General features: G+C 42.4%; 53 protein-coding genes and 3 pseudogenes (1 of these 56 running past the window's edge). 28 read left to right on the top strand and 28 right to left on the bottom strand.

From position 1 onward, the window contains the following. Positions 1-124: 124 nt before the first annotated feature. Complete coding sequence (locus ACM0OW_RS18355; protein WP_414551587.1) at positions 125-901, top strand: ABC transporter permease; 777 nt, start codon at positions 125-127, stop codon at positions 899-901. 236 nt (positions 902-1,137) lie between these two features. Then, positions 1,138-2,979 (top strand): tetratricopeptide repeat protein, encoded by a 1,842-nt coding sequence (locus ACM0OW_RS18350; RefSeq protein ID WP_414551586.1) that lies wholly within the window; start codon positions 1,138-1,140, stop codon positions 2,977-2,979. Between the two features lie 337 nt (positions 2,980-3,316). Here ACM0OW_RS18350 and ACM0OW_RS18345 read toward each other — a convergent pair. From ACM0OW_RS18345 to ACM0OW_RS18335, 3 genes and pseudogenes are all read right to left on the bottom strand, one after another. Further along, positions 3,317-3,778 (bottom strand): annotated as a pseudogene (locus tag ACM0OW_RS18345) (transposase); the annotation flags it as partial. Positions 3,779-4,039: 261 nt separating this feature from the next. Continuing rightward, positions 4,040-4,939 (bottom strand): succinate--CoA ligase subunit alpha, encoded by a 900-nt coding sequence (locus ACM0OW_RS18340; protein ID WP_414551585.1) that lies wholly within the window; start codon positions 4,937-4,939, stop codon positions 4,040-4,042. 101 nt (positions 4,940-5,040) lie between these two features. After that, positions 5,041-6,267, bottom strand: coding sequence for an ATP-grasp domain-containing protein (locus ACM0OW_RS18335; protein ID WP_414551584.1), 1,227 nt, complete (start codon positions 6,265-6,267; stop codon positions 5,041-5,043). 1,075 nt (positions 6,268-7,342) lie between these two features. Here ACM0OW_RS18335 and ACM0OW_RS18330 point away from each other — a divergent pair. The 6 genes and pseudogenes from ACM0OW_RS18330 (at position 7,343) to ACM0OW_RS18305 (ending at position 12,539) form a co-directional block, all read left to right on the top strand. Beyond that, positions 7,343-9,034: a hypothetical protein gene (locus tag ACM0OW_RS18330; protein WP_414551583.1), complete on the top strand. Its 1,692-nt coding sequence runs from the start codon at positions 7,343-7,345 to the stop codon at positions 9,032-9,034. Positions 9,035-9,045: 11 nt separating this feature from the next. Continuing rightward, positions 9,046-9,390, top strand: a pseudogene (locus tag ACM0OW_RS18325) (GAF domain-containing protein); the annotation flags it as partial. 5 nt (positions 9,391-9,395) lie between these two features. Then, entirely contained in the window at positions 9,396-9,725 is a 330-nt protein-coding gene (locus ACM0OW_RS18320; protein WP_414551582.1) for a GGDEF domain-containing protein, read from the top strand. Between the two features lie 66 nt (positions 9,726-9,791). Further along, positions 9,792-10,526, top strand: coding sequence for a DUF1995 family protein (locus tag ACM0OW_RS18315; RefSeq protein WP_414551581.1), 735 nt, complete (start codon positions 9,792-9,794; stop codon positions 10,524-10,526). A gap of 102 nt (positions 10,527-10,628) precedes the next feature. Beyond that, positions 10,629-11,309 (top strand): 5'/3'-nucleotidase SurE, encoded by a 681-nt coding sequence (gene surE / locus ACM0OW_RS18310; RefSeq protein ID WP_414551580.1) that lies wholly within the window; start codon positions 10,629-10,631, stop codon positions 11,307-11,309. A gap of 555 nt (positions 11,310-11,864) precedes the next feature. Then, positions 11,865-12,539 (top strand): sugar transferase, encoded by a 675-nt coding sequence (locus ACM0OW_RS18305; protein WP_414551579.1) that lies wholly within the window; start codon positions 11,865-11,867, stop codon positions 12,537-12,539. A 63-nt stretch (positions 12,540-12,602) separates the two neighbouring features. Here ACM0OW_RS18305 and ACM0OW_RS18300 read toward each other — a convergent pair whose 3' ends face one another. Both ACM0OW_RS18300 and ACM0OW_RS18295 read right to left on the bottom strand, forming a co-directional pair. Next, positions 12,603-14,354 carry an ABC transporter ATP-binding protein gene (locus ACM0OW_RS18300; RefSeq protein WP_414551578.1) on the bottom strand — a complete coding sequence of 584 codons (1,752 nt, stop codon included), beginning with the start codon at positions 14,352-14,354 and terminating at the stop codon, positions 12,603-12,605. A 261-nt stretch (positions 14,355-14,615) separates the two neighbouring features. Beyond that, a complete protein-coding gene (locus tag ACM0OW_RS18295; protein WP_414551577.1) occupies positions 14,616-15,359 on the bottom strand; it encodes a hypothetical protein in 744 nt (247 codons plus the stop codon). Between the two features lie 304 nt (positions 15,360-15,663). Here ACM0OW_RS18295 and galE point away from each other — a divergent pair, with 304 nt between their 5' ends. After that, positions 15,664-16,662: a UDP-glucose 4-epimerase GalE gene (gene galE, locus ACM0OW_RS18290; protein ID WP_414551576.1), complete on the top strand. Its 999-nt coding sequence runs from the start codon at positions 15,664-15,666 to the stop codon at positions 16,660-16,662. 33 nt (positions 16,663-16,695) lie between these two features. Here galE and ACM0OW_RS18285 read toward each other — a convergent pair whose 3' ends face one another. Both ACM0OW_RS18285 and ACM0OW_RS18280 read right to left on the bottom strand, forming a co-directional pair. Next, the gene (locus ACM0OW_RS18285) at positions 16,696-17,346 is read right to left on the bottom strand and encodes a hypothetical protein (RefSeq protein WP_414551575.1); all 651 of its coding nucleotides are present in this window, start codon (positions 17,344-17,346) and stop codon (positions 16,696-16,698) included. Further along, positions 17,324-18,592, bottom strand: coding sequence for a sulfite exporter TauE/SafE family protein (locus tag ACM0OW_RS18280; protein WP_414551574.1), 1,269 nt, complete (start codon positions 18,590-18,592; stop codon positions 17,324-17,326). The genes ACM0OW_RS18285 and ACM0OW_RS18280 overlap by 23 nt, the downstream gene beginning before the upstream one ends. A 434-nt stretch (positions 18,593-19,026) precedes the next feature. Between ACM0OW_RS18280 and ACM0OW_RS18275 the strand changes: the two are divergent. Further along, positions 19,027-19,887, top strand: a pseudogene (locus ACM0OW_RS18275) (glycoside hydrolase family 65 protein); the annotation flags it as partial. Positions 19,888-20,065: 178 nt separating this feature from the next. Here ACM0OW_RS18275 and ACM0OW_RS18270 read toward each other — a convergent pair. Together ACM0OW_RS18270 and ACM0OW_RS18265 are read right to left on the bottom strand one after the other, a co-directional pair. Next, positions 20,066-20,395 carry a hypothetical protein gene (locus ACM0OW_RS18270; protein WP_414551573.1) on the bottom strand — a complete coding sequence of 110 codons (330 nt, stop codon included), beginning with the start codon at positions 20,393-20,395 and terminating at the stop codon, positions 20,066-20,068. Between the two features lie 135 nt (positions 20,396-20,530). After that, a complete protein-coding gene (locus tag ACM0OW_RS18265) occupies positions 20,531-21,148 on the bottom strand; it encodes a TetR/AcrR family transcriptional regulator (RefSeq protein WP_414551572.1) in 618 nt (205 codons plus the stop codon). 485 nt (positions 21,149-21,633) lie between these two features. Between ACM0OW_RS18265 and ACM0OW_RS18260 the strand changes: the two genes are divergently transcribed. The 5 genes from ACM0OW_RS18260 to ACM0OW_RS18240 all read left to right on the top strand — a co-directional run bounded on the left by ACM0OW_RS18260 (position 21,634) and on the right by ACM0OW_RS18240 (position 26,822). Further along, positions 21,634-22,839 carry an ABC exporter membrane fusion protein gene (locus ACM0OW_RS18260; protein WP_414551571.1) on the top strand — a complete coding sequence of 402 codons (1,206 nt, stop codon included), beginning with the start codon at positions 21,634-21,636 and terminating at the stop codon, positions 22,837-22,839. 105 nt (positions 22,840-22,944) lie between these two features. Then, positions 22,945-24,117 carry an ABC transporter permease DevC gene (devC, locus tag ACM0OW_RS18255; RefSeq protein ID WP_414551596.1) on the top strand — a complete coding sequence of 391 codons (1,173 nt, stop codon included), beginning with the start codon at positions 22,945-22,947 and terminating at the stop codon, positions 24,115-24,117. A 72-nt stretch (positions 24,118-24,189) separates the two neighbouring features. After that, positions 24,190-24,888 (top strand): DevA family ABC transporter ATP-binding protein, encoded by a 699-nt coding sequence (locus ACM0OW_RS18250; protein WP_414551570.1) that lies wholly within the window; start codon positions 24,190-24,192, stop codon positions 24,886-24,888. 335 nt (positions 24,889-25,223) lie between these two features. Then, positions 25,224-26,162 (top strand): M23 family metallopeptidase, encoded by a 939-nt coding sequence (locus ACM0OW_RS18245; protein ID WP_414551569.1) that lies wholly within the window; start codon positions 25,224-25,226, stop codon positions 26,160-26,162. A 123-nt stretch (positions 26,163-26,285) separates the two neighbouring features. Then, the gene (locus ACM0OW_RS18240; RefSeq protein WP_414551568.1) at positions 26,286-26,822 is read left to right on the top strand and encodes a late competence development ComFB family protein; all 537 of its coding nucleotides are present in this window, start codon (positions 26,286-26,288) and stop codon (positions 26,820-26,822) included. A 102-nt stretch (positions 26,823-26,924) separates the two neighbouring features. Here the strand turns inward: ACM0OW_RS18240 and ACM0OW_RS18235 are convergent, their stop codons facing one another. Then, entirely contained in the window at positions 26,925-27,698 is a 774-nt protein-coding gene (locus tag ACM0OW_RS18235; protein WP_414551567.1) for a L,D-transpeptidase, read from the bottom strand. A gap of 232 nt (positions 27,699-27,930) precedes the next feature. On the opposite strand from ACM0OW_RS18235, the gene ACM0OW_RS18230 reads away from it, so the two are divergent. The 5 genes from ACM0OW_RS18230 (at position 27,931) to ACM0OW_RS18210 (ending at position 32,543) form a co-directional block, all read left to right on the top strand. Further along, the gene (locus ACM0OW_RS18230) at positions 27,931-28,083 is read left to right on the top strand and encodes a hypothetical protein (protein WP_414551566.1); all 153 of its coding nucleotides are present in this window, start codon (positions 27,931-27,933) and stop codon (positions 28,081-28,083) included. 253 nt (positions 28,084-28,336) lie between these two features. Continuing rightward, positions 28,337-28,993, top strand: coding sequence for a sigma-70 family RNA polymerase sigma factor (locus tag ACM0OW_RS18225; protein WP_323214415.1), 657 nt, complete (start codon positions 28,337-28,339; stop codon positions 28,991-28,993). 158 nt (positions 28,994-29,151) lie between these two features. Beyond that, complete coding sequence (locus ACM0OW_RS18220; RefSeq protein WP_414551565.1) at positions 29,152-29,769, top strand: anti-sigma factor family protein; 618 nt, start codon at positions 29,152-29,154, stop codon at positions 29,767-29,769. Positions 29,770-29,972: 203 nt separating this feature from the next. Further along, a complete protein-coding gene (locus ACM0OW_RS18215) occupies positions 29,973-32,030 on the top strand; it encodes a TonB-dependent receptor plug domain-containing protein (protein WP_414551564.1) in 2,058 nt (685 codons plus the stop codon). 216 nt (positions 32,031-32,246) lie between these two features. Beyond that, complete coding sequence (locus ACM0OW_RS18210; protein WP_414551563.1) at positions 32,247-32,543, top strand: hypothetical protein; 297 nt, start codon at positions 32,247-32,249, stop codon at positions 32,541-32,543. A 205-nt stretch (positions 32,544-32,748) separates the two neighbouring features. Here the strand turns inward: ACM0OW_RS18210 and ACM0OW_RS18205 are convergent, their stop codons facing one another. Together ACM0OW_RS18205 and truB are read right to left on the bottom strand one after the other, a co-directional pair. After that, positions 32,749-33,453, bottom strand: coding sequence for a mobilization protein (locus ACM0OW_RS18205; RefSeq protein ID WP_414551562.1), 705 nt, complete (start codon positions 33,451-33,453; stop codon positions 32,749-32,751). Between the two features lie 100 nt (positions 33,454-33,553). Then, on the bottom strand, positions 33,554-34,426 hold the full coding sequence (gene truB, locus ACM0OW_RS18200; RefSeq protein WP_414551561.1) for a tRNA pseudouridine(55) synthase TruB: 873 nt from the start codon (positions 34,424-34,426) through the stop codon (positions 33,554-33,556). A gap of 272 nt (positions 34,427-34,698) precedes the next feature. Between truB and ACM0OW_RS18195 the strand changes: the two genes are divergently transcribed. Continuing rightward, on the top strand, positions 34,699-35,301 hold the full coding sequence (locus tag ACM0OW_RS18195; protein ID WP_414551560.1) for a PAS domain-containing protein: 603 nt from the start codon (positions 34,699-34,701) through the stop codon (positions 35,299-35,301). A gap of 19 nt (positions 35,302-35,320) precedes the next feature. On the opposite strand, the gene ACM0OW_RS18190 is transcribed toward ACM0OW_RS18195, so the two are convergent. The 5 genes from ACM0OW_RS18190 to ACM0OW_RS18170 form a co-directional block, all read right to left on the bottom strand. Next, the gene (locus ACM0OW_RS18190; RefSeq protein ID WP_414551559.1) at positions 35,321-36,034 is read right to left on the bottom strand and encodes a Crp/Fnr family transcriptional regulator; all 714 of its coding nucleotides are present in this window, start codon (positions 36,032-36,034) and stop codon (positions 35,321-35,323) included. Between the two features lie 299 nt (positions 36,035-36,333). After that, a complete protein-coding gene (locus tag ACM0OW_RS18185; protein ID WP_414551558.1) occupies positions 36,334-37,251 on the bottom strand; it encodes a DMT family transporter in 918 nt (305 codons plus the stop codon). Positions 37,252-37,448: 197 nt separating this feature from the next. Beyond that, positions 37,449-38,630 (bottom strand): enhanced intracellular survival protein Eis, encoded by a 1,182-nt coding sequence (gene eis, locus ACM0OW_RS18180; protein WP_414551557.1) that lies wholly within the window; start codon positions 38,628-38,630, stop codon positions 37,449-37,451. Between the two features lie 314 nt (positions 38,631-38,944). Further along, on the bottom strand, positions 38,945-40,981 hold the full coding sequence (ligA, locus tag ACM0OW_RS18175) for an NAD-dependent DNA ligase LigA (protein WP_414551556.1): 2,037 nt from the start codon (positions 40,979-40,981) through the stop codon (positions 38,945-38,947). A 206-nt stretch (positions 40,982-41,187) separates the two neighbouring features. Continuing rightward, a complete protein-coding gene (locus ACM0OW_RS18170; protein WP_414551555.1) occupies positions 41,188-42,327 on the bottom strand; it encodes a protein kinase domain-containing protein in 1,140 nt (379 codons plus the stop codon). A gap of 282 nt (positions 42,328-42,609) precedes the next feature. Here ACM0OW_RS18170 and ACM0OW_RS18165 point away from each other — a divergent pair, with 282 nt between their 5' ends. Further along, positions 42,610-43,185, top strand: coding sequence for a Uma2 family endonuclease (locus ACM0OW_RS18165; RefSeq protein ID WP_414551554.1), 576 nt, complete (start codon positions 42,610-42,612; stop codon positions 43,183-43,185). A gap of 36 nt (positions 43,186-43,221) precedes the next feature. Here ACM0OW_RS18165 and ACM0OW_RS18160 read toward each other — a convergent pair whose 3' ends face one another. Then, a complete protein-coding gene (locus ACM0OW_RS18160) occupies positions 43,222-44,271 on the bottom strand; it encodes a Rieske 2Fe-2S domain-containing protein (protein WP_414551553.1) in 1,050 nt (349 codons plus the stop codon). A 210-nt stretch (positions 44,272-44,481) separates the two neighbouring features. Here ACM0OW_RS18160 and ACM0OW_RS18155 point away from each other — a divergent pair, with 210 nt between their 5' ends. The 3 genes from ACM0OW_RS18155 (at position 44,482) to ACM0OW_RS18145 (ending at position 46,073) form a co-directional block, all read left to right on the top strand. Beyond that, complete coding sequence (locus tag ACM0OW_RS18155) at positions 44,482-44,949, top strand: YbjN domain-containing protein (RefSeq protein ID WP_414551552.1); 468 nt, start codon at positions 44,482-44,484, stop codon at positions 44,947-44,949. A 68-nt stretch (positions 44,950-45,017) separates the two neighbouring features. Then, positions 45,018-45,770, top strand: a complete 753-nt coding sequence (locus ACM0OW_RS18150; RefSeq protein WP_414551551.1) for a biotin/lipoate A/B protein ligase family protein — start codon at positions 45,018-45,020, stop codon at positions 45,768-45,770. A gap of 84 nt (positions 45,771-45,854) precedes the next feature. Next, positions 45,855-46,073 carry a hypothetical protein gene (locus ACM0OW_RS18145; RefSeq protein ID WP_414551550.1) on the top strand — a complete coding sequence of 73 codons (219 nt, stop codon included), beginning with the start codon at positions 45,855-45,857 and terminating at the stop codon, positions 46,071-46,073. A 140-nt stretch (positions 46,074-46,213) separates the two neighbouring features. Here the strand turns inward: ACM0OW_RS18145 and ACM0OW_RS18140 are convergent, their stop codons facing one another. From ACM0OW_RS18140 to psaK (ACM0OW_RS18130), 3 genes are all read right to left on the bottom strand, one after another. Beyond that, entirely contained in the window at positions 46,214-47,410 is a 1,197-nt protein-coding gene (locus ACM0OW_RS18140) for a site-2 protease family protein (protein ID WP_414551549.1), read from the bottom strand. A 172-nt stretch (positions 47,411-47,582) separates the two neighbouring features. After that, complete coding sequence (gene psaK, locus ACM0OW_RS18135; protein WP_414551548.1) at positions 47,583-47,861, bottom strand: photosystem I reaction center subunit PsaK; 279 nt, start codon at positions 47,859-47,861, stop codon at positions 47,583-47,585. A gap of 290 nt (positions 47,862-48,151) precedes the next feature. Beyond that, a complete protein-coding gene (gene psaK, locus ACM0OW_RS18130; RefSeq protein WP_414551547.1) occupies positions 48,152-48,403 on the bottom strand; it encodes a photosystem I reaction center subunit PsaK in 252 nt (83 codons plus the stop codon). Positions 48,404-48,528: 125 nt separating this feature from the next. Here psaK (ACM0OW_RS18130) and ACM0OW_RS18125 point away from each other — a divergent pair, with 125 nt between their 5' ends. Continuing rightward, positions 48,529-49,167, top strand: a complete 639-nt coding sequence (locus ACM0OW_RS18125; protein ID WP_414551546.1) for a phosphoribosylanthranilate isomerase — start codon at positions 48,529-48,531, stop codon at positions 49,165-49,167. 163 nt (positions 49,168-49,330) lie between these two features. Here ACM0OW_RS18125 and folE read toward each other — a convergent pair whose 3' ends face one another. The 5 genes from folE to ACM0OW_RS18100 all read right to left on the bottom strand — a co-directional run bounded on the left by folE (position 49,331) and on the right by ACM0OW_RS18100 (position 54,521). Next, entirely contained in the window at positions 49,331-50,038 is a 708-nt protein-coding gene (folE, locus tag ACM0OW_RS18120; protein ID WP_414551545.1) for a GTP cyclohydrolase I FolE, read from the bottom strand. A 225-nt stretch (positions 50,039-50,263) separates the two neighbouring features. Then, positions 50,264-51,010 (bottom strand): SDR family oxidoreductase, encoded by a 747-nt coding sequence (locus ACM0OW_RS18115; RefSeq protein WP_414551544.1) that lies wholly within the window; start codon positions 51,008-51,010, stop codon positions 50,264-50,266. A 374-nt stretch (positions 51,011-51,384) separates the two neighbouring features. After that, the gene (locus tag ACM0OW_RS18110) at positions 51,385-52,365 is read right to left on the bottom strand and encodes an acetyl-CoA carboxylase carboxyltransferase subunit alpha (RefSeq protein WP_414551543.1); all 981 of its coding nucleotides are present in this window, start codon (positions 52,363-52,365) and stop codon (positions 51,385-51,387) included. Between the two features lie 86 nt (positions 52,366-52,451). Beyond that, positions 52,452-53,489: a long-chain acyl-[acyl-carrier-protein] reductase gene (locus ACM0OW_RS18105; RefSeq protein ID WP_414551542.1), complete on the bottom strand. Its 1,038-nt coding sequence runs from the start codon at positions 53,487-53,489 to the stop codon at positions 52,452-52,454. Positions 53,490-53,825: 336 nt separating this feature from the next. After that, a complete protein-coding gene (locus ACM0OW_RS18100) occupies positions 53,826-54,521 on the bottom strand; it encodes an aldehyde oxygenase (deformylating) (RefSeq protein WP_414551541.1) in 696 nt (231 codons plus the stop codon). 176 nt (positions 54,522-54,697) lie between these two features. Here ACM0OW_RS18100 and ACM0OW_RS18095 point away from each other — a divergent pair, with 176 nt between their 5' ends. Beyond that, a complete protein-coding gene (locus ACM0OW_RS18095) occupies positions 54,698-55,525 on the top strand; it encodes a carbohydrate ABC transporter permease (RefSeq protein WP_414551540.1) in 828 nt (275 codons plus the stop codon). Between the two features lie 157 nt (positions 55,526-55,682). Then, positions 55,683-56,219 (top strand): pentapeptide repeat-containing protein, encoded by a 537-nt coding sequence (locus ACM0OW_RS18090; RefSeq protein ID WP_414551539.1) that lies wholly within the window; start codon positions 55,683-55,685, stop codon positions 56,217-56,219. A gap of 201 nt (positions 56,220-56,420) precedes the next feature. Here ACM0OW_RS18090 and ACM0OW_RS18085 read toward each other — a convergent pair whose 3' ends face one another. After that, on the bottom strand, positions 56,421-57,452 hold the full coding sequence (locus tag ACM0OW_RS18085) for a hypothetical protein (RefSeq protein WP_414551538.1): 1,032 nt from the start codon (positions 57,450-57,452) through the stop codon (positions 56,421-56,423). Between the two features lie 169 nt (positions 57,453-57,621). Beyond that, positions 57,622-57,671 carry the end of a tetratricopeptide repeat protein gene (locus ACM0OW_RS18080; protein ID WP_414551537.1) on the bottom strand. The gene runs 427 nt beyond the window's last position, so only the last 50 of its 477 coding nucleotides appear in the window; its start codon lies beyond the right edge, outside the window; the stop codon is at positions 57,622-57,624.

Raw genomic sequence — 57,671 nt, 5'->3', positions numbered from 1 at the left:
ATACATATCACCCATGATTCTATACTGGGAATTAAAGTTCCAAGTTGTTTGATCCCCAAAACTGGAATTAGGGAGTGAGAAGAAATATTTTCATATTTTTTTGTGAGCAGGAAATGGAGAATTGATGCAGGATTTAATCAAGCTGGATTTTGTTGATTTAGCTATTGCTGTGGGATTGATGGCGATCGCCATTGGTTTATCTGCCTGGGAAAAATTAGGACTAGAATTAAACTTAGCGATCGCTACAGGCAGAACCATCTTACAACTACTCGTATTAGGATACGTTTTAGACTTCATTTTTGCTTTAAACAATGTTTGGGGAGTGTTGGCGATTTTAGCAGTAATTTTGACGGTTGTAGCGATTCTTGCCAAAAATCGGATCAGTCCCAAAATTCCCCAAGTTTTACCCTTGGTATGGGGAGCAATTTTAATTAGTACTGCTGTGACAGTTATTTATACTAATTTTTTAATTATTCAACCGGAGAGATGGTACGAACCCCGTTACGTAATTCCTCTAACCGGGATAGTATTAGGTAATGCCATGAATGCAGCTGCGATCGCTGGGGAACGTCTTGTCAGTACGATGAATGCCCAATCTGTGGAAATAGAAACACACTTAAGTTTAGGTGCAACTCCTCAGCAAGCAGTCAGTCAGTACCGCAAAGAAGCCATTAGAGCCGCATTTCTCCCGACTCTCAATCAAATGATGCTTGTGGGTATGGTAGCTATTCCCGGAATCACCACAGGTCAGTTAATCGCCGGAATCAGACCAATTGATGCTATTTCCTACGAAATTGTGATTATTTTCATGGTTGCGGCTTCCAACTTGCTCACAACTATATTAATCACGAGAGGATTGTATCGTCAGTTTTTCAATTCCGCCGCTCAGTTGGTGAGGTGAGCCAGAAAGAGGCAGGGGGGCAGGGGGCAATACGGTTCAGTTAAGATTCAAACTCTTCGTTTAGGTCATTTTTTTTAACGAACCGCCAAGTACGCCAAGGACACCAAGTGAAGAATGAGAAGGAAGAAATGCTGAACTGTATTGGGGCAGGGGGCAGGGGCAGGGGGGAGAAGAGGGTAACTTCTAACTAATAACTAATGTCCTAAAATAGAAATTGACGTTCCCCAGCAGTTAAAGTGTCTGAATCTTTGCCAATCCGCGACCGCTATCTTACTTTTATTGATGAAATTATTGAATCCACCCTCAAGGGCAAAATTAGCTCTGTAGAGATGGTGTATCAAATGCTGCAAAAAAATATAATTTCAGGGACGGGGGAAGTCTTTGAATTAGTTTTGAGCGATCGCCTCAGTAGCATTCAAAGCCAAGTGGATGGTGAAACCGATGAACTCAAGCAAGCCAAAGCCAACCGGAAATTAAGAGCGCTTAAGACCATTCAAAGCCAATGGCAGAGATATTCTCAGCAAAATCAAGCTACAGAAGCGATCGCCTCAGCAGTTAGAGAAATTACTACAGCTGCTAAAGATGAACGACTGACTATATTTTTACGAGTTATCGACCCCAATCAAAAGCAACCGCCAAATACACAACAACTACAACAGTTAGCCAAAGGTTTACAACAATTTGCTCAAGTAGATGGTGATTTACAGGAAATATCCCAGGGAATTACCCGTGGTTTAAGCACTTGGCAAGGACTGCAAGACCACTTGGTAAGCTGGATGTATGAAAAAAATCAACAATTGGGTTTTGGTGGTGTTCCCGGCGAAAGTGGTCCCTGGGCAACTTGGGCAAAACAAGTTAAAAGTCATGTCCCCCAATCCCTACTTCGCGCCTTAGCAATGGGAGAATCAGCCATTGAATTTGCCGAAAAACAAAGCAGTATTAGTCTCAGTGATTGGGTAGAAGTAGCATTAATTTTACAATACCTGCAACGGGGTTTAGTCAACTGGTTCGACCAACAAGCCTACAACGTCCAAGCCGGGTCAAAAATGTCAATTTCCACATTCTTGACCTTTGCAGTAATTTGGAGTCAGTTAGCCAGTGGTTTTCAAAGTAGAGCCGCATACAGTAATGGCTGTTCTCAAATTATGCTCCAGATTTTACGCACCTTTGCCCAACGACCATATTTTCCCCTTTATGGTGGTATTTTCGCATCTTTTGCCGGCAACTCTTTACGGGATGCTTTAGATTATCTTGATGAACCATTGCGAAGAGTTGAGGGAACCCAAGAAAAAGCCAGAATCCTGACACTGTTAGGCTATTCACAGCGTGCATTAGGACAATATCAGCGTTCAATTCATTTTCATCAGCAAGCTTTGGAGATAGCGAGAAACGCAGGCGATCGCCCCTGTGAACTTGCCAATCTCAACCACCTCAGCCGTACCTATGTACAAGAAAAAAATTATACTGAGGCAATAAATAATAGTCAACGGGCATTAATGCTGAGTCGCCAAGCTGGAGAACGCACAGCCGAAGCCAATGCCCTGGTAAACTTAGGTTACAGCGAAGTCATGCAGGCGCAAAAGCTGGAACAAGTAGAAACAGAAGTATATGAATCAGCTATTAACTATTTAGAACAAGGATTAAAGTTATCAGAACAATTAGGAGATATTCAAAGTAAAGCTTTATGTTTTAGTAGCTTAGGTATTGCTTATTTAGTGATAGGTCAATCAGAAGCGGCAATTCCCTATTTAGAAAATGCTTTTAAAACAGCCCAAGTTGCTGGAGACTTATATCTTCAAGGGCGCAACTTAGCTTATTTATCGGAAGCTTATTATAATTTACAAAATTCCGAAAAAGCGATTTATACAGGTGGCTTAGGAATGTATTTGTTAGAGCAAATTGCTTCTAATGAATGGCGACAATCAGCAGGTTTACTCACAATTTTACAAGGACAAATGGGAGCAGAAGCTTTCCAAACTTTATTACAACAACATCGCCCGAAAATGATTGCGATTATTGGTGTAGATGGATATGATTACATTCCTAAATTGTTAGAAATCTACAAAGAAAGTATGTAAATATGAAAAGTTTGTAGTCAGGACTTTAGTCCTTTCTATATTTTGCACCCGTCGCAATAACCCGCCGGAGGTTCTTTTTCACATCACGCGAAAAGTAAGAACATCCTACCACCGTTGGGTTTCACAAAGCTTCAACCCAATCTACTGGCTGATGTAAAAAACCGTTCGGCTGACGCTCACGGCGAAGCCTATTACAGCTATTTTCAGGTAAATAGACCACACGGTAGGGGCGCAAGGCCTTGCGCCCCTACGACAGATGTGGTTCAAATAGATGAAAACTGCTGTAAACCCTCTTACCTTGGCGTTCTTTGCGTCTTGGCGGTTCGTTTCAGCAAAATTACAGCAGTCGTCGCAATTCTGCAACTGTATTTGCTGTGATAATTGCCCGTAAAATCATTTTTAAACGTTCTAAATCCGATATTTCGACAATTTGCGGCATCAATTCCAAACCATCGCTACCAAATTTGGCTTCTAAGCTAGTTTCAATGCTAAAAGTTATTCCTTGTCGTTGTCCGCGTGTTTCACCACGTGCTTCACCGCGTGCTTCACCACGTGCTTCACCGCGTGCTTCACCCTCACGTAATATTTCCTGATACCAAGGCGACTCATGTAACACAGCCATATCCCACCTCATTATATCTTGAACTAACGCCGTCTCTAGTACAAAGGTAGCAAAAAATGCTAACACCGTTTCCAGTTGGTTTAACTGTTCATCGGCACGTAAAATTTGTAAGGCTTCTCTAATTGTAGACTCGTCTTCTCCACCTTTGAGAATTGGGACAAAAGGAAGCAACGAAGGGGGAGCATCTCACTTTTTTGCACGTCATTGCGAACGAAACGTTCGCGTAGCGTGGCGTTAGCCATAGTGGAGTGAAGCAATCGCAAAATCTCCAACTAACAAAAAACCTATGCGATTGCTGAGTCGCAAGGCGACACGCTACGCGGTAAGCGTTCGCGTTAGCGTGCCGGAGGCTCTAGCTATGCCGAAGGCTTTACGTCGTTCCTCCTCGCAATGACATTGGGACAAGTTAATATTGCAGTATCGAGTTTAACAAACAAATTAGTGACTTTTTTCAACTAATTTAATTCCCTTTTTCACTAATTCTGGAATTAGAGAAGGACGTTCAGCCACTGGAATTTTAGCTTCTTTAAAAGCAGCTAATTTACTTTGGGCTGTGCCAAAATTAGGGTCACGTCCGATAACTGTGGCTAAAGTTCCACTTTGTCGCCAATTTTTAGCTAATGGTGCGTGTCTACCGGCAATATAGGCAATTACTGGTTTATCAATTGCTTCAGTAATATATCGCGCTGCGGCTTCTTCACTATCACCGCCGGGTTGACCGACTAAAACGATCGCTTCGGTAGTTTCATCTTCATCGAGAATTTGCAACCATTGCAAAAACGATGAACCAACGATCGCATCACTACCAATACTGACACTAATTGATTGCCCTAAACCAGCTTTGGTTAATTCCCAAGCAACTTCATAAGTTAGAGTACTACTACGGCTAACAATCCCTACAGATCCAGGTGTATATAATTCGCTGGGTTGACTACCTAAGAGAATTTTTCCTGGTACGATAATTCCCGGACTATTGGGACCGACGATCAAGGTTTCACCGGCTTCAGCTTTCCGCAATAATTTCACCATATCCAAGGGTGGTACGCCACCAGTCATGATGATAATCTGGCTAATATTACAGGCGATCGCTTCTAATGCTGCATCTAAAACTTGGTATGGGTGTACGCAGATAATTGTTGTGTCAATTGTGCCAAATTTCGCCACCACTTCTTCCACCAAATCGAACACTGGCAGATTGTAGCGTTGCTGTCCACCACATCCAGGATTGACACCAGCAACTAAATTTGTACCATAAGCTTTCATTTGAGCAATATGAGTTGCTGTAATAAATTCCGAAAAGCCTTGGATTAATACTTTGCTGTCTGGTGTTAGGTTCATATAAATATTTGGTAGTTTGGACAATTACCTATGTTCATTGGTGGTTAATTAATTCCTCGGTGTACTTCACTGAAGTATTATATTTTCCAGAAAAAATTGCGTTATACCTTTTTGTAAGCCGTTGGTTTGGCGAGACGAACAGCTTGTGTAACCGCTTCATCTAAATTTTCTACTACTATCAAAGCATCGCTTTGAGTGTTTAAGGTGGCTAAAAAATCCTTAGCCACATCGAACTCAGAACCTGCAATCCGCACAACCAAGCGGGGAAAATGAGACTCTCTGCGGGTGCGGCTGCTAACTCTTACAGTCTGTGGTTTGATTTCGTGGTGTTCTTGCTGGATAAAATTACTAATGATGTCGGCGACTTCCTCTGTCTGAGGTACACTACCGAGAAGATTAAGCAGTATAACTTGAATACTTTTGTCAGCTGCGAGGATGTTCAAACCTTTGGCTAGACGGGAGCAAAAAGTCGTCGGTGACACATCTGTGAGGAAAGCATGGCGCAGATTCAGACAACTACCAGGCTTACCACCCGCACTGGTGACTAAATCTAAGGTAGCCATCATCGAACCAGTACCATTACCCAGAATGCCAATTTTACCATGTAATTCTAAACCATCCCAATCGCCTAAGTGACCGTTCACTGAACTTCTGGTATGACGGTTAGCTATTTTTACGGCGATCTCCGCTAAGTCTGGATGACGGCCAATGGCACGTTCGTTGATACTGACTTTACCATTGAGCGCCATCACTTCACCTGACGCACTCACGGCTAGGGGATTAATTTCCACCAAGTCTAAATCTTTCTGCACAAATAGCTGGTACATTTTCTCAACAACCGAGCTGACAGACTGCATTAATTTACCTTGCAATCCCATTTTTAACGCCAGTCGCCTGGCATAAAAAGGAGAAAATTCTTGTTCCACAACAACGTGATGCATTTTCTCCCCTGCGGATTCCCAATCAACATCCGCTTCGGTGCAACCTAACAGCACTGGGCGACAGACAGCTGTATCTAAAACTACGGCTAAATAAAATTCTTGTTGACTACTATACTTGGATTCTGCCAGTAAAACCTCTGGTAATTCGCCCCAAATCGGCAAATTAAAAATGGTTTGTGCGGCGGCGATCGCATCAATTGTGGTTTCAACAAACCTGACTCCACCAGCCTTTGCTCTTTCGCCTGCATACACTTGCGACTTCAGTACAATCGGATAGCGAATTTTTAAACGTTTCAAATCTGTGGGATGGTCAATTCGTTGGGAAGGCAATACGGGAATGCCTATTTTGCCAAACCATTCTTTAACTTGGTACTCCAATAAATCCATTTACTTGCACCCTATTATTTACACTTTCAAAGGCATTTGTTTGGTGCTGTTTTTGACTTTTTATAGCACTATAGTTACGTGTTTTTACTTTTTTCGTCTATGATAAATAATTTATTTATTATGTATTAATTCTATCGGATTCCGTAAATGATGCAAATCAGTTTCTGAGATTAAAACGTGACTACTGTACTTACTAAAAGTGATTAATATTCACGGTGAATTTGCCAGCATATAACAAAACCAGCATTAATGTCAAAAAACTCTGGCAATATATCTTTTTTCTTACCTCAGAACTACTGGAGATGCTTTTGTCCTTAGTCGCAGCTTGCAGCTAGGGCTGAGAGAATTAGCCCCAACCGAGATCACTACCTTCAGATTCAGATGTCAAAATGTTAACAATTGTCACATTTCCTACTGACTACCCTGCTCTTACCCTGGATGCTAGCGCGGCTTTACTTCTTTTGACTTCTGCTAAATGGTACTGTCCATCTGAATCATCAGCAAGATTTAACATTTTGCTAAAAACTCTGAATCTGTGTTAAAAAGTTGGTCTATCAAATACCGTAGGCATACCGCATTTCCATCTGATGGTGAATCTTTCGGAGGGTGTAGGGGATAGGGTGTAGGGTGTGGGGAAGCCACGTTTAAAAACATGGGATTGAAGCAACGAGCGCCACTTGCTTTATGCCGGGGAACCCCTCCACCGCAGTGGCTTCGCTTTGTATCTCGCGCCCCATTCTCGATACAATTCCTTTTTTTGAACTGAGCTTTGAACTCAGAACTAAAGTTTTTGATTGTTGCTCTTCTACACCCTACACCCCACACCCTTTTTTCTGTAAGACTAGTGGCTTTGGCTACTCTCAGCCCAAGTTGGATTTGTATTAAAAAGCCGGATTCTGTCAAACAAGAATCGGATGCTACAGCCTCAGCTTAGGGGTGAGAATATCAATTGATTCTCTTGATTCTCTTGATTGTAATTAATTACACCGTGCGTCTGCATTTCATAAATGCAAATGCTATATTTCATCTTTTTCCAGATAAACAAAACAATATAGAAAACCAGCAGTAACGCTTTATGAAAGTAGCAGTTCAGCAAGAAGACTTACAACTTTTAGCCAGAACCTTGCAGGAACAAGTTCTTGCAGAAGTCCCCTCTGGTGAAGTTTTTCAAATTAAGTGTGCTGTCAAAAAAGACGAGTTAATGATTTTAACTGAACATCCACCGGGTGTTACCGTTGACACTGACTATATCTTTGTTGTGCTGTCAGAAGCACTCCAGTTGTCACCAGCTTACAAGGAACAGAAGGTGCAATGCTTTATCAGAATATTTGGGGAAAAGCTTCCTTATGCTAAATTTTCCTTAGTTATGAAGCAAAAGGAGGACATGAGACGAGCCATCCCGCTCTCATCTTCTCTAACCTATACTCCATCTATTATAGAGGATGATTCAGAAGAACTGTTTGATTCTTTCGTAGATACACCGGATTTGTGGAATACCGAGTCACAACGCCCCGTTAAATCTCTCCTGCTAGGGATAAGTTTGGTAGCAATTTCTGTGTTTAGTAGTGCTTTTTACTTACTGAGTCGTCCTTGTGTAATGTCTGAGTGCCAAGAAATTCAAACTGCTCAGGAATTAAACTTAAAATCTAGACAATTGATGCGTCGTGCTAATTCGGAAAATCAATTAGTCACCATACAACAGCAATTAGAAACAGCAAGCACCAACCTGTCAGTTATTCCCCGGTGGTCATCACGCTACCAACAGGCTGAGGAGTTAAAAGCTAGTTTGTCTATGCAGTCAGAGAAAATTAACCAAGTGGTGACAGCTTTACAGACGGCCAATATGGCAGAGAAAAAATCTCAAGCACCTGCAAATAGTCTAGCAGAATTACAAGATATCCAATCTTTATGGCGACAAGCGATCGCACCATTGGAAGCTATATCTCCTAATAGTGAACTATATAGTCTAGTACAGCCAAGATTATCAAAATTTCGGGTGAATTTGCAAGCTGTAAATCAACAGTTACTCAGCCAAGAAAAATGGGTGGAAAAACTCAATGATGCTAAGGCTGTAGCAAATGTAGCCGCTAAACGTCAGGACAGTGCTAGAACTTTGAATGAATGGCAACAGGCACAGTCTACTTGGCAAGTAGTGATTAATGCTTTAAATATTATTCCCAGTGATAGCCCAGCCTACACCCCAGCCCAAGAACTGTTATTAGAGTATAAACCCCAATTGGCTAGGACACGCGATCGCGCCACCACCGCACAAATGGCAGGGAGAAGTTATCAACAAGCCATTAGCACAGCCAATCAAGCCAAAACCTATGCACAAAGAAATCAATGGCAACTAGCAGTTACATACTGGGCGCAAGCTTTACAGAATGCTCAACAAATACCTCAAGATAGTCTTTACTACAATCAAGCTCAAAGCCTAATTGAACCTTACTCAGCCGCCCTCCAGGAAGCTCAAGAACAACTCCAAACCGTTAATAATTTACAACAAGTTAGTAACGACTTAAATAAAACCTGCGCTAGAGAAATTCGGATTTGCACTTTCAGCATTAATAAGACTGGAATTGCTGTATCCCTCACTCCCCAGTATGAACAAGTCCTAGAAACCTTATCTGAAGCCGATCTGCAAACGACAAATCACTGGTATATCTTACAAGAAGCTTTAGGGGTAATTGGTGATAATGTCAATTTACCAGTATTTATTTACGATACCCAAGGTCAAGGAATATATACGCATATACCGCAAGGGTAGTGATTTTGACCATGAAAGCACCAATACCTAATAACGAAAAAGAAAGAATTGCAGCACTTTTGCAGTACCAAATCCTCGATACTCCACCTGAAGACACCTTTGAAGACTTGGTTCGTATAGCTTCCTATATTTGTGGAACCCCTGTTTCTCTAATCAGCTTAGTTGATCAAAACCGTCAATGGCTCAAGGCAAAAGTGGGGTGGGATGCCGTAGAAACACCTCGTGATATGGCATTTTGCGCTCATGCGATTCTACAACCCGATGTTTTTATAGTTCCTGACACTGAAAAAGACGAGAGATTTGCAAATAACCCCTTAGTAACTTCTGCTCCCAACATCCGATTTTACGCTGGTGTACACATTTGACCGGCGATCGCGCTTTAATTACCTTTACTTCCATTGTCAGCAACGCCCTGAGAAATGTAGACTTAATAGGAAGATTTGGTGGTGAAGAGTTTGTGGTCTTAATGCCCGAAACAGATGCGCCTCAGGCTCTAGCTGCTGCTGATCGGATTCGTTGTTTGGTGGCTGAAACATCCGTTCCTACAGAAACAACCCCCCTCAAAATGACAGTCAGTATTGGTATAGCTGTCTACCAACCAGATGATACAACCATTGATCATCTCGTCCAGCGATCTGACCGTGCGCTTTATCAAGCCAAGGCGAAAGGGCGTAATACTTGCTGTATTTAATTCTGTGTGTTGCCGTTGCCGAAAGTACTGAAACAATGGAAGTAGAAGCTAGATTAAATATAAACTATGCCCGAACTTCCTAAGAGTCTTGAAGAAGCGATCGCTCAATCTCGCATCGCTACCCAAGCAGCCCTTGACGATGGCTACACTCGCTTACAAGTTGATTTTTTGTTCCCAGAACTCAAACTGATGCCGGTGGCGGAACAATTCTTATCTTTGTTTACAGAATATGACTCCCGCCTGAAAATTTTCTTTCCTGATGCTGGTGGTGCAGCCCTAGCTAAACGTGATTGGGCAGGTACACCATTTAATATATTGGATGTCGGTACAGGTAGGGCGGCCTCTTTACAGTCAAAGATTCAGCCAGAGGATGAGATTTTCTTATTTATCGCCCCCACTGCTGTAGAAGTTCCCCAAGTGGAAAAACTATGTGAAAATATAGGCGATCGCCCTTTTGTGATGTTAAATCCTCGCCTGGAAGATTCGGGGGTTGTGGGTATTGGTTATACAGCCAGACAAACCCGCCAACGTTTCATTAGCACTCTAGAATCTTGTTACTATTTGCGTCCTGTAGATGATACCACGGCTGTTTTTCGCTGCTATCCCGGACTATGGGAAGTATGGGTAGAAACCAACGGCGAGTATCAAAAGGTTGCAGAACTACCGAAAAGACCAACGGGTGATGAGTTGGATGTAATTGTCATGCAAGGACAACCACAAACAGGGACAGATGCTGCACCTGCGAAAAAGCCCAGTGTGTTCAAGAGTTTGCAAAGGTTCTTGAAGGCGTTGAGTAGCTAACCCAAATAAAAACATTAACCACAGATGAATAGAGATATTTTATCTTTTTCCTCTGTGGTTTCAATTCCTTTTTGCCAAATTAATAACTGATAACTGATAACTATGACTATAATGCTCACCAATGACGACGGAATTGATGCTCCTGGCATTAAAGCTTTGTTTCAGGCGATAAATGGTCAAAAAACAATTATTGCCGCCCCTAAAGACCATCAATCTGGATGTGGGCATCAAGTCACGACTAATAGTGCAATTAATCTGCAAAAGCGTTCTGAAAATGAGTATGCGATCGCAGGTACTCCCGCCGATTGTGTGAGAATCGCCACTAGCCAAATTTGCTCAGATATTAAATTTGTGCTTTCAGGTATCAATGCCGGGGGAAACTTGGGAGTAGATGCTTATATTTCCGGTACTGTTGCGGCTGTGCGGGAAGCTGCGACGCAAAATATACCCGGAATTGCTATTTCCCAATATCACAAGGGTAAGCAAAGTTTTGATTGGGATATTACCACTAAATTGACTGCGGAAGTTTTAGCTGATTTACTCCCCCGTCCCTTAGCACCGGGAAGCTTTTGGAATGTAAATTTGCCACATCTGCAACTAGGGGATGCCGATCCGCAGATCGTGTTTTGTCAACCCTGTACTAAACCGTTACCGATTCACTATCGCATGGATGGCGATGATTTTTATTATGTAGGGGAATATAGTCAACGCGATCGCACTCCTGGCAGTGATGTGGATGTTTGTTTTTCCGGTAACATCGCCGTAACTCTGTTAAAAGTCTAACTCTAAATTACAGGTGTTTTTTGCACCTTTGTTTTGGATACTTGCATTGATTTTTAAATTCAAAAAAAGCACAACAGCTTATAATCTACAAACGACTGTAAAAATATTTCTTCGTGGAATTGCGGGGCGATAAATCTCTTATCAAGTTATTAAAGAAACCAGTGATTTCACACCTGAGTTTTCACGTTATGTGGAAAAGCTAACGCGAAACCTAACCCCCTAACCCCCTTCCCTACCAGGGAATGGGGAAAATTTAAAGCCTTTCTTCACTCAGCACTCAGCACTCAGCACTTTCCCATAACTGCCAAGAAAATAAAATTGGCTGATATTTTTTAATACCTTATTCTAAATACATATACTTTTTGACTAGCCATCTATCTTACGGTAGATATAGTTATTCTTCATCTTAACTTTATACAATTTTATGATCCCCAGAGTTTTGATGAAGATCAGGTAAATATAACTCAAACAAGCCGAGAACATAGTAAGAAAAAGTTTATATTCAAAGAGTTAATCAGTATTTCTACTTTATTATTTTAATAGTCTGCTAAAAAAATGTACAATACACCCATAAAAAACGTGTTTCAAGGTACTTATCAGGTTTGGGAGTTAGAATTTTCTCCCCACTCATCTGTACATTCTAAATTCAAACGTATTTTGGATATCGTAGGCAGCTTAGTGGGATTATTAATTCTAGCTATAGTGTTTGTACCAATAGCGATCGCGATTAAGATTGATAATCCAGGGCCAATTTTCTTCACGCAAGAAAGATATGGACTTCAGGGAACCCCTTTTCGACTTCGGAAATTCCGGTCAATGGTGAGTAATGCCGAAAAACTCAAATCTCTGGTGAGTAACGAAGCTAACGGACTAATCTTTAAAAACACAAATGACTTCCGAGTTACCAGGGTAGGACGTTGGTTGCGAAGCACCAGTTTAGATGAATTACCCCAGTTTTGGAATGTTTTAATTGGCGACATGAGTTTAGTGGGAACTCGTCCACCCACTCATGATGAAGTTATAAAATATACTAGTCGCCATTGGCAACGTTTAAATGTGAAGCCAGGGCTAACTGGTGAATGGCAAGTTAACGGTCGTTCTCAAGTGAAAGATTTTGAACAAATAGTTGATTTAGACCTGCGATACCAAAAAAATTGGCATCCACTCTATGATTTAATGTTGATTGCAAAAACTTTCTCTGTCATCTTTGGAAGAATCGGAGCTTGTTGAAAAAAGAATGTAGAGACTTTTCAAGTTGAGTCTCTACAAGAGTTATGTATAAAGCATATTTTTTCAACGAAGTAACTCTTCGACTTGATGCTGACTCCACAAAGTTCTATAAAGACCTTCAGTTTGTAATAGTTCTGAGTGTTTGCCTATTTGGACAATTTGGCCTTTATCCATCACAAAAATGCGGTCAGCAGTAGCCGCAGCAGATAGTTGATGAGTGATAAAAATAATGGTTTTACGCCCTGAACCACTAGCAATATTATCAAGAATTTTTGTAGCTGTTTGATTATCCACGCTAGAAAGAGCATCATCCAAAATTAATATTGGGGCTTCTACCAGCATCGCCCTAGCCAAGGCTGTACGTTGTCTTTGTCCACCAGATAGAGTGATACCACGTTCACCAACAATGGTTTCATATTGATTGGGAAAATTGCTAATTTCGGCATCAATTTGAGCTAGTTTAGCTACATACTCTACATCTTCAGCTTCACTAACCGGATCACCGTAGCGGATATTATTCTTAATCGTAGTGCTAAACAAAAAGCTATCTTGAGGAACGTAGGCGATCGCTTGACGTAAATCTGCCAATGATATCTTGGTAATATCCACACCGTCTAGAAATAATTGCCCTGGTGCAATATCCAACAAACGCGGTAACGCATTGGCTAAAGTTGATTTACCAGAACCAATAGCCCCCACAATAGATACTGTTTCCCCAGGGAAAATAGTAAAGCTAATATTTTCTAAAGCCGAAGTACTCGCCCCTGGGTAAGTGTAGCTGAGATTTTCGGCGATAAGTTTGCCTTGAACTTTATCTAAAGGCAAATGTACAGTATCCGCTTCGTCTTGAATTTTCGGTGTCACAGAAAGAATCGACTCCAGACGGTCAATACTCACTTCACCACGTTGATAAGCTGTAATTGTGAAGCCTAATAAAGCCGTGGGGAAAACTAGACGTTCTACATAAATCAGTAACGCCAAAAAATCGCCTACAGCTAAGGTTCCAGTGGATATTTGTGTAGCCCCCAGCCAGATAATTACCAGAGAACTGAGATTAGCTAAACCACCGATTAACGGAAATAGGATATTTCGGCTTTTAGCCAATTGTAAGTTAGCCGCCAATAGCTGTTGATTCTTTTGAGCAAAAGCTCGACGTTCATTTTCTTCTTGGGCGTAGATTTTAATCAGCGCAATCCCACTCACATCCTCTTGAATGAGTTCACTAATATCTGATAGTTCCTCTTGGACTACGGCTTGTTCTTTGCGGAGGCGACTGCTAAACAGATGCACTAACCAAAACATGAAGGGATACACAGCCAAAGAAGCTAATGTAAGATTCACGCTAATGGTCAGCATTACGGGTAGAGTCAAAGCATAGGCAAACAGAGTATTTGCTAAACTGAGTACCGCAAAACCCACCAACCGCTTGACATTTTCCACATCACTGGTAGCGCGATTAATTAAATCTCCAGCAGTGTTAGTGGCAAAATAAGACGGCTCCAGTTTGAGTAAATGTTCAAAAATCCGTTGCTTGAGGTCAAATTCTACCTGTCTTCCCACCCCAAACAGCCAGATGCGCGAAGCCATCCGGATCAGCCACATCGCGGAACTGAGCAAGACAATCGGGACTACATAATATAAGATGTTGTTGAAATTAAAGGTTGCTGAAAGTTGGTCAACGGCTGAACGAATTAACCAGGGGATATAAACACCCAGCCCATTGACAGATAATAAAGCGAGAATGCCTAATGTCGTTTCCCGCCAATGGGGACGTAAATAAGCACCGAGTTTAGCAAGTCGTCGAGATTCTGCCATTAAAGCGATATTGCAACTGAATCGTCTGAGGATGAACTGCTGATCACTCTGTATTTTCTGGGAATTTCGGCAGTCCACCTATCTTACTTTAGCGAATAGAGAACCCGTGATGGCAGCAATTTGTCATGAAAACTCTAGCAAAAGTCAATGTTGCTGAGATTAAACCACAGATGCAGATAGATAAACATCGAGCAAACATCTGTGGTTAATTTTTGCTGATTCGGATGTTGGTAAACAGTCTCAGCTGTTAAAGTGACTTTTTTAGCGAGATGTCTGGTTCCCACGCAAGAAAAAGTAAATCTGGTTAAGATAACTTTCCCATACTTGGGTTGTGACTTGCAGAGTTTGGGCGCTGGGTACAAAGTCTTCTATTCGCAATCCGCGATCGCCAACTGCTTGAGGAGTTTGCAACAGGTAAGGTGGAACCTTCGCACCCAAAGAATTGAATGCTATAGTTGCACGATCTGGTTGTTGATTCAGCAAGAGATTATTCTCTAAGACATCAGAAACCATCGTTGGCGTATTTGCTGGACTAAATGCCACAAGCACCTCTGGAGAGGAAGCGTCAGTTCTCAGAGACGACACTAGCCGATAATTTTCAATCATCTCCTGAGTTGCTACATTTGTATCACCCATCATTGCTATAGGCGCTCTCACCAGAAAGTAAGCGATCGCTGGCGTACTGGCTAAAAGTAAAATTGTCAGCGACCAACCCACCAAATAACCACCTGGCTGTTCTATACCACCGCCTTTAATCTTCTGCGCCGCAAACATCATCAGCAAAACAGAAGCACCCAAAGGCTTGAGGGGAAATGATACAACCCTCCATAAAGATGCCACGGCTGGTTCATTAGGATTAATAAACGACAAAGCTATGACAATGAACACAATAACTAAAACTAATCTCCCGGCAAAGGTTCCAGAAGGATAAAATCTCTGGAAGAGAGAGTATACAACAGTGCCAATCAACAGCCACAGCAGTACTCGACTTAGCAATAGAAACATAGATTAACTCTCAAATTTTATTATGCTGTTAGCCAGTTAAAAACAGGAGTTTACCCATGAGTAACTGACACACCCGTAAAGAATAGCCTAGAGATTTTCGGTACAAGATGTATTTTCTCGTCAAATTGTAATCGCACTATTACTTGAGAGCAAATACCTCCAACCCAATACCAAAAGACTACCGTCGTAGTGATTTTAGTGCAATTTTTTCACACTTCGTCTATTATTTGTCATTTTTCGGATGAGTAATGTGGCACCAGTAAACTAAATTAATTGAATCGTTGTCAACTCTCAAGGAAAAACTATGTCGAATGGAAAGCCCAGTATCTTAGTCACGGGGGGAGCTGGATATATTGGTTCCCATACTGTACTTGCTCTCAAACAAGCGGGTTATGAAGTAGTCATACTGGATAATCTGGTTTATGGGCATCAAGACTTGGTAGAGAAGATTTTGCAGGTAGAACTGATAGTAGGAGATACAGGCGATCGCCCTTTATTAGATAACTTATTTAAAACCCGTAATATTACCGCAGTCATGCACTTTTCTGCTTATGCCTACGTAGGAGAATCGGTGACAGACCCCGCTAAATATTACCGTAACAACGTTGTAGGCACACTGACGCTGTTAGAAGCGATGGTAGCTGCATCTATTCGGAAATTCGTCTTCTCTTCCACCTGTGCCACCTATGGAGTCCCAGAAGTCGTACCTATTCCCGAAAACCACCCTCAGAACCCCATTAATCCCTATGGGGCTACCAAGCTGATGGTAGAGCGCATTCTGTCTGATTTTGATGTAGCTTATGGTTTGAAATCAGTCCGTTTTCGCTACTTTAATGCAGCTGGCGCTCATCCGGGTGGCTTACTAGGCGAGGATCATCAACCAGAAACACACTTAATCCCCCTAGTACTGCTCACAGCTTTAGGCAAAAGAAAATCTATTTCCATTTTTGGCACAGATTATCCCACCCCTGATGGTACTTGTATTCGCGATTATATTCACGTTAATGACTTAGCAGATGCCCATGTTTTGGGATTGCAATATCTATTAGAAGATGGCGACAGCGAAGTTTTCAACTTAGGTAACGGTAACGGTTTCTCAGTCAGAGAAGTGATTGCAGCTGCAAAAGAAGTCACTGGACTAACCATACCAGTTGAAGAGTGCGATCGCCGCCCCGGAGATCCACCATCTCTAATTGGTAGTGGCGAGAAAGCCAGAAAAATCCTCAACTGGCAACCACAATACCCAGACATCAAAGAAATTGTCACCCATGCTTGGCAGTGGCATCAAAAGCGACACTCTTAGGATTGCTGAGTGCTACCTTTGTAGAGACGCGATTCATCGCGTCTCACGCCCGTTTTTACCCCGCAGGATAAAAAACCCAATACCCAAAGCCACAAGAATCGCCAGCGCTAGCACCGTAATACTAAACCCTGATGAGCGAATATTTATCTCTTGAGTCGGTGCATTATTATTGATATTTTGCACACCTTCTGTATTTCTGGCTGTTCCAGAAGCTACCGTAACTTCAAACTCAAATTGGAATGGTTTAAAACCAGCCTCAGTCGCTGGTTTACCACTGAGCTGTAACTGATATCGTCCTGGCCTGGGAAAAGTAAGTTCTGTACCGGGAATACCTTGATAACGTTCAGCTGCTACAGGTTCTAAAGATGGCTCTATTAAAGCTGGTTCTCCTGGTGTGTGCGGTTCAGCATAAATCAACAATTCACAATCGCACTCAGCCAAGGCAACCACCTTACCACCTTTACGGGTCAGAGCAAACCAGACTTGAGTAGGTTCTCCCGCACGAGGATTATCATTCGGCTCAATGTGGAGGGTAGCACCGACATCTTCAGCTATTTGCACCTGATGAGCAAAAGTGGGATGAGCAGTAATTATTGATATAACTAGGCAACTCAAAAATAATAAATAATAGATGATTCTTGGGCTTTGAAGATACCTGCTACTACGATTTGGTTGGGGGTACATAAAACTTCTCTATATTTAACTTTGACCAAAACAAACGTGAACGCACCAATAACACACCAAAGGTAACAATTCCTATCAACACTACCGCTAATTGATTTTCCCATGTCGATTGCAGCGAACCCAAATAATTGGAACCAATTAAGACAGCATGAATAACAGTTAAGAGTAAAGCTGGTACACTCAACAGATGAATCTGTCGCCAACGCTTACCTAAATATTTTTGCAATGATTCAAAACTTGTGAAAGCTGCGGGGGTAATTAAGACTAATGCTACAGCACCCGCAGCCATGCCCCACTGAAAATCTGGCGGTAAAAACAAGAAAGCCTTAAATTGCCATTGTAAGGAATGTTCAATGACATGGGTAGTATGAACCACCGCCAAAACAAAAGCACCCACTCCCAACCCTCGACGGTAACGCAAGGGTGAAGCCCACAAGCGGCTAATGGGACGGGCAATTAGTGCCAAAATTAAGCAGACTAACGCAGCGTGTCCACTGTAATCTACCATTGTGTCCCCAGTCCGCAGCAAAGTAAGTATGCCGATGATGAGTGTCACCCAGCCACCTAAGCGAAATAATTGACTGCGCTGATCTTTATTGATCAAAGAAGTGGAGACACCCACACCTAGCATAGTAGGTAAGGTTCCTAGCCCAAAAGCCAGCATTGTTGCACCACCCATCCATAAATTGCCTGTTTCCGCAGCTTTAATTTGGGCAGCATATAAGAAGCCACAGGGCATTAAACCCCAAGTCATGCCTAGAAGCATGGGTGTCCACCATCGGCTTTGGTAGGAAAGCTTCACCATCCCTGTACTGAGGCGCTCATGTAAACGTCCTTGTAGTAAGGGATGTAATACAGGTATTCTCGGCAGCAAGTCGGGTGCTACTTGCCCTAAACCAAACCAAATCAGCATGAAGCCTGTAATAATTGCCATCCAGCGCCGGAAATCACTGCCTACACCCGCAAACTGGCCACCGTGCAGTAAGACAGAACCCAGCGCCCCTATGCCAGCACCAACCAGAGCATAGCTCAACATTCGCCCCAGATTTAGTAATATATGAAATTTTAATTGTTGTTGCCACGAATTAGGTGTTTTCCGGGGTGATGGCTGTTCAGGGGAAGTTGTTACTGGAATTGTTTGCTGCTGAGAAAGGGAAAAAGCCACAGTTAGAGGGCCACACATCCCAAAGCAATGTCCAAAACTGCCCAGGAACCCCAGGATGGTGATGAGTGACAAATCTAGCATTCTGATCAATTCCTGCGGCACGTTTCTAGTGCGGAAATATACGCTAAGTTCAGGGATTTGTCAAAAGACAAGTTGTCAAACTTAGAAATTTGGATTCTTTTCCGAGTTTTCCCCTAAAAAGATGATGCTAGTGTTAATTAGGGTCGAGAATATTACGGATAACGGTAATTCTTCTTCACTAAACTTTCTTGGTTGTTATTCACCAAAATCTCATATCATACATAAGCAAACACATAAATTTGTATCAGTTTTAGCATTTATGGGTTCCAACATGAGTTATAAATAAAACCAAAGTTTAGAGGGTAAATGAAACTAAAAGGTTTCTTGTTACGGGGCAAGTCAACGTTTTTTATCACGTTGTTGTGGATCAGGGGTTTTCAGCATTTTTTTATAAATTGAATTTTATCCTATTGGAAAATATAGATTTTTTGACCATGCTTAATGTGTCTGTGGGAAATTCTTGGCAAAATCAACCACTAATTAACGCTAACGCCTGGAAGATTATTGAAACCGAGTTTAACGCTACGCAGCTACATCAACAGGAAACTGCCTTCACCCTTGGTAACGGTTATTTAGGAACCCGTGGGACTTTTGAGGAAGGGTATCCTGATGATTGTCCAGCTACAATGATTTACGGTGTTTATGATGATGTAGCAATAGCTCATTGTGAACTTGTGAATTGCCCCAACTGGTTGCCATTAGTGGTGACAGTGGCAGGCGATCGCTTTAGTCTAGATAGTGGTGAAATTATTAAATATGAACGCCGACTTGATCTGCGTTTGGGTTTAGCCAGTCGTGATGTGCGCTGGCGTAGTCCAGCCGGCCATACCCTAGATTTCCACTTTGAACGTTTTAGCAGCTTGGCAGATCAACATATTTCAGCAATTCGCTGTCACATCACATCGATAGACTTTGAAGGTGATATCACCGTGGAAGTGGGATTTAATACTAAACCGGATACCCCAGGAGTGCGACATTGGCGAACCTTAAACCAAGGTGGTATCGAGCAGATTATCTGGTTGCAAAGTCGAACTATCCACTCAGGTATTCAATTAGGGATGGCGGCAAAGTTAGTGGTAGATTGTGATGAAACTGCACCCGTATGTGTAAATAATACTTCTGAATCTTCCACATTAGTAACTACCTTTGAGTCCTTTCCCGGAAAAACAGTGGCGGTAGAAAAAATTGTTACCCTGTTTACCTCACAAGAAACACAAATTCCCATAGCAGCCGCCCTAGAGAAGTTAGCCGATGAACCTAGATACAGTATTCTACTAGCGGCTCACATTGTGGCAGCGATGAATTCCCAACAGATAAAATTTCCCGTCATCTAACTACGGTAGGGTATACCGAAAGCTCGATACCCCTAGCAGTCTAAGTGGGGGCGGGTTTACCAATATCCCCATTAATGAAGAATGATCTCTGTGATGGCTGGCGTGGCGTAGCCATACCCCCCCTACTCGTTGAACTCTATCACCACCAAAGGCGATTTCCATCTTCGTCTACTCTGGCTTCACGAATGACATCAGAAATTTCTTCTGCATCTGTAACATGGTGGAGTGCCTTTTTTTCTCCGTCAGGGTATTCGACAATAAAGTAAGTCGGGACTGTAATGTGATCACCTGTGATGTCCGGTGCATCCACAGCTACTTGTTTTGCCTTCTCTTCCAGGGATTTCGACTCGTCATCAATAGCATCGCCTGGATTTAGGGTTAAGTTTCGTTCCTTGGCTGTTGGCTCTTCTCTGGAATGCCAGTCTTGACTTACTGGCTGATTTATTTGATTTTCTAGTTTCTTAGCCATGATATTTTTCCTAATTAGAATTTATACATTTACTAAGAACAATCTAAAAAATCAAATACATAATGAGTTCCTTCTTCCGAAAGAGTTTGGAATGAAATTAATATCTATCAGTATGTCTGGCTAAATGTATTCAAATTAGTCAGCACAATTAACGATCAAGTGTGTCAAGGCATCTATTAAGCGATCGCTTTCCATTGGGATAATCTCTTTACCATGCATAATCTCTTGAGTAATCACAAAATGCACTAAGGAACCAATGAGAATTCTGGCTGTGGCTTCTGGGTCAGGGATCTTTAACTCCGGGTGAGCAACTAAATATTTAGTGATAGTCTCAATGGCTGGTTTAGCAATGCTGTAAATAAACACCTGTGCTAATTCCGGAAAACGTGCCGATTCTCCCATTAACAAGCGCTCAAATGACTGATATTCCTGGTCGTTGAGCATCTGATCCAATGCTGTTGCTGCTAATCGGCGCAGTACAACATAAGGTTCTCCCTTGAGCGGTTGTGACCCCAATATGGAATAAAACCGCTTGCTGGCAAGTTTCTCAATTAATGCTTTAAATAATCCTTTTTTATCTTGAAAGTGGCTGTATACTGTGGCCTTAGAAACCCCAGCCGCTTCTGCTACCCGATCCATACTAGTGGAAGCATAGCCATGAGCTAAAAATTCCTGCATCGCTCCTTGCAGAATTTTTTCGATTTTTTCTGCCGAATTTGACCGGTCAGTTTCTCCCTCTTTGAGGCGTGCCATCTTCAAATAGTCCTTATATTATCAAAATTTACCAACGTATCAGTCCTTGGGCATTGATTATTCTCCACCCCCTGATCACCTTTTTTTGGCGATAGCTTGACTAAACTAGTCGGTTTAGTATAATTCTATTATAGAACTAAACCGTTTAGTTTTGTCTATCACAGATCATTCTTGTGGGCTAGGGGGGGAAGAGGCAGGGGGGCAGGGTGCAGGGGGGAAGAAACTTACTCAGCACTCGTTGTCCGGGCGGGTTTACTAAGGATTTCGAGGAACTACAGACTGACTGCTTAAACCCGCCCCTACCCACTCACCACTTTCCCTTATATGTCTCGAAAACATCCATGATTATGTCCAAAATTCAGGGATAGCATGATATTTTTTCCTCTGGTGAGTGATAAAAGAGAGTTAGGCGGGACATTTACCAAAATTTGATTTTTTTCTCATTTGAATCAGCGTATTTGGAATTGCTTCAAAGGTATGCTATCGTGCAAAACTCAAAGCTAGATCGATCAATATCTCCCCAATCAATTTTACGTCCGCCCTTTTTTATTGCGATTATTGTATCTTTAACTGTGATTGGTAGTAGTGTTTATACGGTGTTAAAATTTCAGGATACAGTAAGTGAGAAAGCGTCAGCACCAGCCGTACTACTACCTGAGCTAAAAACGGTAACAGCCCTAGGACGTATTGAACCAAAAGGAAAAGTGATTAAACTCTCTGCTACGACTTCGGCTGAAGGAAGTCGGGTAGAGGAACTTTTAGTGCGGGAAGGGGATAGGATCAAAGCCGGGCAGGTGATAGCGATTTTAGACAGCCGCGATCGCTTGTTAGCGGCCTTGAGAGAGGCTGAGGAACAAGTGAAAGTGGAACAGGCAAACTTAAACCGCATCAAAGCGGGTGCTAAACGTGGAGAAGTGTTAGCACAAGAAGCCACAATTGCGCGTTTGCAGGCAGAAGCCCAAGGTGATATTGCTGCCCAAAAAACCACTGTGGCTAGATGGGAAGCCGAAGTGCGTAACGCCGCAGCCGAAAACCAACGCTATCAAGTCCTGTACCAAGAGGGAGCCATATCTGCCTCTCAAAGAGATAGTAAGCGCTTAACACTGGAAACAGCCCAAAAAAATCTGCAAGAAGCACAAACACACTTAATTCGCATTGAGTTAACCAGCCAGCAACAAATTAAAGAAGCCGCAGCAACACTGGATCGGATTGCTGAAGTGCCACAAGTCAATATAGAAGCGGCGGCGGCGGAAGTAAATCGTGCCATAGCAGCCATGAAGCGGACACAAGCAAATCTACAACAAGCTTATGTGCGATCGCCTCAAGATGGTCAAATATTCGAGATCCACTCCCGCCCAGGGGAATTAATCTCAAATGATGGCATTGCTGATATCGGGCAAACCAGCGAAATGTATGTAGTTGCCGAGGTTTATGAAAGCGATATCGGTAAAGTTCATACAGGGCAGAAGGTGCAAGTATTTGGTGATTTCCTCCCTATTGAATTGCAGGGAACAGTAGACCGTAAAGGCTTACAAGTGCGCCGGCAGAATGTGATCAACACTGACCCAATTAGCAATATTGATAACAGAGTAGTGGAGGTTTATATCCGACTAGATGAAACCTCTAGTCAGAAAGCTGCCAACTTAACCAATATGCAAGTTAGGGCAGTAATTCAATTGTCTAATTCGTAATTCGTAATGCCTCTTTCAGAGGAGCTTCGCTAACGTAATTCGTAATTAAGAATCAGACTCTGTATTGTTTTTTCACATCTTTACTCGGCACTCAGCACTTATATGATGGGAATAATTAAACAACTGCGGCGACGCACACCTTTAGGATGGCTGCAACTGAGTCACGAAAAAAGCAGGTTACTGGTAGCATTGTCAGGAATTGCCTTTGCGGATGTTTTAATGTTTATGCAGATGGGCTTTCAGACGGCGCTCTACGACAGTAACACTAGATTACATCGCAGTTTGCAAGCAGATATTGTTTTAACTAGTCCCCAAGCCCGTAGTCTGCAAAATATGCCCCCATTTTCGCGTCGGCGACTGTACCAGGCAATGGATATTCCTGGGGTCTATTCAGCAGAAGCAATGTATGTCAACAACATCATTTGGAAGAATCCCCAAACACGCCGCCAGACATCGGTGCAAGTCATCGGGTTTAATCCAGATAAACCAGTTTTTGATTTACCGGATGTGAATCGACAATTACAGTCAATTAAGCTACCTGATACTGTTTTGTTTGACCGCAGTGCTAGAGGAGATTACCAAAAGGCGATCGCTCAAATTGATCAAGGTAAAAAACTGACCACCGAAATCGAAGGGCAGACAATTACCATTAGTGGTTTATTCACCGTGGGGGCTTCTTTTGGTTCTGATGGTAGCTTGATGACCAGCGATCAAAACTTTTTACGGTTGTTTTCCCGACGACCAGCCAGCAGTATCAGTTTAGGTTTAATCAAGGTAAAACCAGGTTATGACCCCAAAAAGGTGGCGATCGCCTTGCAAGCCTACCTGAGAGATGATGTCAGCGTCATGACCCACGCAGAATTTATTGAATTTGAGAACAACTTCTGGAGAACAAACTCGCCCATTGGATTCATTTTTAGCCTGGGTGTATCAATGGGATTTGCCGTGGGAGTCATTCTGGTTTATCAAGTTCTTTCCACTGATGTGAATGCCCATGCGAAGGAATACGCTACTTTTAAAGCCTTGGGATATCGAAATCACTACTTGCTCAGTGTAGTGTTTGAACAGACTTTAATTTTAGCCGCTTTGGGCTTTATTCCGGGTGTAGCAGTATCTTTGGGACTTTACCAAATGACGCGCACAGCCACAAATTTGCCGATGTATATGACGGCAATTCGGGGTTTACACGTGCTAATTTTAACCATCATCATGTGTTCAATTTCTGGAGCGATCGCCACCCGTAAACTGCGGTCTGCTGACCCGGCTGATATGTTTTAGAAAATGCAGAATCAAAAATAGGGCATTACCAATTATCACATCAAAGTATAAATTATAAAATTTAAACCTGTTATGCTTCCAGTCATTTCCATCCAGAATCTCGATCATTACTTTGGAATAGGTTCACTGCGTAGGCAAGTTTTATTTAACATCAACTTACAGATTAAATCTGGCGAAATTATTATTTTGACTGGGCCTTCTGGTTCTGGTAAAACTACTCTCCTGACCTTAGTTGGGGCGTTGCGTTCTACCCAGTTTGGTAGTTTGCAGGTTTTGAACCGAGAACTTTGTGGTGCTAAAGCAGAACAATTAGTGCAGGCGCGACAGCGTAATGGTTATATTTTCCAAGCACATAATTTGCATGGTAGTTTGACAGCACTCCAGAATGTGAGAATGGGTTTGGAACTGCATCAGCATATTAGCCCACGAGAGATGCAAACTCGTTCAGCCCTGATGTTAGAACAGGTCGGCTTAGGAAATCATCTTCATTATTATCCTGATAAATTATCAGGAGGACAAAAACAACGAGTAGCGATCGCCCGTGCTTTGGTTAGCCATCCGCCACTAGTTTTAGCCGATGAACCAACGGCGGCGCTTGACAGTCAGTCAGGCCGAGATGTGGTCAATCTGATGCAAAAACTGGCTAAAGAGCAAGGTTGTACAATCCTCATGGTGACTCATGACAATCGCATTCTAGACATTGCTGATCGGATTGTTCGGATGGAAGATGGCAAACTAGTCAATGCTTCTGCTATCTTCTTTCAGTGCTGAGTGGGGAAAGTGCTGAGTGAAGAAAGTTTTGAGTAAGTTTCTTTTCCCCTGCGCCCTGTTCAGAATTAGCAACGCCAAAAATTTTTATGGCAGTCTGAAACTTGAAGTGCTAGGATGTATCCGCTAATTCAAAAAGTAGTTAATATTACTGAAAATAATTTTTCTCTTTGTCCATAGTATGTATGAGACTTTAGTATAGTTTGGTTCCCAGCACATTTATTGAAATCACTGAGTATCATCTGCTATACTCAAAAGAATTTGCCTGGGTTAGGAAACACCGGCTTCCATAAGCTAGTCAGTTTCTCAACAGAAGTAAGAGATTGTGTTGTAGCTCTATGACTATTGATCATGACATTAGAGAATCTGATAAAAAGTTGCCCTATTTTAGTTTCAAAGGCTGGAAACCCAACCGCCACATCAAAAACGTGTTCATCTGCATATTTGCATCTGTCTTTGTTGTCATCTTGGCTTTGCCTGTAGATGCTTTGCAAGCACAGGTAACTCCCAGTAACCCTCAGCTGGGTGATACCCTATCTGTGATGATTAATGTAAATAGTCCTGCCAATGGTAGCAATCCTACCGTAGCTGTAGGTGAAAATTCTTATCCAGCATTTGCGATCGCTCCCAATAAATATCGGGCTTTAATTCCGACAACTCCACTGGATAAACCTGGAACCATAACACTGAGAGTCTCCGGAGATGGTGAAGTGCGAAACTTGGCAGTGAATTTGCGTAATCGTAATTTTTCCACGCAACGGATTAATTTACCACCTGGAAGAGCTGGGGTGAGAGCCACAGAACATGAACTCCAACGCGTAGCAGCTTTTAAAGCAATCCAAACACCGCAAAAGCATTGGAATGGCCCAATGCTGCAACCAAATCAAGGGCGGATTACGACTATATATGGTGTCCGTCGCTACTATAATGGTAAATTTGCGGAGAGTTACTACCATCGTGGCGTTGACTACGCTGGTGCTATGGGTTCACGCGTAGTTGCCCCTGCGGCTGGAACTGTTGCCTTGGTGGGTACGGTATCCGAAGGTTTCCGGGTTCACGGCAACACAATTGGCATTGACCACGGGCAAGGAGTAACAAGTATTTTACTGCACCTGAATGGGATTAATGTCAAAGAAGGCGATTTCGTGAAAGCGGGTCAATTAGTTGGCACAGTAGGTTCAACAGGCGCTTCTACAGGGCCGCATTTGCACTGGGGTTTATATGTCAACGGCCAATCTGTTGATCCAGTACCTTGGAGATTTGATGGAGTCGATTAATTACAACGGAATGGATGCCGTTTGTGGATAATCTATTGTATACTTTTTGCCAATAATTAGGCAAAATGAATTGGATTGATACCGTCCCTACCTTGCTTGGCTAGCGTAATAATAATGAGCGTTATGAGTATTGAAAAAATTGTAGAACAAGCTCTCCAGGATGGTTATTTAACACCAGTAATGGAAGCCGAAGTTGGAAGAATCTGTGATAACGCATCGGAACTCTCAATTGAAGAGTACATGGCGCTGGATCGATTGATGGGGGCATTATTGACGGGTGAGGTAGTGGCGGTACCTCGGAAACAATTCATTAACGTTATGGAAGAATTGGTACTCACAGAGGCGATCGCCAGAGCCGCAGAAATTGAAGCCACTAGCGAAAGTTCTTTGGATGTAGGGGATATAGCCGCTTACGCCCTCAACCGACTACCACCTTTGTATGCGACTACAGAAGAAGGTGCTAGTTACCAACGCCTACGAGCGAAGGCGGAACTGCAAGAATTAATTTCCCAGCAAATTACTGAGTCCATCGGGCGTAACCTTGACCAACCCAACGACAACAGAACGCCAGTCTTTGGCAAAAGCACTGGTAACGAAGTTCTGCGCCAAGTCAGTAATTTACTCCAAGTTTACGCACCAAACTTTGAGCAAAAATCTTAGTTTTACTCTGTGAATATTTGGAAATTGATTAAAGCCCTGGTTTATTTAATAAACCAGGGTTATCTGTTCTGAATAAATAATGGAATTTGGGAACAGCCCTAATTAATCGCGCACAGAAACAAGTGTGCCAACATCTACCTGCTCATATAATAAACGGACATCATCATTACGCATTCTTAAACAGCCATGAGAGATAGCAGCTCCTAATAAATGTGTATCTGGCGTACCGTGAAAGCCAATTTCATTGCGTCCATCTGACCAGAAACCAATCCATCGATCCCCCAAAGGACTATCAGTACCTGATGGAAAAACTTTACCAGTGATTGGGTGTTGCCAAATAGGATAGTGTTGCATATCCGTGACGCGGAAAGAACCTGTAGGAGTTTCCCAACCCTCCTTACCGATAGCAATTGGATAACTGGCGATGACTTCACCTCCTTTGTAAACATAGGTACGGCGATCGCTTAAATTGACTACCACTTCCGTCTGAGATGATGTTTGTGAAGATACACCCTGGGAATTTTGTCGGCTGGGAAACAGCGATCGCCCAAGGAGCGGCTTTGCCGGTCGCATCTGTGGCGATAAATCAGTAGTACCTGCTGAATTATGGCTGATTGCACCCGATCTATTTGGTACAGAACTCTTTTGGACAGATTGCTGGTGAGTGGGTTGATGAGGAAGTATAGACGCACCACGAGCAGTTTCACCCAAAACTCCATCAGTAACCTCAGATGGGCTTCCGGCGGCGGAAGCTGGCTGCTCAAACTGCCCTTGAGTTGTCGTAATCCGCCAATGGACAGCTAGCGATAAGACGGCTGTGCCAAAACAGAGAAACATTACTATACGCGCTACAGATTCATTTCTTACCATTGCCATCGCCTGTTGTTTATCCCTGACATATCCAGTTGACTAATTGGTTCATGAGTACATCCAAAATTATCAATAATTTATAGTTACTTATCTGTTCTCTTATAACTCTGCTGATTCTTTTGGGCAAACTAACACTATCCACAGATCCCGGTACAAAATTCTGAGTTAAAAATTTTATTCCCAGGAAAGCTTACGGGGCATAAATTTCATCATTAGTGGTGTGGGTGAGAGAAAAATCATGTTTGAAAAACTATTCCTAGCAGTCATAATTACATTTTCCTTAAATTTCTTTGTTCAAGTCCGCTTACTCAATTCAACTCATGCTGGTATTAATGATCCACAAGAGATAGAAACATCCGCCACAATTATGGTAAAAAAACCCAAAAAATAACCTTTTTTATCGATACATCTGCCTATATTAACAGAAGTCAAAAGAAGCAGGGGAGCAGGGATCTGGGGAGCAGGGAGCAGAGGGCAGGGAGCAGGGAGCAGGGAGCAGGGGGCAGGGGGCAAAGCACTTTCTTCACTCAGCACTTTGCTATACATACAACCATGTACCAGTCATAAATCCGTCACTGCTGAAGGAACATTGCGCCCATTAGCTTGTCTAATAGATAGGGATGATTCAAAATTCAGTACGATCTATGAGCCAATCGATTACTGTATCCTGGTCAACTGTTGATGCAAGATACTCAGAAGCATCGGTGCAAGTTGACAAACTCTCTAACCACGATCTAATTTTACGCTGTCAAGTCGGACTGCGCCCTGATCGTGCTGCGTTTGCAGAGCTATTGCGCCGTTATCAAAGTCAAGTTGATCGAGTTCTATACCACCTGGCTCCTGATTGGCCTGACAGGGCTGATTTAGCTCAAGAAGTGTGGATTCGAGTGTATCGGAATGTTAACCGATTACAAGAGCCAGTCAAGTTCCGGGGCTGGTTAAGCCGGATTGCGACCAACTTGTTTTATGACGAGTTGCGTAAACGGAAGCGGGTAGCTAGTCCTTTATCACTAGATGCTCCCCGCACGTTAGAAGACGGCGAGATGGATTGGGAAATTGCTGGGGATACTCCAGGCCCTGAAGAAGAACTGACAACTAGAGAATTTTACGAGCAATTGCGAGAAGCGATCGCCGATTTACCAGAAGTGTTTCGGACTACCATTGTTCTGAGAGAAATTGAAGGTATGGCCTACGAAGAAATTGCCGAAATTACCGGTGTTTCTTTGGGAACAGTCAAATCTAGAATCGCCAGAGCTAGATCCAGATTGCAAACTCAGTTGCAAAATTATTTAGATGCCTAATTTACAAAATCTGGTCATGGTCTAAGGGCAAAATGTCAAGAGAGTTTGAGCATTTTGATGCCAGTTTAGAATTCTGCTCCCATGAGGAGGAAATTAAATAAATTTATCAGGATTTTTCGTGATGTTTACCCGCATAATGAATTGGTCATAATGCTACAATGAATACTAATTCTCCATTTGATGACCGTTCCTCTTGGCTAAATTCTCAAGATTGGTCAAATAGGAAAGGTCAGCATACCAATGAAATAACGGGTGCTATGGATATGGTGAAGCGCGATCGCTTCGAGTTATTAAGTGCTTACCTCGATGGAGAGGTGACAGCCGCAGAAAGCAGGCAAGTGGAAGAATGGCTAAAAAACGATGCCTCTGTTCAATGCCTGTATAGCAGACTACTAAATCTCCGGCGAGGTTTACGGACTTTCCCAGTCCCGACAGCCCAAGAACCGCCAGCAGTCACAGCCGAGCAAGTCTTAAAGCGTGTGCGCCGCCGTTCCCTTCCCATTTGGGCATTTGGAGGAGCCACTGTAGCTGCTTGTGTAATCGGTGCTGTATCTGGGTGGCTACCAGGTGGTGAATTCAATACACCACGTCTGGCGCAACAACAACCAGGAGAGCCAATACAACGGGCGACAGCGCCTGTAGTTTCCACTTCTCCCCTAATGGTGGCGTTAAATAACCCAGTGATAGATATTCCCAAAGCGGCAATATCCTCTCCAGAACAATCAGTGAATCTGGAACAGCCTCTATCCGGGGAATTTGAACCAAAAATCAATTAATTGCCATACTGATGAGCGGGTTAACTAGATTTGCGGCTCCATCCATCTGGTTGAGCAAAACCACCTAGTAGTCAAACTCGCTCTAAATTTATTCCTGATATTTCTGAAAATAACAGGAACTATGACAGGATGTCTTTTGACACCATTTTACTCTAGGAGCAAGAATACTACTTAGTAATTTTTACTGAACGTAAGAACACCAAGTGAGCAAGCATTCTTTTTTCCTAGCATTTACTTTACCGACCTTATTAATAGCTTTCCCAGCCCTTGCTACCGATACCGAACAGGTAAATTCAACTATTTCTAACTTGAGTCAAATTGAGCTACCTCTTACCAAGGCTGAATTGTTAACTCAAGAATCTATACCCATTGAAGCAACACCGGAAAATCAGCTAGAAGAAGATGCAGATATTTCTCTAGAAGTAATCGGTGAACAAGATCCTTTGCCTGAGTCTACCCCTGTTTACATCATCGATCAAGAAGAAATTCAACAACAGGGTGCTACAAGTGTAGCAGATGTATTAAAAAGAATGCCGGGTTTCACTATCAATAACGTCGGACCTGGTGCAGATATTCACACAGGTACATACTACAGGGGATCTTCAATTGAACAGTCTGTATTTTTAATTAATGGCAGACCAATTAATAATAATGTCAACACCTATCATGGTGGAACTGATTTAAATAGTATTCCTGTAGAGGCTATTGAACGAGTAGAACTATATAGTGGTGTAACCTCTGCTTTGTATGGTTCATCAGCCTTTGGCGGTGTAGTAAATATCATTACTAAAGAAGGTTATAGTCAACCGAGATTTACCGGTAGTACAGAATTTGGCTCATTAAACTTAAATAATCAACAGGTAAGCTATAGTGGCTCAGTAGCTGACGCTCGGTATAATTTCAGCTTTGAAAGGTACTTTATAGATAATCGTTATCGCGTTCCCGTTGGTGCAGCCAATCGTGATGCTCAAGGATTTTTAGCGAATGCAGACACAGCTACTAGTACTTATTTTGGTAGTATTGGTCTGGATTTAGATAGTAAAAATTCGTTGAATTTAGATGTTACAACACTCAGCAGTCGTCGTGGCTTAGTTTATTTCGGTTTTCCACTGCAAAGAGATAGATTAGACCATGATGGCTTAAATGTGGGCTTATCTTGGAAAACTCGTTTGGGTGAAGGAGAAAGTTCTAATCTCACAACCACAGTCGGTTACAATCAAAATTACTTCAGCACTTATGGTCCAACTGCATTTGCAGGACAAGAATTTAACCGTACAGGTGTTTTAGATACACAACAACTGACAGCTAGAGTAGATCATGTTTGGAAATTAACACCTAGTAATCAATTACGCTGGGGATTAGATTTAAAAAATACTAACTTAAACAGTGATACTTTTAGTACCAGACCTGATAGAATTGCCAATAACGGCACGGAAAATAGAACTTTAATAAATACAGCTTTATTTGCTGTTAATACTTTAAATATTAGCAATAATTTTCAGATAGATTTAGGGCTAAGACAAAGCTTTGATGGTGAGTTTGGTAATTATCTCAACCCTAGTGCTGGCTTACGTTATGCGCTCTCACCAACAGTAGCAATGCGAGGGAGTTGGGCTGGGGGACAGCGTAATCCTGGGTTAGACCAATTATATGTTTATGATACTGTTCACGGTTGGGAACAAAACCCAAATTTAATCCCAGAAACAGGTTCATCTTGGACTGCGGGAGTAGATGTCAAACTGACAAATAATTTAATTGGACAGTTTACTTATTTCGGCAGTAGTTTAGATAATCGCCTGGGAATCATTGCTGGTAGATGGGAAAATATTGGTTTAGTAAATACTAATGGTTTAGAAGCTGCATTACGATTACAGATTGCTCAGGGCTGGTCAACGTTTCTTAATTATACTTATACAGATGCTCAAATTAAAACAGGCTCAGAAGCAGGGTTACAGTTAGGTTTTATCCCTTATTCTGTCGCTCAAGCTGGTGTAGGTTATCAAAATTCTGGCTGGAACGCTAATTTGTATGTTACCTATAACAGTGGCACTCGTCGAGCCTTTTTTAATGCTCCTGGTGAAACGAGCCGAGATTTTGCGCCTGCTTTCTTAAATTTAGATTTAAGTGGTCGGATTCCTGTCACCCGCAATTTGGGACTGACGGTTTATGTAGAAAATTTACTTGGTGAACAATATGAACGAGTTAATCGCATCTACAGTCCTGGGTTGACTTTTCGTGTAGGTTTAACGTCAAATTTGTAATTCGTAATGCCTCTTTTCCTGCGGAACGCTACGCGAACAGAGGAGCTTCGCTAACGTAATTCGTTAGTGTGTAGGGTGTGTTGTCGCGTAGCGCAACGCACCATCTTCAATTCCCAGTGCGTTAGGACTAGCGTCCATAACGCACCCTACGAGGTTCAAGCCAATGTGGGTAAGATGTGATGCCGTTAATTAACGCCAATGAATTATAATGGCTGAATGAGAGCCAGAATTGAAGATACAATCCTTTTTCTCAACCATGAGGACGTACCAGCCTTTAAAAAGGGTGGTTCGGTGGTGAGGAATTCATATTTTTGGGCGCTACGTTCAATTGCTGGTAGAGCTTCCCGTTATCGTGATTGGGAATATGAACCAGAGGTTTGGCTGGCGCTGGGGCGAATGCTGTTGTCTTTCGCTGAGTCTGGATATTTGGGTTACAGAGAAACTTTGTTAGAGTTTCCCCTATCACAAGGGGAAATTCCGGCTGTACTGCGAGATGCGGCGACTTGGGAATAAGTCTTTTAGACCAATACGGTTCAGTTAAGAAAATTGTAGGTTGGGTAGAACGAAGTGAAACCCAACAAAGTCATGCAAGCGTTGGGTTTCGTTCCTCAACCCAACCTACGTAGTCGTAGACTTTGAGGCTTAACTGAACTGTATTGTCTTTTAGACGCGATAAATTTTTTAGACGCGATAAATCGCGTCTCTACATGAGTGATATTTATTTTACTTCTTCATGCCAAATACCTACTTTTTCAAAGGACGAATAAGCAAGTTTGAGAAATTGGACAACTCGCTGTTTACCAAGCACCCCAAATTCTTTATACTCTCGCGCTTCTGCAAAAGTTAGGCGATGTTGGTCTATGAGATTTCGTTCTTTGTATGCCAGTTTGGGAAAATCTACAACCTTAATGTTATGTTGTCTCACTAAATTTTGAATGTTCGGGTCTGACTCAACGTGTTCCCAATCATCGCACAGTCCTAAATTTCTGACTAAAATATGAGGAATATGATCACCGTAGGCATTTACTGACTGAACAAACAAATTTAGACTATCATATCCTCCGGTAGATACAAACCATTTGCAAAAAGTTACTCCCTCACAACGCCCCAATTCAATTAATAGATTTCTCTCTATCCAGCTTTTGACAGCTCTATGGGATTGAGCAGCCAAATTGACAACGACTGGTTTAGACATCGCCATCTCGAAGATTTTATCAGCTTTATCAGCGTGGCGTTCATCTTCAGTAAATACTGCATACTGACATATTCCTTTATACACACCAGCTACATCAGGATTAGACCTATCCGTTTCTACAGGTACAAATGGTATTCTCTTGTCTAAACAATACTGAATCATTGTCCTGGTGAGCAGGGATTTTCCTACTCCACCTTTTTCACCATCGACTAAATGAATTGTGGGCATAGCAGCTACTCCTAATCCTGATTGCAGTCATGTCAAATATATGCAATTAGCTTAGAAGCTTTTGGAGTTTTACGCCTAGTTAGTTTGTTAACTTTGTTAATTAAGTTTTTAATACTGTGGTTGGGATTAGCACGCCGTCCTGTAGTTTACCTATACCCAGTAAGCAAGCCTCTGGGTCGTAGACTCTGACTATACCGGAAAAATCGAGGGTAAGAGGCATTTTTTGCCCCTGACACCATTTTTGAGCAGATATGTCTGGTAATGTTACAGATGGTATATGTTGCAAGGCGACATCAGGAATACTAGGTTGAAATGTCTCTGTTTGTAATTGGATTTCTAAGTCAGTTAAGGTGAGACTATCTGTGAGGTTAAAACCACTACTGGCAGTACGGACTAAAGCGGCCAGAGTTCCGCCAGTTTCTAAGATTGCGCCTAAATCACGAGCGATCGCTCTTATATATGTACCACTTCCACAGGCGATCGCCACATCTAATTCGGGAAAATCTCCGTCTCGCCAATCTAAAATTTCTGTGTGAAAAATTTCTACTGTGCGTTTAGGTACTTCTACTATTTCGCCTTTACGCGCTAAGTCGTACAAGCGTTTCCCATCTACTTGAATGGCGCTGTATATGGGAGGAATTTGCTCAATTTTACCTTGAAATTGCGACATTGCAGTTTTCACGTCGGCAAAATTCATTCCCGGACAAGGTTGAGAAGTAATAATTTCACCTTGCAAATCATCGGTTGTGGTCTGCACACCTAAGCGGATGGTGGCTTTGTAGGCTTTGTTTTCTGGCAGATATTGTAATAATCTGGTAGCTCTCCCCAAGGCGATGGGTAAGACTCCGGTGGCGGCTGGGTCTAAGGTTCCGGCGTGTCCTACACGTTTGAGGCGCAAGAGTTTTCGCACCCGCGCCACGCAGTCGTGAGATGTCCAGTCAAAGGGTTTGTTTAAGTTAAGAAAACCTAGCACAGTAAAATGTTTTATTCTAACAGATAATTTGACTTTAACAATTAACGATGTCCAAAAATTCAGTCCATCCCCACACAATAGATTTGTCCGGAATCGTACTGACGTGTTTGGCTGAGTTTTTTAGGATTTAAATAATACTCAAATTTAGTCAACCTCCGATGTCTGGGAAAGTTTTAGCAAATTAATGGCAGGTAATATTCCATCCATTAGGAATTGACAAACACTTTACTTCTATTCGGGGGCTTAAGTTTAGACTTTACTATTGATTGATCATGAATCTAGAGACATTTGCCCAGCAGGTACAATCATTACATGGGCATTTAGCTAACTTATGTCAAGATACCACGGTACAACCAGAAGCTGATGTACTGACAACAGCCTTCCAGGAATTAGCTATTGGTGCGGAAATGCTAGAGATAGCTACAGATAAACTATACCAGCAAACTCAAAAGTTGGCGATCGCTCAAGCACGAGTCAGAGCCGAATATCACCGCTACCAAGAATTGTTTGAGTTTATCCCCAATGCTTACCTAGTAACTGATACACAAGGAAAAATTCAAGAAGCCAATGGTGCTGCTAGCAAACTCTTCAATCTTCAACGAGCATTTTTGGTTAACAAATTTTTAGTCTGTTTTATACCAATACAAGAGCGCCAGGAGTTTCGTTTAAAACTCAGCCAGATGGTAAATAGTGAATTTAAGTACCTACAGGAATGGAGATTAAGCATACAACCCCGTCATAGTCAGCCTTTTGATGTGGCTCTAACTGTAGCACCTCTTTACGACGTTAAAGGCAAGTTCACAGCTTGGCGGTGGCTCATCGATGAGATTACTGGCAATAAAAGTTATGAATCTAACGTTTTCACCCCCACCTAAAACTTTTCTAATTAAAAAATCAGCGATTTTCTCTGAGATTAAACTTTAGCAAGCGGTTGTATTCATCTTTGAGTGTCTCATAACACTCGCAGGAGATATGTTCTAAGCCGTGACGGTCAACGATTTTGATTTTCTTGCGGCTGTATTGAATGGGGCCTTTCTCTTGAACGTGGCGAGCAGTTTCTGTGACACCAGAACGGCGCACGCCCAGCATGTGGGAGATAAACTCTTGGGACAAGTCGAGTTCATCCGATTGAATCCGGTCACTGGACTCCAGCAGCCAGCGAGCAAAGCGATTTTCTATAGAATGGCGGCGGTTACAAGCGACATTCTGCGAAATCTGGGCGATAAAAGCTTGGGTGTATTTTAACATCACATCCCGCATCTGCTTGTTTTGGTCGAATTCTTTTCGCAGAGGCTCCGCCTTCATTCTCACCGCATCACCGGCAACCTGTACAATATACTCGGTCTGCGTTGTCTCAGTCCCGCCCATGAAAGCATTGATTCCCACCATTTCGCGGTTCCCAATTACTCCGGCTTCGACTGTGCTGCCGTCTTTCATGGTAATTGTAACCGAAATCAGGCAGTTGAGCGGGAAGTAAACGTCTTCAATTGTCTCGCCTGGGTGGTGAAGTATCTTGTTGGATGAAAGCGAGACCTGTTCCAGATTTTTTTCGAGATGCTCGTACACCTCACGGGGTAAGGCTGCTAGTAGGAGGTTTTCAGTATGCATATACTTGAGTTTTTCCAGGAAGTGGATATCAACTCCTGACTGGTAAAAGTTGGCGCTCTCACAAAAGAGTCTAGGTGTACAAAGCTAAAAACCACCCTCACTATCTTCTGCTCTAGAATCTAAATGCTTCTGTGGGGGGTTAGCACCAGGGAGAACATCACCCAATTTGTAGGAGTTTTAAATGAGTTGATGAAAAAAGTATCTTTTAAAACTCTATTTTAACAAATGAATATCAATATGTTGGCTTTGATGTTATTTCCACACCTCTGGGATATAATTATAATTTGAAAGTGTCGTAATCAATCGGTTTTTCCTAATGCGATCGCTATTGAACCAGTTACTACTAAAAATGCGCCAAATATACCAATTAAAGTGAGGCTTTCTGTGGGAATTAAATCCGGCAAAAAGCTTGATACAAGAGCAACTGAACTGAGGGTAACAATCGGAACTGAAGTTAAAACGGCACTTACTCTGGATGCTTCCCAATGTTCTAATGATTCGGCAAAAGCTCCATAAGCAACTAAAGTATTTAAAGCACAAAATAGCAAAATTAATAAATAGAAACTATTCAAAGACAAAATGGTTTCTGGTTTAGCAAATGGAGTGAATAACAAAGCACATCCGCCGTAAATAATTAGCATGATGTTAGCGGAAGATAAAGATTGCAATAACTGCTTTTGAGACAAAGCATAAATCGCCCAAGCTACTGCGCCCAAGAAAATCAAACCACTACCTAAAATATAAGTCCCCTGTGATGTGATTAAATTTGTGAGTTGTTCACGAAAAAAGACAATATAACCGGAGGCGAGAATACTGACACCAATCCACTGATGCAGTGTATAACGTTCTTGAAAAATTACTAAACCACCAAAACTTAATAACAGGGGGGCTAATTGAATCAGAACTTGAGCGTTAGCGGGTGATGTTAACGCTAGACCTTGCATGAATAGGAAGTAATTTAATGCTAAAAATAGAGTAGCGATCGCTAATAATTTACCAGAACTAGAGCGCAATTGTTGAGAGTTGGGTAATTTACCCCGCATTCCTAAAAACACAGCCAGTAGCACAAATGACACTAAAAAGCGAAACCAAATAATCGTATAAACATCCAGAACTTGTAAAGTTACCGCCAGCGCAATGGGTAAAATCCCCCACAAAAACACCGTCAACAGCGATAATCCTAGACCCAAACGCCAGCGACCGGAACTTTGATGCATAATTTGTAATTCGTAGTTCGTAGTTCGTAATTCGTAATTCGTAGTTCGTAGTTCGTAGTTCGTAATTTGTATACAGACACAAATCATAAAACTCTTGTGGTGCGGGCATACTTCTCTACGAGACGCTACGCGAACGACAAGCTCAGTACAAGTCTTGCCCGCTATTGGTATACTTCAATTAGATGAAATTTGCTGTATTAGAAGAAATCAACCATTCCCGGAGAGGAAGCGGCAAATATTTGTGTAGCGGCTAATAAGGCTGTTTGGGTAGCATCGATTTTTCCAGTTAGCTGTAATTGGTGGGGAGTAAAGAGGCTACTATACAAAGGTGCTAATCCTCCTATGTCTAATTGCAACTCACCTTTGCCACCTTGAGTAACTTCACCACGTCCATTAGCAACAGATAAAATAAATTTACCATTATTGGCAGGTAGCAAGTCATCTTTAACTGCTAAATGTAGTTCAGTGGAAATTCCTGGCGGATAACCCCGCATTTCTAATGCTTTAACTACATCTATTATCCGCAGCATCCATCGCTGATTTTGGGTAATTTTAGCGGTTTGCTCTGGTAGAAGTAATGTGAGAGAATCAACAATAGAACCCTTCCATTGCACCTTGTCAATTTGGGAGCGATGATTGGCAATAAAAGACCAAAACGTTTTGACAGCAGCATTTGTAAGCATTGTCCAATCTCTCACTTTTAGATTTACACCATCCTGAGTACGTTCTTGAGTCAAGATAATATAGCCTTGGGGTTGGTCTTTGTCACCCATCAAATAACCGTAGACTGCTTCTCGTCCATCTGGTTGAGTTAATCCTTGCCAAATTGCTGAATGTCTGTTTAAATAACCATGTGTGAGTTTTGCTTGTTGCTGATATAAGTCGTGAAAAATTTGATAATTTTTCGGGTCTACAGGTTGTAAAAGTAAAGATGTGTCTCTTACCTGAATATTCTCAGTAGAAATTTCCCAAGTACAATAACTTCCGGCTTGTTCGTATCCGGCTTTACGGTAAAGACGTTGAGTAGCGGGATAGAGAACTGAAATCGGAACTTCTTGGTGATAAAGTTCCTGAACAGTATTTTCGATGAGTGCGATCGCAGCGCCACTACCGCGATATTCTGGAGCAATACCCACCGCAGCAATTCCGGTCATCGGGACACACTCACCACCCCACCATTGACTCATCGGGACAATTGCTAAACCACCGACAATTCGCTGGTCTTGATAAATAGCGCGTAAATTCTCTACACCAATACGTGGGATGTAAATTTCGCTATCACCAGACGACATGATAAAACACTGTTCCAGGATAGACCCCAGTTGCTGAATATCTTTTTTAGCTGTAAGTTTGCTGTATTGGAATTTATCGGTGTTCATCTGTGGTTAATTAAATCCGTTTTAATATGGGGGCGCGATAAATCAATTAGATAAATCAATTATAGAACTTACGCACTTTACAAATTAATCAGGGTATGCTTTCAATAAAATACGTCGTTTCAGACTTTTATTCCCGATTATTTTGATTGTAAATAGACCAGGATTGTAGGGGTTTAGCATTGCTAAACCCCTACGAAAGATATGGTTTTTGACTCATATTTAATTTTAATTGTCAATGCGTAACTTCTAAATTAGATAAATCAATTAGACGCGATTTATCTTATATCTACAAGAGGCTGCGCGAATGCGGTTTGTTAATCTGACAACATCTCCAACAACAACGCCTCACTCAACTGAGTAATTCCCAAACCTTGCGCCTTCTCCAATTTAGAACCAGCATCTTCACCTAATAGCAAATAATCAGTTTTTTTACTCACCGAATTAGTTACCTTACCCCCAGCCTTTTGAATTAACGCTTTAGCTTCATCCCGTGATAAACTGGGCAGAGTACCAGTAATTACAAAGGTTTTACCAGCTAAAACTTGATTACCGTCAGTAGCTGTTGTAGTTTCCTCAGTAGCAGCTAATTGTAATCCTTCTGCTTTTAAACGTTCAATCAAAACATGATTCGCGTCAATGCGAAACCACTGATATACAGATTGGGCAATTTCTGCACCGATACCGTAAATACCGGCAATATCTGATTGTTTGGCTGTGGCTAAATCTTCAACTGTAGGATACTTCTGAGTTAATAATTGAGCATTGACACTGCCAACGTGACGGATGCCTAAACCGTATAATACCCTAGACCAAGGTTGGTTTTTTGATTGCGCGATCGCATCAATCAGTTTTTGGGCTGATTTTTGTCCCATTCGTTCCAATGCACATAATCTTTCTGTTGTCAAGTCGTATAAATCAGCAACAGAATGCACCAACTCTCTATCTACCAGTTGATGTACCAGCTTTTCGCCCATACCTTTAATATCCAAAGCATCCCGACTCACCCAGTGTTCAATTTCTCCTCTGAGAATAGCCGCACAGGAAGCATTCACGCAGCGAGTTACCGCCTCACCTGATTCTCGCACAACTGCTTGACCGCAGACTGGGCAATGAGTAGGCATTTCAAAAGGTACGGTATCATCGGGACGCAGTTCTTTTAATACCCGCACCACTTCCGGGATAATTTCCCCAGCTTTCCGCACAATCACAGTATCACCAATGCGGATATCTAATTGCTGGATGCGATCGCTATTATGTAAAGTAGCACGAGAAACAGTGGTTCCAGCTAATTGTACCGGACGCATTTCAGCCAAAGGCGTTAACGCCCCAGTGCGTCCCACATTCACCGAAATATTTTCTACCCGTGTCGGTGCTTCTTCAGCTGCGTACTTCAAAGCGATCGCCCAGCGAGGGAACTTTTGGGTAAAACCAAGTTGTTCTTGTAACTTGAAAGGATTTAACTTCACCACCACCCCATCAGTCATATAGGGTAAATTCAGCCTTTCTGTATCCCAGTATTGATAATATTCTGCGACTTCGGCGATGGAACCACAGAGTTTGTGATTAGGATTAACGGGAAAACCCATTTGTTCTAATAATTCCAAAGCTTCCCATTGAGTATTAGCAATACTTGCGTCATCCAGACCAGAAATGTGCAATGTATAAGCAAAGAAATCCAACCGTCGTTGGGCGACAATGCGGGGGTCTAATTGCCTAAGTGTACCAGCTGCGGCATTACGGGGATTAGCAAATAAATTCTCACCGGCTTTTTGTCGTGCCGCGTTAATTTGTTTAAACACTTCCAAAGGTAGAAACACCTCACCGCGAACTTCCACCTTTCCTAAACTTTGTGAACCAGCGAAATTCAAACGCAAGGGAATTGAACGAATTGTCCGTACATTTTGGGTAATATCTTCACCGACTTCGCCATCACCCCTAGTTACACCCCTGACCAGCAAACCATTTTCGTAAGTCAAAGCCAAAGCCGAACCATCAATTTTCAATTCAGAAACATATTCCACCGCTTCTATTTTCGGTGCTTGTCGCCGCCAACGCTGATCCCATATTTGCAATTCATCAATATTAAAGGCATTTTCCAGACTGTAGAGAGGAATATTATGCCGTACCGAAGTAAAATGTGTAGCTGGTTTCTCACCCACGCGCTGAGTCGGACTATCTGGTGTAATTAATTCTGAATACTGAGTTTCTAACTCTTGTAATTCTCGATAAAGCTGGTCATAGACAGCATCCTCCATTATGGGAGCATCTAAGACATAATAAGCATAGCTAGCTTGTTGCAACAACTGGCGCAGTTCTTCTACACGCTTAACTTCCGACTGACTTTGTATCATTATCCTGATTGCAAATTACCTAGCAGATAGACAGACTTAATTTTCCCAGAATACTCGCTGTAATACGAGTCAGGCTTCTATCAGCAGAACGAAAATTTACAATTGCAATAGACGCTGAGGAAACCTACTTTAATTTTACTAGCTTATTCCTCATATTTCTTCTTTTGCGCCTCTGCGCCTCTGCGTGATCAAAAAAATTCGTGTAACTATTGATTTGGTAAATTATTATTCCCCAGATATTGAGCTTTTAACTCCTCTAACTCCTTATCAATTGCGCTTTGATTAGCAGGAGGTGGAGAAATCGGTTTTGGTGGTTGTGGTTGATTTGGTTTAGGTTTACCAGCAGCCAAAAATTGACTTTTCAATTCTTCCAGTTCCGAATCAATTTCCAAATTCTGGAAACTAGAAGATTTACTCACAGAAGTAGGTGTTGATTTCGGTGGTGTTGTTGGCGCTGAAGTCGCGACTGCTGGCGATTGATTTAAATCTTTCAGGACTTCATCAGCTGTTTGATAACGCCGCATGGGGATACTTACCAGCATCTTTTCTAGGATGCGATTTAATTGAGGACTCAGGGGAGTTTTGAGGAATTTTTGCCAAATCCAAGTATCATGATTAATATCATAAGAATCGAAAGGCGATCGCGCAGTTAAAAGATGAACACAAGTAGCCCCTAAACTGTAGATATCGCTGGCAAAAATCGCCCTACCCCTCATTTGTTCCGGGGCGACATATTCAGGAGTACCAATACTCGTACCTGTTTGATTTAAAGCCGTACCACTGGCAGATTTAGAAGCCCCAAAATCCACTAAGACTAATTTAGCATGGCTGTCTCGCAAAATATTTTCCGGCTTAATATCGCGGTGAATCACACCTCTAGAATGGCAAAATTGTAAAACTGGCAATAAATCTTGAAGTAATTGCCATATCTGCGATTCACTAAAAGCGCCATTGTGCTGCAATTCCTGGGCTAAATTCGGCCCATCAATAAATTCCTGTACCAGATACTGTCTATCATCTTGGGTAAAATACGCCAGAAGTGCGGGAATTTGGGGATGTTGACCCAAATCATCTAACTGTACAGCTTCTAGAGTAAATAACTCCACAGCCTTCTGTACAGTGTTAGTACCTTGGGCTTGGGGGTAAAATTGCTTAATTACGCAAGGCGGTTTAGAAGGTTTATCCTCATCCACAGCCAAGAAGGTTTTACCAAAACCACCTTGTCCGATAGGTTTAATAGCGCGGTAGCGGTCTTTCAGCAGTAACTTGGAACCACAACTCAAACAAAATTTGACATCACCAGAATTTTCGGGTTGACGACATTGGGAATTTAGGCAATAACTCATGGAGGTTTGGCACTCTTACTTATCTTTATTCTGCCTTGTCTGAGGCAGAATAAAGATAAATTAGGTTCACGCAAAGGCGCACCAGCGAAGCGTTCGCGTAGCGTGCTGTAAGCTCTAGCACGAAGTGCGTTAGGCGCAAAGGTAGGAAGGAAAATATCCGCGTTTATCTGCGTCCATCTGCGTTTAATTATTACTGCTTGTACCTCAATTGAATGAGAATGGGTCTAAACCGAACTTTAGTTATCATAGAAGTCGGGAATATTGAACCCACCAAAACTAACCATGACTCAACTAAAAACCAAACTCACTCTCGAAGAATTTCTCGCACTTCCCGAAAGTGAACTTGCTTATGAGTTTGTTGACGGTGAAGCTGTACCGAAATATAAAAATGAGCAAATGTCTCCTAAATTTTTTCATGGCGCAACCACAGGAGCATTATTTATCCTATTATCCACATGGGCGCAAGCAAAAGGTCGCGTTGTCGTGGAATGGGGGATAAAATTAACAAGAAATCAAGAAAATTGGATACCCGTACCTGATTTAACATACATTTCCTATAACCGTCTTCCTGCTGACTGGCTTGAAGATGAAGCTTGTCCTGTTATCCCAGAATTAGTTATCGAAATTATTTCTCCTGGTCAAACTTTTGGAGACATGATTGAAAAAGCTACTTATTATCTTCAAGCTGGGATTTATCTGGTTTGGATAGTAGATACAATATCTCAAACTATCACTCTCTTTACAACTTCTTCTCTTCCTCTCACCTTTCGAGATAATCAAGTCATTAGCCATGAAGCATTACCAGAATTAGAAATTACTCCCCATACTATCTTTCAACGCGCTGGTTTAATACGTTAGTTTTCGGCTGTTTCGCTTTCATAATTTCATGATTAATTACCCCTGTTCTACTTGACTCCGCATCAAACGTTGCACACTTACCAACGCCCGATTTAACTCATAATTGCGCCGTTGGGGATTCTGCAAATACGCCTGTTGTTCTTCCTCAATCATTTCTACATCTTGAATGACTAAACCATCAAGTAATTTTTGCGCTGCACCAAATAAACTATCTTTAATAAATCGCCGAAACCATACAGGCAATTTATGTAATCTCCAAAAGGAATTTAATGATGTAAAATGAATTAAATACGCTTTGGTTTCGGTTTCACTTATTGGACACAATAAACAATAAATTTTAAAATCTTGACCCAAGGTAGAGACCCAATGAGGATAAACATAACTTACATCTAATGGTTCAGGATGTAATTTTCTAAATGCAGGAAAAAATAACTGCGATATTGACCAAATTTTATCGATTTTGTAATAACTTTGGGCGATATAATGAGCATCTACACGATGATCATCTTCATCAAGATCTTGTAATGATGCTTCTGCCCATGCTTGCAAATCTTGGTGTAAATGCCCATGATACATATCCATTAAATTCTCAATTAAATATGAATAATGGGCTTGAGTATTAATCACGGAAACTGTGGCAATATAATTGAGATGTTCCCATTCTGGTAAACCCAGAGGTTCTACAGATGGTTCAGTATCTCCCGGAAATAACCAAATAAACCCATCTTGTTCTTTAACTGGGTAATGGCGAATCTGACAATTTGGTAATTTCTGATTTTCTGCTAAGTAGGGAACAGCCGCACATTCACCGGCGGAATTGAAACGCCAACCGTGATATGCACATTCTAATTCGTTCCCAACTACCTGCCCGTGACTAAGTTTAACTTGACGATGGGGGCAACGGTCTTCCAGGGCGTGAATTTTACCTGCACTGTCTCGATAAAGCGCCATCGCTTGCTGCCAAATCACCACATTTATCGGCTTATTGGTTACTTCGCTACTACGTGCAACCACATACCAGTGATTGGGGTTAATACCCAACTGACGGACATCACGATTCTGCACAGTCTGAGATAAAGAGGTCATAGACTCACGCATCCTTGTCAGTGTTAGACTTTTTTTGAATGTATGCTGATATGAGTTATCTTACAGGCAATTTTTGTCTAAACAAAACGTAATATTTATGACTGCGATCGCCTGGTTTAAAATATTCTGCGAACCAGCTATAACTAACCTTGCTCACAGGCGATAAAGTATGTGTAGAGAAACAGTAACCAAATCGGGAAAAAAATCTGTATGACAAACTACCAAGAAACCCTACCCAGCAATGAACTCAACTTAGAGACAGTGAGTGTGAACCATGTGGAAGTAATTGAAAATGTCATCGGTACTCTAGAACAAGATGATAGCGCAATGGTGAGCCACAACCCAAAGGATGGTTATCTCTGGAAATTTAAGTACGGGAGTGTGGAAGTTTTTATCCAACTGACTGGAGAAAGTGATGAGGATACCATCACAGTTTGGTCTACGGTGCTGAACTTACCAGCTAAAGATGAACTCAAGTTGATGCGACATCTTTTAGAAATGAACTGCTCCAACACCTTAGAAGCCCGTTTTGGTATTATTGAAAATCGGGTGGTGGTCATATCAACCCGCACTCTCGAAGATTTATCTCCGGCTGAAGTCTCACGGCTAGTTACCATTGTCGCCACCATTGCGGATGATCACGATGAAGTTTTACAATCTCACTATGGTGCTGCTTAAATGGCTTTCCCCAGGTTTTAGCCTTTGAACAGTTCCAAATTGTATTGCTTGCACCCCTCTAAATATCAGTGTTGAACCCAATTGAAAACTTGGATGGTCAGCAGGTTTGGCGACTGATTCCTTTGCTAGAAGCTTCTGGTGATGTGCAGATGGCGATTGACAGATGGTTGTTAGAACAGCACAAATCTGGAAAGCATCCCCCAACTCTGCGATTTTATACTTGGTCGCCACCTGCAATTTCTCTCGGCTATCACCAACGCCAATACCCAGAATTTTGGACAAATTTGACTTGGCGAGGCGAAAAACTAGATTTGGTGAGTCGTCCTACTGGCGGTAGGGCGGTACTACATCAAGGTGATTTAACTTATGCGGTGATTACTTCGGGAATCCCTGGTAGCCGGTTCCAAATATATGAAAAGATTTGTGAGTTTTTAATTCAAGGATGGCGATCGCTTGGCGTGGAATTGCGCTACGGTACAGCTGGGCGGGGCTATATCCACAACCCTAACTGTTTTGGCACAGCGACAAGTGCAGATTTAGTCTTACCAAATGGAGGTAAACTCATTGGTAGCGCCCAACTGCGACGGGGTGAGGTGATTTTGCAACATGGTTCCATGCGTCTACAGCCTGATGCTGAATTATTTACTCAAGTCTTTGGTGCAGAATCTTTTATGAGTATACAACTACCCCCAAATTTGAGTTTAGATCAAATAATTGCTGCTTTGATTACCGCCGCTTGTGATTGTTTTGCGATGCAGATAGAAATACAACCCCTCTCCCAGTCTGAATGGGATGAAATTCTCGCCAAATCCTCATCCTAAATTTTCACCATTCTCAACCAAAACTCTGCGTTTAAAAACACTAAGAATATCAAATTCTAAAGATTCATTGAGACCAATTGACTTATGCCAACTAATATAATAATTCTAATTGCGGCATTAATTGTCGCTGTGATCATCTTCCGAACTTTTCTGAAAGTATTCAAGACATTTTTGAGTAGTGCGATCGCGATTTTTGTAATCCTTGTAATTCTGAATATGTTTGGCTTTAGTCCCGATGATCTCATTCAAGAAATCACCAACCTCCCAGAAACCTTAAAACAACTTTTTAGCGGGAAAACTTGAGAAAATAATTTGTAATTCGTAATGCTCCCTTCGGGAGAGCTACGCTAACGTAATTCGTAATTTACCTCACCTTTGACTTACATAAAAATCTCCCCTCTCCTTAGTAAGGAGAGGGGTTGGGGGTGAGGTTCTTTATTCTATTAATTTGTAGCTGATTTGGCAATCGCCCCCAATTGTAACCCTGGCGGATAACTACCTTCTTCTTTAATCCGCTTAATTTCCTCATCGGTAATGCGTAAACTTAACTTTTGAGCTAATTCCCGCACAATATCCCCCCTGTCAATGACACCTGCTACCGTACCAGCAGGCGAAAGTACAGTAATTCGCGGTAATTGCTCATTTTCTAACTTATTTATCACCTCAGCTAAAGAAATCGATTCAGTTACAGAGGGAATTTCTGTTAAGGGATGGACAATACTTTGCAGAGTTCGGTTTTCCCATTCGCTTCTTTCGACTAAGCGTAAATCGTCAATGGAAACCATACCCCGATAACGTCCATCAGATACAGCAAAATAAATACTTGGGGCGTTGCTGTCCAATAGGTAAGAGTCAGCAAAAGCACGCAAAGTTTGATCAGCATCGACTACCCGAAAATCACGAGTCATCGCATCGCTGGCTACTACTTTTAGTAAGGTTTCTTGTAATGTGGTGACGCGATCATAGCTGTTAGCATTACGCACAGCAAACCAACCGATTAAAGCAATCCATACACCAGTAATTAACTCTCTGGTGAAAAAGTCTACAGCTAATCCTAAAGCGATCGCACTATAACCTAAAATTTGCCCAGACCTTGCAGCCCAATGTACAGCTTGAAAGCGGTTCCCTGAGATTTTCCACAGGGCGGCTTTTAAAACTTGTCCCCCATCTAGAGGTAAACCGGGAATCAGGTTAAATAGGGCGACAACTAAATTAATTCTCGCCAAATCCGTCACCATTGCCGAAAGGGGGGTAGATGCCGGTGTAATGTTAGTAGCTAGACTAAACAGCAAAAATAGGGCAATACTGACTAAAGGCCCAGCAATGGCGACTTGAAAGGCTTTTTCCGGCGTTTTTGATTCTTCTTCAATAGCCGCAACACCGCCAAACATAAACAGAGTAATTGAGTTAACTCTAATGCCTTGCGATCGCGCTGCCAAACTGTGACCCAACTCGTGTAATAATACTGAACCAAATAATAGCAGTGCCATCACCATCCCAGCACTCCAACCGATGGCAGTACCCCATTCCTGGTAAGCTATACCGAAATTAAGTGTAGCCAGCCCTAAAATTACAAACCACAGTGGGTCTAAAAATAACGGGATGCCAAGTAATGACCCGATGCGCCAATTTGTTTGCACTGTATTCTCCTAAAACTAAATATTTTCCGTAATTAATCTTAAAAATGTGCAATTTTTGTATACATAAAATTTAATCCTAAATCTCAAAGCCAAAATTCTGAGATGCCCTAAGTTCTAGGTTGGCATATTACCGACCCCCAGGACAAATAGCTGAGGGTGGGGATTTCCGCCGTCAAATAATGCCGAGATTGGTCAATCCCAAAACAGCACCGATACCAATCAGATGGCCAGCACTCATGGCCGCCAGGAAGGAACCGACGCTGGGATTATTGAACAGTCCTGGAAAGGGTAAAGGCATTTTATTACCAACATGGGGATAGCTAATGGTTCGGGGAATAATCAGAAGACATAATAGACAACTGCCAATAATAATCGGAGTGCCAATCCAATTCCATGTAGTGCCGGTGTTGGGAACAGTTACTTGGACTGCGAATAACATTGATGAGAGCATAGTTTTTTCTCCTGCATGAACAAATTGATTTAGCTGTCATTTCTCAGCCATGTAAATACTCCGCTTGATGAAGTTACCGAATCCTCCCTCAAAGGGAAGGTTAGTTTCTCCCTCTTTTGTCCGAGTGATTACAAAAAAAATCTGATCATGCAGGGGATTGGGTTGTAGGGGCGGGTTTAGTAATATCGTCGTTGATCTTGAATGATATCTGTGAACCCGCCCCTACGGGGAATGGAGAATGGAAAGCGCCCTGCACCAGTTCCTCTTCCCCAGTCCCTAAGTTCTCAAACCTACAGACGACCGATATTAGTCAGTCCTAAGACAATACCAATGCCGACCACATGACCAAAAGCCATCGCACCGATGAATGCGGGAATGCTGATGGGCAGGATAGGCAACTTGGGGCCGACTAAAGGATACTGGATTTTCAGAGTTAGCAAAAGAACTACTAAGCTGCTGACGCTAATAATGATTCCGACAGTGGGAGTCCATTCGGGTGTGACGGGAACAGATGCGGCGGCTAGTAAGGTTGATAAAAACAAACTGGTATCTCCTAAATGACAAAATTAATGTAGTCCTCCAAAATTATAAAGTTCCACAGCAAACAACCGAAAATTATTAGGAAATTTTCGAGTTTTATTTTCACTTACCAATATCTAAAATTTATATGCGGGTTAAAATTTGCGGTATTACTCAACCAAAACAGTCTGTAGCGATCGCCAATCTCGGCGCAACTGCACTAGGATTTATATGTGTCCCCACCTCGCCCCGCTACGTTACCTCACAGCAAATTCGGGCAGCAGTGGCGCAATTACCGGAAAATATTGACAAAATCGGAGTGTTTGCTAACACCAGCATTTCTGAAATTAGCCAGATAGTGATGGATTCTGGATTGACTGGTGTCCAGTTACACGGTGACGAATCCCCAGAATTTTGTTCACTGTTACGTCAAAGTCTCCCGAATGTAGAAATTCTCAAAGCTTTTAGAGTTCGCAGTCTGGAACATCTGGCTCAAACCTCTAATTACACCCAGCATATAGACACATTACTACTTGATGCTTATCATCCCCAACAGTTGGGAGGTACAGGACAAACTCTAGACTGGCAGATGTTAGAGAAATTTCAACCCAGTTGTCCTTGGTTACTAGCTGGGGGACTAACACCAGATAATGTACTAACTGCCTTAAATCAAGTCAAACCCGACGGCATAGATTTATCTAGCGGTGTAGAACTTCAGCCTGGTGACAAAGATTTAGATAAAGTAGCATTGCTATTTGATAATTTAGGTTGTCGGTTGAGGGACTGACAAATAAAAATTTTCCAAATTGTAGTCGCGTGACAAGGCTAAAATAGTGCATTAAAAGTAGGTTGGGTTGCGCTGCGCTTAACCCAACGCTGCCAATGATGTTGGGTTTCCTTTCGTCAACCCAACCTACAATTTTTTGCACGATTTTAAGCTTGTAAGTCCACTAGTAAAATGAAGGTTGGTGACGAATCAAGTTAAAGAATTCTTCACGAGTTTTTTGATCTTCTTGAAATGCACCAACCATTGCGCTGGTGACAGTCCAAGAACCGGGTTTTTGCACACCGCGCATTGCCATGCACATATGGGTAGCTTCCATTACTACTGCTACACCTTGAGGTTCAAGAATAGTCTGAATTGCTTCGGCTATTTGACGGGTTAATCTTTCTTGGACTTGTAAACGACGAGAATACATCTCGACAATGCGGGCAAGTTTACTTAAGCCTACAACTTTTTGGTTAGGGATATAAGCAACGTGTGCTTTACCCATAAAAGGCAACATATGGTGTTCGCAGAGGCTAAAGAAGTTAATATCCCTGACTAATACCATCTCGTTATGTCCCTCATCAAAGATGGCATCATTGAGAAGTTCTTCTAAGGATTGGTTGTAGCCACTGGTCAGAAACTGCATGGCTTCTGCTACACGTTTAGGTGTTTTGAGCAGTCCTTCTCTTTCGGGGTCTTCTCCCACTCCTACTATTAGCGCTCTTACACCATCCATCATTGACTCCAATTCTTCCCCTGACGGTGGGTGCAAATCTGGTTGTCGTCCGTTGTGGGTGTTGCGGTCGGGTTTGGGAGTGATGGCTTCTACTAAATCGGGGCTGAGAGGAGATTTTGAGCGGTTGGAACTGTTGGAACTAGCAATAGTCATGATGTGATTACTTGGTTATGGTTTGATTTATTAGCGTTTTTGATTGGAGAATATCTATTTTTCGGACTACGCCCCACGGGGCTAACACGAACTAGGCGCACCAGGCGCACCAGAGTTAAATAAATACTCAATAATCAGCACTCAGTACTCCTGTAGGGGCGGGTTTACTAAGGATTTGGCGAACCACAGATTGACTCTTGAACCCGCCCCTACCCACTCAGCACTCTAAAGAGCGCCAGCGCTGGGCATGAGGGTTAATTCGTCTATGACGGCTTGCTGTGGTAGTAAGGCTGTGTAGAGAATTGATTGGGCAACGACTTCTGGTGTTAACATTTTGGAACGGTCAAAATCTGATTGGACGGTTTCTGTATCCCAAAGTTCGGTATTGACAGCACCAGGACAAATGGCTGTGACACGAATGCCGTGGGCGCGTTCTTCTTGTGCTAGGGTTTGCGAAAGTGCCATGACACCAGCTTTGCTGACGCTGTATGCTCCCCAACCGGGAAAGGGTTGCTTGGCGGCAATTGAGGCGACATTAATTATTGTGCCTGTATGCCGATCGCCTCCGGCGCGGCTTTGCCGATCGCGCATTCCGGGTAAAATTCCCATCATGCACTCAAAGACGCTGGTGAGGTTCAAATTTATGACTTGCTGCCAATCTTCTAAAGGGGTTTCGCTGAGGTTGGCTGTGTATGCTATACCCGCATTGTTTACTAAGATATCTATGCCCCCAAAGTCAAGGGCGATCGCCTGGATTTTGGCTTTTACTTGAGTTATATTCGCAAGATCAACAGCGTAAGCTTTGGCTACTACTCCCGTATGCCTAGCTGCTTCTGCTACTGTCTCCAATTTATCCAAAGAACGGCTGACTAAGGCGACATCAATTCCCGCCTTGGCAAATGCTAAAGCCGTTGCTTTGCCAATTCCACTACTGGCCCCAGTAATCAGGGCGCGTCGTTGATCAAGACTCATGCTGTCTCCAATTTTTTTGGCAGTTCCGAAAGCTTTTTTCCACCAGCCAATTACCCAAATCTTGCGGATTGGTTAAATTTAATTAACCTGAATTTCCGATGATTTCTGGTTGATAACTAACTGCTATTTTTTTCCGTCAGCGTGGGTATTTTTTCCCGTCAGGTGTGTTCCCAGTCAGGATAACAAATGTTTAACTGGGAAATTATGTCATAGATTAAAATGTGATTACTGAATAACAGGCAAATCACTGAATCAAATCGAGTTGATTTGCTTAAAATACAAAAACCTATGGCTATCAAGATTGTTAAAAATCTTTAAGTAGCCATAGGCATTATAACATTGCTGATGAGTAAAGCGGTTATTTTCTCGTAGGATCAGTGGGCAACTTCAGTAAAAACACCAATTTTACGGAATTTTTCATAGCGTAGTTGCCGACGTTCTGGGGATGTTAACCGATTGAGTTGCTCTAAGTTGTCTAACAAGCTCTGCTTCAGAGTTGTGGCGGCTTTGAGTGGGTCAGAATGAGCGCCACCAGTGGGTTCAGGTAATATTTCGTCGATGATGCCCAAGTTTTTCAGGTCGTGGGAAATGATTTTGAGGGCGACGGCTGCTTGGGGAGATTTGCTAGAATCTTTCCACAGAATGGCGGCACAAGCTTCGGGGGTAGCAACGGTATAAACGGCGTGTTCAAACATCATGAGGCGATCGCCTACGCCAATACCTAAAGCACCACCAGAACCGCCTTCGCCGATGACTGTGCAGATAATTGGCACATCAAAGCAAAACATTTCCCGTAAATTGTAGGCGATCGCTTCCCCTTGTCCTTGGTGTTCGGCTTCTATGCCTGCCCAAGCGCCGGGAGTGTCGATAAAGGTGATAATTGGCATCCCAAACTTATTGGCGTGTTCCATCAAGCGCAGGGCTTTACGATAACCACCAGGGGAAGCCATACCGAAGTTACGGGCGACATTATCTTTAGTGTCGCGGCCTTTTTGATGACCTAACATTACCACTGGTTGCCCGCCCAAACGACCTACACCACCAACTAAGGCTGGATCGTCACCACCGCAGCGATCGCCATGTAACTCCATCCATTCATCACTAATAGCCTGAATGTAATCAAGAGTACTAGGGCGACGAGGATGACGAGCCACTTGCAAGCGCTGAGACGGTGATAAATTACTAAAAATTTCATCCCGTAGTTCCATAGCCCGTGCTTCTAGTTTGCGAATTTCACCAGAAACATCAACGCCATTTTCTTCTGCAAGTTGCCGAATCTGATCAATCCGGTTTGCCAGTTCTGCTAGTGGCTTTTCAAAATCTAACAGTAGTGGTTTGCGCTCGGTAGTTGCCATCGTACAAGTTAAGAGTGTTGAGTGTGGAGTAATTGAAGGTGGGGATGTAGGGCATGGACTATGGGCTGTGATTTACTTATAAGTCTTTAGTTAACGACTAAGGACTCAACTAGCAGTGGTCTAAATCCGTGTTTGATTGATGCTTGACCAATCTGCTCCATTTTGTCTACGGTAATCTGATTCCGCCCCCAAGAAAAGTTCGTGTATAACTTCTCAAATTCCAGCAGCATTGATTCGGCAAAACAAGCAAACAACTGACGTGCTGGCACATCCATATTGACTATTTTCATAATTTTCCAGTCAATATCGAGGGAATGTTCCACAATCCCACCATTTAGCACGTGGACACCAGGATATTGAATTTTAGTCGCTAAGTTTTTAGGGTAGCCACCATCAATCAGCAAACAAGGTCGCTTCAAGACTTGAAAATCAATTTCCATGCTTTTGGGCATACTAGCAACCCAAACGACAATATCAGCTTCAGGTAATGCTTCATCCAAAGCCATGATTTTTCCTCGCCCCAGTTCGTCTTGTAGGTCTTTGAGACGTTCAGGATTGCGGGCGATGAGTAAAAGTTCCTTGACATCTGTTCTGGCATCTAGCCAGCGTGTAACGGCGCTGCCAATATCTCCAGTTGCCCCACATACAGCAACAGTCGCTTTCGACAAATCAATTCCTATTTGTTTTGATGCTTGTTCCACTTGGCGACAAATAATGTAAGCCGTGTGAGTATTTCCTGTGGTGAAGCGTTCAAACTCTAGTTTGATGTTGCGGACTTGGCTAAACTGCTCCAATTTAAAATTTTCAAAAATAATTGAGGAAAATCCCCCTAAAGCAGTGATATTGATGCCATGCTTTTGAGCATGAGCCATAGCGTTGAGAATTTTCCGTGTTGCTGCCTTAATCCGGCGATTAGCTAGCATTTCCGGCAGAAAACAAGATTCTACATACCGTCCTTCAATTGTCTGTCCAGTTATACTCGTAACTGTAATTTCATCGACAATTTGCGGCGGGGCGCTGCACCAAAAATCTAGCCCTTGATCGGCATATTCTGGATAACCTAATTCTTTGGCTACCGATTGAGCGTGTTCTAAACTAGTCAAATGTCCAATTAGACCAAACATGTATTGATGTATTAGGCGTGTGCTTTGTCGAAAGCGTTGAATAAGTGGGGAAGAATTAAATACCAATTCGTAATTCGTAATTCGTAATTCGTAATTCGTAATGCCTCTTTCAGAGGAGCTACGCTAACGTAATTCGTAATTTAGAAAATACGACCTATCCTGGTTTCCCTGTGGGGATTTGTCGGATTATCGCTTCAAATTGATATAACTCTGAGAAGAAGCAAACAAAGCGTAAGATGCTCAAGTGAAGGTTTTCATGACTTAGCACTTCCTTGTCCAGACGCGATTGATCCCGTCTTTCTTGTACAGACGCGATTAATCGCGTCTCTACTAAAATTAAGCGGCAGTGAGTCCGTAGGCTGACATTTTCATGATGTCTCTGGTGGTAAAACCAATGTTATTCAAAGTTTCACCGTATTGAATCATGAAGTCTTCTACCAAGGCTTCTTTTTCCATTGCTAAGACGTGAGCATCAGCTTCGACTTCGTTGAGCATTCTCCAAACAATGGGTAGGTTTTGGCGATTGGCTGCTTCTAATTCTGCTTTGGATTGTGCAAAGTTTTCTTTTAACCAAACTTCCCCAAAGTTGAGGTGACTGTATTCATCTTTTACTACTCCCTCTGTGATTTTACGGGCAAAATCATCGGCTACGGGAATGTAGATGTTGTATGCTGCGATCGCAAAGCATTCAATAATCAAAGACTGAATCAGCAAGCAGGTCACTACTTGACCTTCAGCCGCCGCTTTTTGGAAATTTTCGTGTAGTCCACTGAAAAACTTCTGAGCAAAGGGCATATCTGGTGTTACAGACAGATTGCGCCCACAAGCTTCAAAACCCTTTTTGTGGCGACTTTCCATTTTCGATAAACGAATCAGTTCATCTTTAAGCTCTGGGAGCATTTCTCCCAATGTGATGTAATTGTCGTGAGCTTCCTGTTCACCTTCAATCACAATCGCATTAATGCGGCTGTAGGCATCTTTGTATTTTTCGCTCTGAAAATCAATTTTTAATTCGGCTGCAAGTTGTTGCATTGTGTGTTTACTCCTGTAAACTTGAATCATTTGATACAAAAATTCGATTTTCCCTGTTTATTAAGGGTAATGATCGCTATGGTTTAATTTAACTTAACAAGTCACTATGTTATAGATTAGCTTTTGCTGGGGGCAATTCTCTAGTAATAGAACACAAATGCTTTAACGCTCAACTCATGTCCAAAACCAACTGGAATCTAAAATCTACCAATTTATTGAGATTAGGAGTGCTGGTATTGGGGGCATTTATTGTCCTATTACCTTTGCTCGTGGTCTTTATCACCTCTTTTGCACCTCCAGGGGCTATTTTAGAAGTTTCACCCAAAACTAGGTGGTCTTTAGCTAATTACCGTGATGCTTGGGAGCGAGGTAAATTTTTACTAGCGTTTGCTAATTCTACCTTAGTGGCGATCGCTGTGACGGCTTTTCAAATGGTCACTTCTGCATTAGCTGGTTACGCCCTGGCCAGATTGAAGTTTCGCGGTAAACAAGCGCTGTTACTGGTTGTATTGGCTACTTTGGTAATTCCCTTTCAATTATTAGTGATTCCCATCTTTCTAGTTTTGAAGTGGGGACACATGATAAATACTTATGGGGCGCTGATTTTACCGACGGCTGTCAATGGCTTTGGGATTTTCTTGTTACGTCAATATTTCCAGACAATTCCCGTAGAGTTGGAAGAAGCAGCAACCATAGACGGGGCGAACCGACTGCAAATTCTGTGGAGAGTGATGTTACCTTTAGCCCGTCCCGCTCTGGTGACGCTGTTTCTGTTTACCTTTATTGCTGAATGGAACGATTTGTTTAAGCCTTTGGTATTTACGACACGACCGGAATTAAGAACAGTGCAATTGGCTTTAGCCGAATTTCAAGAACAATTCACGAATAATTGGCCTCTGATGATGGCTGCTGTCACCATAGCGACTGTGCCGGTGATGGTGCTATTCCTTATCGGTCAACGTCAGTTTATACGAGGTATAGCCGCCACAGGGATTAAGAATTGAGTTGTGTCACAGAGGAGTAAGGAATAACCCTCTTCTGTCACTCTCCGAAAACATTTGCAATTTCCCAATTCTCGAACTTTTGCATAGCAAGCGATTGGCTTCGCCAGAGATTAGTTGCATTCTAATTGAGATTAGAAAAGAAATGGGAGGTGAATTCATGGTTTGGAAAATTACTACTGATGAATTGTTGGCTCGGTACAACTCTGGGGAGCGTAACTTTGCTGGTGTCGAAATTTTGCGAATTGTCGGCGAAATGGGCGAAATAGACGGGGTTGATGGTCAGATTACTGGACTCGAAGGTGCTGACTTGCGGGGTATTAACCTGCGTGGAGCTAATCTTGAAAAAGTCGATCTGAGTGGGGCTGATTTGACTGGAGCCGATTTGTTCGGTGCTTATTTGGGCGAGGCTGGTTTGGTAAAAACTATTCTGAGAGATGCTAATTTGTTCTCCGCCAATTTGAGTAGTGCTACTTTGAATGGGGCTGATTTGACTGGATCTGATTTGAGCCAGGTGAATGCGAGTAGCGCTGTTTTCATCGGTGCTACCATAGGCTATTTTGAATATGCTGTTTTGATTGACGCTAACTTCCAAGGGGCTATCGGTATGCTCATCAATGGACATTTCAATTTGATTTGGGATACCACTATGCCCGACGGTACTGTTGAAAAAGGTCCCTACTGTAAATGGAAATAGAAACCCAACATTAATCAACTATAATTAACCATAAAATTATTTTTACATCATCAATATCCGCTTCAATTATTGATAATTTGATAAAATTTAAACCAACATAATATTTTGATATTATTCACTTTAGCTGCACAACAGCTTATCCCTTGTAGAGACGTTCAATGGAACGTCTCTACTTTGTCGGAAATATCTAATGACTAATGACTAATTCGTTTCCTGGATTTGCAAGCGGATTGTGTGTTCAGTACCACCACTCAGTTGTAGTTCCATGATTTCACCACCGAGGGGTTCGATGCAAGTCAGGAGCGATCGCAAATTGGGAGTGCTTGCACCAGTATCAACATATAATCGATCAGCTAAATTACCGATGCGTTTCCAAGTCATGTACAACTTGGCAATTGTTTGTTCTATCTGTGAGGCTTGATTGACTAAATCGGCGGCGATACTCAGACAGCCAATCCTTTGGGCTTCTTCTAGGGCTGTTTCAATGTCAATATCCGCCTGCGTCAGGGCTTGGACTTGGGCGGCTGATTTGAGATATTTAGCTAAATGACGCGCCTCTGAAGTTGCCTGTTTGAGAGTATCAACGTCAGGATTAGCCGAAATTTCGGTGTGAATCATCTTCTGGTGTGATTCTGGCAGTTTTTCCATTTCCTTCACCAGAGGGGCAATGTAGCGCGAGGGAAGGGAGTTGTCGGCTGCTTTTACCTTGACTGATTCCGGTAATAACTCCGAGGACATGGCTGTCCATTCGTCGGTGAGTTGGCGCACTTCTCGCCTGGTAATCTGGTCGCCTTTTTGCGCCGCTTCACTCACCATCTGTTGGACTTCTGCGACTGCTTTAGAGGTTTCAATAAATGCTCGTTTGCTAAAGTTATTCACTGAGGCTGGGTCAAGCTTCCCTTCTTCTAGGAGAGTATCAGCGCTATTAGCTAGTTGAATCCAGGCGTAGGCTTGACTTTTACTGATTTCGTGTTCTTTGAGCCATCTCAGGAATCCTGTACCCCTACCGTCACCACCTCTTTTTTCTCGGTCACGGATAGCCCGTAATATTCGCCCCCGCCAGATTTCAGTTTGCAGGTCAAAGCGATCGCATACCTGCCATGCTACATCCAGTTGTTCTTGAAAATCTGACTCTAAAATCTCTTCATCTTCTGGATCTGGGAGTTCAAAGCTGAGGTCTGCTGGTTGTTGCAAAGCCGCAGCTAGGTCGTTGATGGATTCGGTATCTTGCACAATTGATAGCTAACTAGTGTATGCGATTTTCTTTGGCACTGCTCGGAGTGCAATCGGCTTATTATTACATATTTTTGTAATAGATTAAACCTCACCCCAACCCTCTCCTTGGTAAGGAGAGGGAGCCGGAGGGGGAGTTTTTTCTCTGCTAAATAAATACTAGATAAAGCTAGGCTTGATTGCCAATTTTAGCGGTAATTTTAGCTAACAGATGACTGA

Origin of the sequence: Anabaena sp. CCY 0017, assembly GCF_963920885.1 — a bacterium.
Taxonomy (GTDB): Bacteria; Cyanobacteriota; Cyanobacteriia; order Cyanobacteriales; family Nostocaceae; genus Nodularia.
Note: the sequence above shows the minus strand (reverse complement) of the source record. Positions and strands in the feature narration are given on the sequence as shown.

Coding starts and splice junctions, on each gene's coding strand:
- ACM0OW_RS18090 (WP_414551539.1), top strand. CDS start 55,683: ATGGTTTGGAAAATTACTACTGATGAATTGTTGGCTCGGTACAACTCT.
- ACM0OW_RS18190 (WP_414551559.1), bottom strand. CDS start 36,034: ATGCATACTGAAAACCTCCTACTAGCAGCCTTACCCCGTGAGGTGTAC.
- ACM0OW_RS18220 (WP_414551565.1), top strand. CDS start 29,152: ATGAATACTAATTCTCCATTTGATGACCGTTCCTCTTGGCTAAATTCT.
- ACM0OW_RS18225 (WP_323214415.1), top strand. CDS start 28,337: ATGAGCCAATCGATTACTGTATCCTGGTCAACTGTTGATGCAAGATAC.
- ACM0OW_RS18240 (WP_414551568.1), top strand. CDS start 26,286: ATGAGTATTGAAAAAATTGTAGAACAAGCTCTCCAGGATGGTTATTTA.
- ACM0OW_RS18105 (WP_414551542.1), bottom strand. CDS start 53,489: ATGTTTGGTCTAATTGGACATTTGACTAGTTTAGAACACGCTCAATCG.
- ACM0OW_RS18270 (WP_414551573.1), bottom strand. CDS start 20,395: ATGGCTAAGAAACTAGAAAATCAAATAAATCAGCCAGTAAGTCAAGAC.
- ACM0OW_RS18205 (WP_414551562.1), bottom strand. CDS start 33,453: ATGCCCACAATTCATTTAGTCGATGGTGAAAAAGGTGGAGTAGGAAAA.
- ACM0OW_RS18305 (WP_414551579.1), top strand. CDS start 11,865: ATGTACAATACACCCATAAAAAACGTGTTTCAAGGTACTTATCAGGTT.
- ACM0OW_RS18245 (WP_414551569.1), top strand. CDS start 25,224: ATGACTATTGATCATGACATTAGAGAATCTGATAAAAAGTTGCCCTAT.
- galE (WP_414551576.1), top strand. CDS start 15,664: ATGTCGAATGGAAAGCCCAGTATCTTAGTCACGGGGGGAGCTGGATAT.
- ACM0OW_RS18230 (WP_414551566.1), top strand. CDS start 27,931: ATGTTTGAAAAACTATTCCTAGCAGTCATAATTACATTTTCCTTAAAT.
- eis (WP_414551557.1), bottom strand. CDS start 38,630: ATGAACACCGATAAATTCCAATACAGCAAACTTACAGCTAAAAAAGAT.
- ACM0OW_RS18155 (WP_414551552.1), top strand. CDS start 44,482: ATGACAAACTACCAAGAAACCCTACCCAGCAATGAACTCAACTTAGAG.
- ACM0OW_RS18355 (WP_414551587.1), top strand. CDS start 125: ATGCAGGATTTAATCAAGCTGGATTTTGTTGATTTAGCTATTGCTGTG.
- devC (WP_414551596.1), top strand. CDS start 22,945: ATGGGAATAATTAAACAACTGCGGCGACGCACACCTTTAGGATGGCTG.
- folE (WP_414551545.1), bottom strand. CDS start 50,038: ATGACTATTGCTAGTTCCAACAGTTCCAACCGCTCAAAATCTCCTCTC.
- ACM0OW_RS18285 (WP_414551575.1), bottom strand. CDS start 17,346: ATGTACCCCCAACCAAATCGTAGTAGCAGGTATCTTCAAAGCCCAAGA.
- ACM0OW_RS18265 (WP_414551572.1), bottom strand. CDS start 21,148: ATGGCACGCCTCAAAGAGGGAGAAACTGACCGGTCAAATTCGGCAGAA.
- ACM0OW_RS18125 (WP_414551546.1), top strand. CDS start 48,529: ATGCGGGTTAAAATTTGCGGTATTACTCAACCAAAACAGTCTGTAGCG.
- ACM0OW_RS18300 (WP_414551578.1), bottom strand. CDS start 14,354: ATGGCAGAATCTCGACGACTTGCTAAACTCGGTGCTTATTTACGTCCC.
- psaK (WP_414551548.1), bottom strand. CDS start 47,861: ATGCTCTCATCAATGTTATTCGCAGTCCAAGTAACTGTTCCCAACACC.
- ACM0OW_RS18145 (WP_414551550.1), top strand. CDS start 45,855: ATGCCAACTAATATAATAATTCTAATTGCGGCATTAATTGTCGCTGTG.
- ACM0OW_RS18115 (WP_414551544.1), bottom strand. CDS start 51,010: ATGAGTCTTGATCAACGACGCGCCCTGATTACTGGGGCCAGTAGTGGA.
- ACM0OW_RS18335 (WP_414551584.1), bottom strand. CDS start 6,267: ATGGATTTATTGGAGTACCAAGTTAAAGAATGGTTTGGCAAAATAGGC.
- ACM0OW_RS18210 (WP_414551563.1), top strand. CDS start 32,247: ATGAGAGCCAGAATTGAAGATACAATCCTTTTTCTCAACCATGAGGAC.
- ACM0OW_RS18330 (WP_414551583.1), top strand. CDS start 7,343: ATGAAAGTAGCAGTTCAGCAAGAAGACTTACAACTTTTAGCCAGAACC.
- surE (WP_414551580.1), top strand. CDS start 10,629: ATGACTATAATGCTCACCAATGACGACGGAATTGATGCTCCTGGCATT.
- ACM0OW_RS18235 (WP_414551567.1), bottom strand. CDS start 27,698: ATGGCAATGGTAAGAAATGAATCTGTAGCGCGTATAGTAATGTTTCTC.
- ACM0OW_RS18315 (WP_414551581.1), top strand. CDS start 9,792: ATGCCCGAACTTCCTAAGAGTCTTGAAGAAGCGATCGCTCAATCTCGC.
- ACM0OW_RS18195 (WP_414551560.1), top strand. CDS start 34,699: ATGAATCTAGAGACATTTGCCCAGCAGGTACAATCATTACATGGGCAT.
- ACM0OW_RS18100 (WP_414551541.1), bottom strand. CDS start 54,521: ATGCAACAACTTGCAGCCGAATTAAAAATTGATTTTCAGAGCGAAAAA.
- ACM0OW_RS18340 (WP_414551585.1), bottom strand. CDS start 4,939: ATGAACCTAACACCAGACAGCAAAGTATTAATCCAAGGCTTTTCGGAA.
- ACM0OW_RS18095 (WP_414551540.1), top strand. CDS start 54,698: ATGTCCAAAACCAACTGGAATCTAAAATCTACCAATTTATTGAGATTA.
- ACM0OW_RS18295 (WP_414551577.1), bottom strand. CDS start 15,359: ATGTTTCTATTGCTAAGTCGAGTACTGCTGTGGCTGTTGATTGGCACT.
- ACM0OW_RS18280 (WP_414551574.1), bottom strand. CDS start 18,592: ATGCTAGATTTGTCACTCATCACCATCCTGGGGTTCCTGGGCAGTTTT.
- ACM0OW_RS18165 (WP_414551554.1), top strand. CDS start 42,610: ATGACTCAACTAAAAACCAAACTCACTCTCGAAGAATTTCTCGCACTT.
- ACM0OW_RS18250 (WP_414551570.1), top strand. CDS start 24,190: ATGCTTCCAGTCATTTCCATCCAGAATCTCGATCATTACTTTGGAATA.
- ACM0OW_RS18170 (WP_414551555.1), bottom strand. CDS start 42,327: ATGAGTTATTGCCTAAATTCCCAATGTCGTCAACCCGAAAATTCTGGT.
- ligA (WP_414551556.1), bottom strand. CDS start 40,981: ATGATACAAAGTCAGTCGGAAGTTAAGCGTGTAGAAGAACTGCGCCAG.
- ACM0OW_RS18160 (WP_414551553.1), bottom strand. CDS start 44,271: ATGACCTCTTTATCTCAGACTGTGCAGAATCGTGATGTCCGTCAGTTG.
- ACM0OW_RS18185 (WP_414551558.1), bottom strand. CDS start 37,251: ATGCATCAAAGTTCCGGTCGCTGGCGTTTGGGTCTAGGATTATCGCTG.
- ACM0OW_RS18110 (WP_414551543.1), bottom strand. CDS start 52,365: ATGGCAACTACCGAGCGCAAACCACTACTGTTAGATTTTGAAAAGCCA.